Source organism: Frigoribacterium sp. MEB024 (assembly GCF_000878135.1).
Taxonomy (GTDB): Bacteria; Actinomycetota; Actinomycetes; order Actinomycetales; family Microbacteriaceae; genus Frigoribacterium.
Genome location: NZ_JXQZ01000059.1, coordinates 1 through 57,079 on the forward strand (window position 1 = coordinate 1; position 57,079 = coordinate 57,079).

Consider the following 57,079-nt stretch of genomic DNA (forward strand, 5'->3'; position numbering starts at 1 on the left):
CAGGCGAGCAACACGGTCGGCAGCGTCAGCACCTGCGTCCTGCCCGCCGGGTCGACCGAGACGAGCTGCCCGTCCGACGCACCCGAGGCTCCCGCCTACGCCGCGGGCATGCTGAACGGCGACCGCATCGTGTCGATCGACGGCACGACCGTCTCCGACGGCGACCAGATCACGGGCATCCTGCAGCGTTCTCCCGGCGAGACCCTGGCCGTCGTGGTCGACCGCGACGGCACCGAGCGCACGCTCCAGGTGACGCCGGCCCTGTCCGAGCGGTACGTGACCACGTCGAGCGGGGCCGTCGCGACGAACCCCGACGGCAGCTCGCAGACGCAAGAGGTCGGCTTCGTCGGCATCGGCTTCGCCTACGAGAAGGTGCGTGAACCCGTGACGGCCGTGCTGCCGGCCGTGGGCGACAACATCGCACACGTGGTCGGCGTCATCGTCACGCTGCCCCAGCGTCTCGTCGGGGTGGCGCAGGCCGCCTTCGGCGGGGCCGAGCGCGACCCGAACGGCCCGGTCAGCGTCGTCGGGGTCGGGCGCATGGCGGGCGAGATCGCGAGCCTCGACACCATCCCGGTGGTCGACCGCATCAGCACCCTCGTCGGTCTGCTCGCGAGCCTCAACGTCGCGCTGTTCGTGTTCAACCTGGTGCCGCTGATGCCGCTCGACGGCGGACACGTGGCCGGCGCCTTGATCGAGGCGATCCGCCGCGGCTTCGCCAAGCTCTTCCGCCGACCCGACCCGGGCCCCGTCGACACGGCCAAGGCCATCCCCGTCACCTTCGCGATCGTCATCCTCCTCGGCGGCATGACGGTTCTGTTGACCTATGCCGACATCGTGAACCCGATCGATCTCTTCGGCTGACGTCAGGTCACGGACGTCGCGTGACCGGACGGTCACCCGCCCGTCACGCGGCGTCCAGCGCCGAGGTTTACGATGACACCGTGCCAGCAGTCAATCTCGGAATGCCGAAGGTCCCCGAAGTCCTCGCCCCGCGTCGCAAGACGCGGCAGATCAAGGTCGGCAAGGTGCTCGTGGGTGGCGACGCCCCCGTCAGCGTGCAGTCGATGACCACGACTCCGACCCCCAACATCAACGCCACCCTGCAGCAGATCGCCGAGCTCACGGCCAGCGGCTGCGACATCGTGCGCGTGGCCGTGCCGAGCCGTGACGACGCCGAGGCCCTTCCGATCATCGCGAAGAAGAGCCAGATCCCGGTAATCGCCGACATCCACTTCCAGCCCAACTACGTCTACCAGGCTATCGACGCCGGCTGCGCGGCCGTCCGGGTCAACCCCGGCAACATCCGCAAGTTCGACGACCAGGTGGGCAAGATCGCCGCCGCGGCGAAGGCCGCGGGCGTCTCCATCCGCATCGGCGTCAACGCCGGCTCGCTCGAGCCCAGCATCCTGCAGAAGTACGGCAAGGCGACGCCCGAGGCGCTCGTCGAGTCCGCCGTGTGGGAGGCCTCGCTGTTCGAAGAGCACGACTTCCACGACTTCAAGATCTCGGTCAAGCACAACGACCCGATCGTCATGGTCAAGGCCTACCGTCAGCTCGCCGAGCGCGGTGACTGGCCGCTGCACCTCGGCGTCACCGAGGCCGGTCCCGAGTTCCAGGGCACGATCAAGTCGGCCACGGCGTTCGGCATCCTGCTGAGCGAGGGCATCGGCGACACCATCCGCGTCAGCCTCAGTGCCCCGCCCGCCCAAGAGGTCAAGGTCGGTCTGCAGATCCTGCAGTCGCTCAACCTGCGCGAGCGCAAGCTCGAGATCGTCAGCTGCCCCAGCTGCGGCCGCGCTCAGGTGGACGTGTACAAGCTCGCCAACGACGTCACCGACGGGCTCGAGGGCATGACCGTCCCTCTGCGCGTCGCCGTCATGGGCTGTGTCGTCAACGGCCCGGGCGAGGCCCGCGAGGCCGACCTCGGCGTCGCGTCCGGCAACGGCAAGGGGCAGATCTTCGTCAAGGGCGAGGTCATCAAGACCGTCCCCGAGTCCGAGATCGTCCAGACGCTCATCGACGAGGCCAACCGCCTCGCCGCCGAGATGCCCCCCGGCGAGCTCGGCTCGCCCGAGGTCGTCACCGTCTGATCCGGCATGCCCCGCGGGCGACGCGACCCCTTCAGGAGGCGCGGTGCGAGAATCCTCGCACCGCGCCTCCTGCCTGGGGTCGCGTCCCTGCCCGGGGCCGCCCTGACCGTGTGTCGTCGTGTGACGCCCCGATGTGACGCGCCCCGGGGCGTCGGCCAGCATGGAGGGCGCACCGCGACAGCCTCGGCCCACCCCCGAGCGGTGCTCCCGCAGCGCCCCGAGAGGAACCCATGACCAGCAGCGCCCCCCTGATCGACGCCCCCAAGAAGGGCCCCGGTCGACTGATCGCCATCATCGTCGCGGTCGTTGTCGTGCTCGCCGCCGTCGGCATCGCGATCGGAGTCAGCCGTGGCGGTGGCGACGACGAGACCGTCCGCATCGGTGTCGTCGGCGCGAGCGACCCGTACTGGGCCGACTTCGTCCAGGCCGCGGCCGACGAGGGCATCACGGTCGACCTCGTGGACTACTCGGACTACGAGCAGCCGAACCCGGCCCTCGCCGACGGCGAGATCGACCTGAACCAGTTCCAGCACATCGTCTACCTCGCGCAGTACGACGTGGCCTCGGGCAACGACATCGTGCCGATCGGTTCGACGGCGATCTACCCTCTGCCGCTGTACTCGTCGAAGTACACCGAGCTGAGCGACTTCCAGCAGGGCGACACCATCGCGATCCCCGACGACTCGAGCAACCTGGCCCGCGCCCTGCTCGTGCTGCAGTCGAACGGCCTGATCTCGCTGAAGGACGGCGGGACGATCTTCTCGGGCGTCAACGACGTCGACGAGTCGAAGTCGAAGGTCAAGGTCGCCACGGTGAGCGCCGACCTCGCCGCCACGTCGCTGCCCGACTACGCCGGTGCGATCATCAACAACGACTTCGCGACCAAGGCCGGCCTGTCGACCGACGACGTCATCGCCCAGGACGACCCCGAGGACCCCTCGTCGGTGCCCTACGCCAACGTCTTCGCCGCCCGCGCCGAGGACAAGGACAACGCCACCTACCAGAAGCTCGTCCAGATCTACCAGGACACCAAGGCCGTCACCGACGGCGTCGTCGACAACTCGGGCGGCACGGCGATCATCACGAAGATCCCCGTGGGCGACCTCGAGAAGTCGCTGACCGAGACCGAGAAGCTCGTCGAGCAGAACGGCTGACCCCACCAGGTCGCAACCCCCGGCCCGGACCGCGCGCAGGCACCCGCTCGCGGTCCGGGCCTCCGCCCGTGCCGAGGAGAACGCGTGCCCGCCATCACCCTGACCGACGTCGTCAAGACCTACCCGCCCCGCGAGAAGGGCGCCCCACCGCTGACCGCGGTCGACGGCGTCAGCCTCGAGATCGCCGAGGGCGAGATCTTCGGCATCATCGGCTACTCGGGCGCGGGGAAGAGCACCCTGGTACGCCTGGTCAACGCCCTCGAGCCCACGACGAGCGGGAGCATCCGCGTCGACGGTCGTGAGATCACGGGCCTGCGTGAGCGTGACCTGCGGGGGGTCCGGGCCGGCATCGGCATGATCTTCCAGCAGTTCAACCTCTTCTCGTCGAAGACGGTCTGGGGCAACGTCGAGTTCCCGCTCAAGGCGGCGGGCGTGCCGAAGTCCGAGCACCAACGGCGGATCAGCGACCTGCTGCACTTCGTCGGCCTCGGTGACAAGGCCCACGCGCGGCCGGACCAGCTCTCGGGTGGGCAGAAGCAGCGCGTCGGCATCGCCCGCGCGCTCGCGACGAACCCCCGCATCCTGCTCGCCGACGAGGCGACGAGTGCCCTCGACCCCGAGACGACGAGCGAGGTGCTCGCGCTACTCAAGCGCGTCAACGCCGAGCTCGGAATCACCATCGTCGTGATCACCCACGAGATGGACGTCATCAAGTCGATCGCCGACCGGGTGGCCGTGATGGACTCCGGACGCGTCGTCGAGACCGGCCCCACCTTCGAGGTGTTCTCCGACCCGCAGCAGGCGTCGACCAAACGGTTCGTCTCGACCGTCATCGCGGGCACGCCGCACGGCGACGAGCTCGAGGCGTTGCGGGCCCGGCACGACGGCACTCTCGTGTCGGTGCGCATCGCCGAGGGCGGCGTCGACCAGCGCGACGTCTTCGCGCTGCTCGCCCGTCACGGCCTCTCGTTCGAGATCGTCTTCGGGGGCGTGAACGACATCCAGGGGCGCACCTTCGGCACCCTGACCCTCGCCGTGACCGGTGACGACGCGGCCGTCCGGGCGGCCGTCGCCGAGTTGGGCGACAACGCGACCGAACTGCCCCCCTCGCCGACGGCCTCGGCCGCACCCACGGAAGGACGCTGACATGGACTCCCTGATCGAACTGCAGCCGATGCTGTGGCAAGCCGCCGTCGAGACCGTCTACATCGTCGCCCTGACGCTGCTCTTCGGCGGCATCGGCGGGCTCGTGCTCGGCCTGGCGCTCTACCTGACGCGGGGCGGGGCGTTGTTCGCGAACCGCGTCGTCTACGGTGTGCTGAACGTGGTCGTCAACGTCTTCCGACCGATCCCGTTCATCATCTTCTTGGCCGCGGCCCAGCCGTTGGCGAGGTTCGTCATCGGTTCGGGCAGCGGCAACCCGGCCATCATCTTCACCCTGTCGCTCGCCGCGTCGTTCGCGATCTCGCGCATCGTCGAGCAGAACCTGCTCACCGTGCAGCCGGGCGTCATCGAGGCCGCACGAGCCGCGGGGGCCGGCCCGGCCCGCATCATCGGAACGGTGCTGCTGCCCGAGGCGCTCGGACCGCTCGTCCTCGGGTACACGTTCATCTTCGTCGCACTGGTCGACATGTCGGCGGTGGCCGGGTACATCGGCGGCGGCGGGCTCGGCAACTTCGCCCTGCTCTACGGCTACCGGCAGTTCGACCCGGTCGTCACGTGGGCCGCGGTCCTGCTCATCATCGTGCTGGTGCAGCTCGTCCAGTTCCTCGGTAACTGGCTGGCGAGGCGCGCGCTGCGGCGGTGAGGCACGGCGGCCGTGGGCAACGGCGCTGTCGGGGTACTGGTTTACAGTGGGGCGCGTGACCGACACCGCCACCGCCAGCCAGACCCCGCCGCCGGCCTCGGCCCCCGTGACGCCCGCCGAGCTCGAGCGGGCCCGGCAGATCGTCGGGGCCGTGTCGCAGGCGTTCGGCCGCAAGGTCGTGGGTCAGACCGCCCTCCGTGACACCCTGCTCGTCGCCCTGATCACCGGCGGGCACGTCCTGCTCGAGAGCGTCCCGGGGCTTGCCAAGACGACCGCCGCCCAGACCATCGCGCAGTCGATCGACGCCAGTTTCCGGCGCATCCAGTGCACGCCCGACCTGCTGCCGAGCGACATCACGGGCACGCAGATCTACGACGCCCAGAAGTCCACGTTCGTCACCCAGCTCGGGCCCGTCCACTCGAACTTCGTCCTGCTCGACGAGATCAACCGGTCGAGCGCCAAGACCCAGAGCGCCATGCTCGAGGCGATGCAAGAGCGGCAGACCACCATCGGTGGCACGGTGTACCGGCTGCCCTCGCCCTTCCTCGTCCTGGCCACGCAGAACCCGATCGAGCAAGAGGGCACCTACCAGTTGCCCGAGGCGCAGCTCGACCGCTTCCTGTTGAAAGAGATCCTCGACTATCCGACCCCGGCCGAAGAGGCAGAGATCATCCGGCGGATCGAGAGCGGCGTCTACGACGAGGCCGCGTCACCCTCGACCGGCGTCGGCCTGGCCGACGTCGTCTACCTGCAAGACCTGGCCAAGCGCGTCTACGTCGACGCGTCGATCGTCAACTACATCGTGCAGCTCATCTACGTCACCCGGCACCCGCAGCAGTACATCCCGGCCACCCTCGCCGACTACGTCGAGTTCGGTGCCAGCCCGCGGGCGAGCATCGCCTTCATGCAGGCGGCCCGTGCCCTCGCCCTGCTGCACGGTCGCGACTACGTCATCCCCGAAGACGTCAAGCACCTGCGGCACTCCGTGCTGCGCCATCGCATGATCCTCAACTACGAGGCCACGGCCGACGAGGTCGCGCCCGAGACGATCATCGACGCCGTGTTCGGCGCCGTCCAGACCCCCTGACCCCGGTGGCCAGCCTGCTGCTGCGCGTGCGCACGAAGATGGGGCTCTTCGCCCACCGACGCACCATCGACCTGCTCGAGGGCGGATACGCCTCGGTGCACCACGGGCGCAGCCACGACTTCGACGACCTCAGGGCGTACGTCCCGGGCGACGAGGTGAAGGACATCGACTGGAAGGCCACGGCCCGTCACGGCGAGCCGTTGGTCAAGCGGTACATCGCGAGCCGGCGGCAGAACCTCGTCCTGGTGATGGACACCGGTCGCAACATGGCGGCGACGGCCACGAGCGGCGAGTCCAAGAAAGACATCGCGCTGATGGCGGCGGGCGCCCTCGCCTACATCGCCGCCAAGCACGGCGACGTCGTGTCCCTGGTGGCGGGTGACTCGTCGGGGACCCGCGCGCACCCGGCCGGCGCGACCGAGGCCCACCTCGAGACCCTCCTGCGTCAGGTCGACCGACGGGTCGACCTCGACGCCCCGACGAGCGACCTGGCCTCGGTGCTCGAGTGGGTCGCGCGAGGCATCCGGCGTCGCTCGATGCTGTTGGTGGTCACCGACGACGTCGCGATCGACGAGCGCATCACACGATTGCTCCGCCGTCTGCGCGCCCAGCACGAGGTGGTCTGGCTGACGATCGGAGACGCCGACCTGATGACGCGAACGGGGCATGGCGGCGAGGTCTTCGACGTCCGAGAGATGTCCGGGCTGCCGGCCTACCTCCGGGAGAACGCGCAGCTCCGACGCGAGTTCGACGACTCGTCCGTCCGACGCGTGGGCGACACCGAGCGCGAGCTCCTCGCCCTCGGCATCAGCAGCCAGCGACTCGGTAGCCAGGCCGAGGTCGTGCCGGGCCTCTTCGCCCTGATCGAGAAGCACCGTCGTGTCGGGCGCTGACGACTTCTTCGGGCCCTACCAGTACCCGCTCTGGGTGCTCTGGCTCGTGCTCGGCCTGGTCGGGCTGGCCCTCGTGGTCGCCTGGTACGTCTTCGTGTTCCGCTTCTCGGCACGGCGACTTCCCCCGGCCCGGCGAGCGGCCCAGGCGGCGTCCCGACCGGCCGCCCTCGCCGACACCAAGGCGAAGTACCTCGCCCTCATCGACGAGGTCGAGACGGCCGCGAGTTCGGGGCGGCTGAACGACCGCGGGGTGCACTCCCGGCTCAGCCTGCTGTTGCGGTTCTTCGCGCACGAGACGAACGGCGTCGACACGCACGTGATGACCCTCGCCGACCTGCGCGAGTCGAACCTGCCCCGGCTCGCGGGGGCGGTCGAGCAGTACTACCCGCCGGCCTTCCGGCTCGAAGAGCCCGGCGACCCCGCCCGTGCCGTCGCCACCGCGAGAGACGTGGTGGCGTCATGGGGCTGATCTTCTGGTGGTTGCCGCTGGTCGCCCTGGCGGTCGTGGCGGTGGCGGCGTGGCTCTACGTGCGCTGGAGGCGCCGAGACAGGGCGCGCCTCCGTCGTCTCGGCGTCCCGGTCGCGCACGGCGAGCGACTGACCGCCCTGCCCGCCTACCAGCGTGTCGTCCGGCGCTACCGTGCCGCCCTCGCGGTCGTGCTCGTCGCCATGGTGGCCCTGACCGGCATCAGCGTCCTGCTCGCCGCCCGGGTCTCGAGCACCGACGTCGTCGAACCCCAGTCGTACAAGCGCGACATCATGCTCTGCCTCGACGTGTCGGGCTCCATGACCGAGGTCGACTCCCAGATCGTCGACACGTTCTCGACCCTCTCGCAGGGGCTCGACGGCGAACGCATCGGGCTCTACCTCTTCGACAGTTCGGCCGTGCAGGCGTTCCCGCTCACCGACGACTACGACTTCGTCCGCACGCAACTCGAGCAGTACCGCGACTCGTTCGACACCATGGGCGAGAACGGGACCCGCTACTGGACGGGCACCGACCTCGGTGACGGCGCCTCGTTGATCGGGGACGGCCTGGCCTCGTGCGTCCTCGGCTTCGGCGACGACGACAGCACACGACCCAAGTCGGTCGTGCTCGCCACCGACAACTACGTCAACGGCAAGGCCCTGCTCACGCTCACCGAGGCTGCCGACCTGGCGGCCGAGCGCGACGTCCGGGTGTACGCCGTGAACCCCGCCGACCACGCCACGGACGCCGTGGCCGACCAGGTCGCCGCCGAACTGCGCACCGCGGCCGAGTCGACCGACGGTGGCTACTACGCCCTCGACGATTCGACGACCGTGCCGCAGATCGTCGACGAGATCGACGCCCGCGAGGCGGGGCTGTTCACGGGGGCTCGACGACTCGTGGTGACCGACCACCCGCAGGCTCTGGCGATCGCCGCCTTGCTCGTCGCGATGGGCGGGCTCGTGATGCTCTGGCGGGTGCGGCTGTGATCGCGGGCGCGCTGGTCTTCCAGCCCGTGCTGCCCTGGTGGCTCCTCGGCGTGGCCGCCGTCGCCCTGCTCGGGTTCACCGGCTGGCGCGTGGTGGCCGAGCGGGGCCGGCGGCGGGCCCTGCTCACCTGGGTGCGACGTCTCGTGATCGTCGCGCTGTTGCTCGTCGTCGCGGTACGACCGAGCCTGCCCGGTGGATCGGCCCAGGCGTCGGTCGCCCAGCTCAACGTCTTCTTCGTGGTCGACACGACCTCGAGCATCGCGGCCGAGGACTGGGGTGACGGCCAGCGTCGTCTCGACGGGGTGCGGTCCGACATCGCCGAGGTGACCTCGCAGCTGGCGGGCGCACGGTTCTCGTTGCTGTCCTTCGACAGCACGGCCGTCCTGCGGACGCCGCTGACCGACGACGCCTCCGCCGTGGTGGCCGCCGCGGACGCCATGAACCAAGAGGTCACCTACTACTCGAGCGGCAGTTCCGTGAGCGAGGCGAACGACCTGCTGGCCGAGCGGCTGACCGAGGCTCGGCAGAGCGCCCCGGAGCGGGCCAACGTCGTCTACTACCTCGGCGACGGCGAGCAGACCAGCGGCACCGAGCCCGAGAGCTTCGCGGCCTCGGCCGGCGACGTCGACGGCGGTGCCGTCTTCGGCTACGGCACCGAGCAGGGAGGCAAGATGCGCGTCTTCGACGGCTACGGCGACGAGTACTCGACCGAGGAGTACATCGAGGACCGCACGCAGGCCGGTGATCCCGACGCCGTCTCGAGGATCGACGAGGACGCCCTGCGGCGCATCGCCGATCAACTCGGCGTGCCGTACGTTCACCGCACGGCCGACACGTCCGTGGACGCTGCCGTCGCCGACGCCCGCGACGGGGCCGTCGCCTCCGACGAGGGACGAGCCGACAGCCTGATCGACCTCTACTGGCTCGCCGCGATCCCGGCGTTCCTCCTGCTGTTGATCGACGTCGCCCTCGTGGCCAGGGCCCTGGGCGAGGTCCGGCCGACACGAGCCCTCCGCGACGAGCGTGGGCCGGGCCGCGGGCGTGACCGTGCGGCTGCGTCGGCCGTCGACGCCGCCCGACCCGAGGGGGGAGCACGCCCGTGACCGACACCCTCGTCCCACCGCCCGTCGACGAGATCCGCCGCGCCCACGAGGCCGAGGCCGGGCCCACCGTCGAGCAGTACCGCAAGCGCCTCCGGCGTCGGCTGCTGCTCTGGTCGGCCCCGGTCGTCCTCGTGGTCCTGCTCGTCGCGCTCAAGCTGCTCAGCCTGCCCACGTTCGCCGCCCTGACGCAGTGGTCGTACGGCGATCAGGAGTTCGAACGCAGCGCCTCCCTGTCCGAGCCGCTCGGCGTCGCCAACGTGGTCGAGCCGTGGGTGCACCACTTCGACCGGGGCACCGCCTACGCACAGATCGGCGTGCTCGACGTGGCACGGCAAGAGTTCGTCACGGCGCTCGACCTCGCCCCCGACGACGCGACGATCTCGTGCGTCATCCGGGTCAACCTGGTGTTGACGATCGAGGCGCAGGGCGACGCGGCCCTGCTCGAACTGCGCTACGCCGACGCCGAGGCGCTGTACGAACTGGGTCAGAAGACCGTCGACGAGGCGCCCGAGGGCTGTTTCCAGCCGCCGGACGACCCCCGACAGCCCGACACGTCCCAGCCGCTCGACGACGCCCAGCAACGCCTCGACGAGAAGGGGCAGCAGGCCCAGGGGGGCCAGGGCGACGAGCAGCAGCCCGGCGGCGACGACGGCAGCGATCCCGGTGCCGGGGGAGACGAGCCCGGCGAAGGCAAGGGCCAGGCCGAGTCCGACGACCCCCTCGACCAGCTGCAGCAGCAGGGCGAGGAGAGCCAGCAGCAGCAACAACAAGACACCGACCGCGACCGCTACTACGAGCAGAACCCGGGCGACTACGACGGCAAGCCGTGGTGAGCTGGGCGCGCCCCTAAGCTGGACGGGTGTCCACACGTCTCTCCCAGCTCTTCGTCCGCACCCTCCGAGAAGACCCCTCCGACGCCGAGGTGACCAGCCACCGCCTCCTCGTCCGCGCCGGGTACATCCGACGTCAGGCGCCGGGCGTCTTCGCCTGGCTGCCGCTCGGCCTGCGCGTCAAGGCCAGGATCGAGGCGGTCATCCGCGACGAGATGCAGGCGGCCGGTGCCCAAGAGGTGCACTTCCCCGCCTTGCTGCCGCGTGAGCCCTACGAGGCCACCGGCCGCTGGACCGAGTACGGCGACGGCATGTTCCGGCTGAAGGACCGCAAGGACGCCGACTACCTGCTGGCCCCCACGCACGAGGAGGCCTTCACCCTGCTGGTGAAAGACCTCTACTCGTCGTACAAGGACCTTCCCCTGACGCTGTTCCAGATCCAGGACAAGTACCGCGACGAAGCGCGGCCCCGGGCCGGCCTGCTGCGTGGCCGCGAGTTCACCATGAAGGACGCCTACTCGTTCGACGCATCCGACGCCGGGCTCGACGAGAGCTACCAGAAGCAGCGCGACGCCTACGAGCGCATCTTCACCCGTCTCGGCCTCGAGTACGTCATCGTCAAGGCGGACGCCGGGGCCATGGGCGGTTCGCGGAGCGAGGAGTTCCTGCACCCGACCGTCATCGGCGAGGACACGTTCGTCCGCTCGGCCGGCGGCTACACCGCGAACGTCGAGGCCTTCACGACGATCGTCCCCGACACGGTCCCGCTCGCGGGTCTCGCCCCCGCCCGCCGCCTGGCACCGGCCGACACGCCGACCATCGACTCGCTGGTCGCGCAGCTCAACGAAGACGAGGCGCGCGACTCCGGGCCCTGGACGGCCGCCGACACCCTGAAGAACGTCGTCGTCGCGCTCAGTCATCTCGACGGAACCCGCGAACTCGTCGTCGTCGGCCTGCCCGGTGACCGCGAGGTCGACATGAAGCGGCTCGAGGTCGCCTTCGCGCCGGCCGAGGTCGAGGCCGCCGGCGACGCCGACTTCGTGAAGAACCCCGTCCTGGTCCGCGGATACCTCGGCCCCCAGGTGCTCGGTGGCGAGTCCGACTCCGGCATCCGCTACTTCGTCGACCCCCGCGTGGTCGAGGGATCGGCCTGGGTCACCGGGGCGAACGAGAAGGGCGTGCACGTCGCCGACCTGGTCATGGGTCGCGACTTCACCGCCGACGGCACCATCGAGGCCGCTCAGGTCCGCGAGGGCGACCCCGCTCCCGACGGCTCCGGCCCCATCGAGACCGCCCGCGGCATGGAGATCGGCCACGTCTTCCAGCTCGGTCGCAAGTACGCCGAGGCGCTCGGCCTCAAGGTGCTCGACGAGAACGGCAAGCAGGTCACGGTCACGATGGGGTCGTACGGCATCGGCGTCACGCGCATCCTCGCGGTGATCGCCGAGGCGAACAACGACGCCAAGGGCCTGATCTGGCCGGCGAACGTCGCTCCCTTCGACGTGCACGTCGTGGCGACGGGCAAGGACCCCGTGGTCTACGAGGTCGCCGAGAAGCTCACCGCCGACCTCGAGGCCCACCGTCTCGACGTCCTCTACGACGACCGTCCCAAGGTCTCGCCCGGCGTCAAGTTCGGCGACGCCGAACTGCTCGGCGTGCCGCAGATCGTCGTCGTCGGCCGCTCGGCCGGCGAGGGCGTCGTCGAACTCTGGGACCGCCGCACGGGTGAGCGCACCCCGGTCCCCGTGGCCGAGGCCGTCGCGAGCCTCACGGCCCCGCGGGCGTCCTGAGCGCCGGCACCGCGCCTCCTCGTCCCGGTCGGGACGACCCCGAGGAGGCGCGGTGCCGACCCCGGCGAACGGTCCGCCGGGCACCCCGCTCTCGGGTACCGTAGAGCCATGCTGTGCGCGCCATCGTGCGTGCAGCCTGCAGATCTGAATAGTGGAGGCCCTCAGTGGACATCGACCTGAGCGTGCTGCGTCTCATGGAGCGCGAGCGTGAAATCCCCTTCGACGAACTCGTGCGCATCATCGAGCAGGCCATCCTGACGGCCTACCTCAAGCACACGAACCAGCCCGAGAGCCGCATCCCGGCTGCTCGCGTCGAACTCGACCGCAAGACCGGACACGTCTCGGTCTTCGCCATCGAACGCGACGACGAGGGCGAGGTCGTCGGCGAGTCCGTCGACAGCCCCAGCGACTTCGGCCGGATCGCCGCCTTCGCGGCCAAGCAGGTCATCAACCAGCGCCTGCGCGACATCGGCGACGACAAGGTGCTCGGCCAGTTCAAGGGCCGTGAGGGCGACATCGTCGCCGGCGTGATCCAGCAGGGGCCGAACCCGCGCATGATCCACGTCGACCTCGGCACGGTCGAGGCGATCCTGCCGCCCGAAGAGCAGGTGCCGGGTGAGAAGTACGCCCACGGGTCGCGCATCCGCGTGTACGTCACGGGCGTCAGCAAGGGCACGAAGGGGCCGCAGATCACGGTCTCGCGCACCCACCCGTCGCTCGTGCGCAAGCTCTTCGCCCTCGAGGTGCCCGAGATCGCCAGCGGTGTCGTCGAGATCGTCTCGCTGGCTCGCGAGGCCGGTCACCGCACCAAGATGGCCGTCCGCGCGACCGAGCCCGGCGTCAACGCCAAGGGGGCCTGCATCGGCGAGATGGGGCAGCGCGTCCGGGCCGTCACCACCGAGCTCAATGACGAGAAGATCGACATCGTCGACTACTCGAGCGACCTGCCGACCTTCGTCGCCAGCGCGCTGTCGCCGGCCAAGGTCTCGTCGGCCTTCGTGATCGACGCGTCCACCAAGGCCGTGCGGGCTCTCGTGCCCGACTACCAGCTGTCGCTCGCGATCGGCAAAGAGGGTCAGAACGCCCGCCTCGCCGCGAAGCTGACGGGCGCGCGGATCGACATCCAGCCGGACAGCATCCTCGAAGACGACTGATCGCTTCGAGACACCGAGGACGACCGGCGCACCACGCCGTTCGCCGTCGGCGTCTCCCGTCCGACGACCCGAGGGGGTAGGGTGGAACCCGTCAGAACGTGCATCGGTACTCGAGCGCGCGCTCCACGATCCGCACTCGTGCGGGTCGTCGCCCGAAACGGACGTCTCGTGGTCGATCCGACCGCGACCCTTCCCGGGCGGGGTGCGTGGTTGACGCCGTCGATCGACGCGTTCGAGTCGGCAGTGAAGCGCAGGGCTTTCCGCCGTGCACTCCGCCTCGACTCCGAACCCGACGTCGACGAGCTCCGCGACCACCTCACGCGGATCACCACGTCACGACCCATCGCCACGACAGAACAGGCTGAACGGCACATGGACAACTAATGAGCAACCACCAATGAGCGGCTCGAAATGAGACCCGTCCAGAACTGAAGGCTCTTCCCGTCTCGGGAAGGGCCCGAGACAGGAGAACTGTGGCTAAACCACGCGTACACGAGATCGCCAGCGAGCTGGGGATCGACAGCAAGACCGCACTAGAGAAGCTCAAAGAGATGGGCGAGTTCGTCAAGGGACCGTCGTCCAGCGTCGAGCCTCCCGTCGCCCGCAAGCTGCGCCAGGCCTTCGCCGGTGCCGCGAAGCCTGCGACCCCCGTTGCCAAGGCTCCTTCGACCGGTGCCGCCGCGCAGCCCGCGAGCTCGGCACCCAAGCCCGGCGGCCCTCGTCCGGCTGCTCCCAAGCCCCCCGTCGCCGAGCCGACGCCCGCCCCCGTGGCGGCGGCCGAGCCCGACGTCGACGCGGCGCCCGCGCCTGTCGCCCCGCTGACGGTCGCCGAGCGACAGGCCCAGGCCGAGGCGCAGCGCGCCGCAGCGGCGTCAGCCGCCAAGGACGGCGCGGCGGCTCCGGCCGACGACGCCGCGAAGCCCGGCGCCGCCGGTCCCAAGCCCGGCGGCCCCCGCCCCGGTGCCCCGCGTCCCGGCAACAACCCCTTCGCCAGCAACCAGGGCATGGGACGCCCCAGCGCGCCTCGTCCCGGCGGCTCCGGTGCGGCCAGCAGCATGCCGCGCCCCGGTGGCGCCGCAGGCCCCCGCCCGATGGCCCCGCGTCCCGGTGCTCCCCGTCCGGGCGCCCCGCGTCCCGGCGTGGGTGCAGGCCCCCGTCCCAACGGCTTCGGTCAGCGTCCCGCCGGTGGCGGCGCAGGTCGTCCCGGCGGTGCCGGTGGTGGCTTCCAGCGTCCCGGTGCCGGTGCTCCCGGCGCGGCCGGCGGTTTCCGTCCCGGCTTCAGCGGACCCCGTCCCTCCGGTGGTGGTGGTCGCGGCCGTGGCCCCGGTGGCGGTACGGCCGGTGCGTTCGGTCGCGGTGGCGGCAAGAGCAAGGCTCGCAAGTCGAAGCGGACGAAGAGGGCCGAGTTCGAGATGCGTTCGGCTCCGTCGCTGGGTGGCGTCAGCGTCCCCCGTGGCGACGGCAGCACCATCGTCCGTCTCCGTCGCGGTGCGTCGATCAGCGACTTCGCCGACAAGATCGACGCGAGCCCCGGCAACCTGGTGACCGTCCTCTTCCACCTCGGTGAGATGGCGACGGCGACCGAGTCGCTCGACGAGGCGACCTTCCAGGTCCTCGGCGAGGAGCTCGGCTACAACATCCAGGTCGTCTCGCCCGAGGACGAGGACAAAGAGCTGCTCGAGGGCTTCGACATCGACCTCGAGCAGGAGCTCGAAGACGAAGACGAGTCCGTCCTGCAGATCCGTCCTCCCGTCGTCACCGTCATGGGTCACGTCGACCACGGCAAGACGCGTCTCCTCGACGCGATCCGCAACGCCAACGTGGTCGCCGGCGAAGCCGGTGGCATCACGCAGCACATCGGCGCCTACCAGGTGTGGGCTCCGCACGAGGGCGTCGAGCGCGCCATCACTTTCATCGACACCCCTGGTCACGAGGCGTTCACCGCCATGCGTGCTCGTGGTGCCCAGGTGACCGACATCGCGATCCTCGTGGTCGCGGCCGACGACGGCATCATGCCGCAGACGGTCGAGGCGCTGAACCACGCCCAGGCGGCCGGCGTGCCGATCGTGGTCGCGGTCAACAAGATCGACAAAGAGGGTGCGAACCCGGCGAAGGTGCGTCAGCAGCTCACCGAGTACGGCCTCGTCGCCGAGGAGTACGGCGGAGACGTCATGTTCGTCGACGTGTCGGCCCGTGACAACAAGAACATCGACGCCCTCCTCGAGGCCGTCCTGCTCACGGCCGACGCCGGTCTCGACCTGCGTGCCAACCCCGACAAGGACGCCCGCGGTGTCGCCATCGAGGCCCGCCTCGACAAGGGCCGCGGTGCCGTCGCGACGGTGCTGATCCAGTCCGGCACGCTGCGCGTCGGTGACGCCATCGTCGCCGGCACGGCGTACGGACGCGTCCGCGCCATGGTCGACGAGAACGGCGACTCGGTCGACGAGGCCTACCCGAGCCGGCCCGTGCTGGTCCAGGGTCTGTCGAGCGTCCCCCGAGCCGGTGACACCTTCCTCGTCACCGAGGAGGACCGCACGGCTCGTCAGATCGCCGAGAAGCGAGAGGCCGTCGAGCGCAACGCGTCGCTGGCCAAGGCCCGCAAGCGCATCTCGCTCGAGGACTTCACCCGTGCTCTCGAAGAGGGCAAGGTCGAGGCTCTCAACATCATCATCAAGGGTGACGTGTCCGGTGCCGTCGAGGCGCTCGAAGAGTCCTTGCTCAAGATCGAGGTGGACGACAGCGTGCAGCTGCGCATCATCCACCGCGGTGTGGGTGCGGTCACCGAGAGCGACGTCAACCTGGCGACGGTCGACAACGCGGTCATCATCGGGTTCAACGTGCGTCCCGACACGAAGGCTCGTGAGCGTGCTGCTCGCGAGGGTGTCGACGTGCGCTTCTACTCGGTCATCTACGCGGCGCTCGAGGACATCGAGAACTCGCTCAAGGGCATGCTCAAGCCCGAGTTCGAGGAGAAGCAGTCCGGTGTCGCCGAGATCCGCGAGATCTTCCGCTCGTCGAAGGTCGGCAACATCGCCGGTGTCATCGTGCGGTCGGGAACGATCACCCGCAACGCTCGCGCCCGCGTCATCCGCGAGGGCGTCGTCGTCGGCGACAACCTGGCGATCGACTCGCTGCGTCGCTTCAAGGACGACGTCACCGAGGTGCGGACGGACTTCGAGGCCGGCATCGGTCTCGGCAAGTTCAACGACATCCAGATCGGCGACGAGATCGAGACCATCGAGATGGTCGAGAAGCCCCGGGGCTGACCCGGCGTCATCGCAGTACACGAGGCCCCGCTCCGACTACGGTCGGGGCGGGGCCTCACCCCTCTCGCCACGGCGGCGAGCAGCACGAACAGGAGTGAACAATGGTTGACGCGCAACGCGCCCGCAAGATGGCCGACCGCATCCACGAGATCATCGCTCGGCGTCTCGAGCGCGGCATCAAGGACCCCCGCCTCGGGTTCGTCACGATCACCGACGTCAAGGTGACCGGCGACCTGCAGCACGCCTCGGTCTTCTACACGGTCTACGGCACCGACGAGGAGCGTCGTGACACGGGTGCGGCCCTCAAGTCGGCGACCGGCATGCTGCGCAGCGAGGTGGGCAAGAACATCACCGCACGCCTCACGCCGAGCCTCGAGTTCATCCTCGACGCCCTGCCCGAGAACGCGGCCTCGATCGACCGCCTGCTGCAAGAGGCCCGTCAGCGCGACCACGAGAGCCAGTCCCTGGCCTCGTCGGCCGAGTACGCCGGCGACGCCGACCCGTACGTCAAGCCGCGCGACCTCGACGCGGACGACGACCTCGACGACGCCGAGGACGACCTCGACGACGACCTGGCGATGGACGACGAGCTCGAGGCCCCGGCCGCAGGCGCCTCGACCGAGCCCGACGGCTCCACCCGCTGACCGCAGCGTCCCTCCGGACGCCCGCCCGCCTCAGTCGGGCAGGCGATAGCCCTCGTCGGGCGACCCCGTGGCCAGGCCGTCACGGAGCAACCCGGCGAGGGCTCTCGCGCGTTGCCCGTCGTCCGTCCAGACCGTCTCGATCTCGGCCGAGCTGACGGGCACGTCGCTGGCCCGCAACTCGGCCATGATCAGCCCCCGCACCTGGCGGTCCGACCCCTCGAAACGGGCCTGCGTCCGGAGGCGCGGCCCGGCATGCGCAGGACGACCCGCCAGCACCCACGCGCACTGCTCGACCAGCGGGCAGACGTCGCACTTCGGTGACCGCGCCGTGCAGACCAGCGCACCCAACTCCATGACGCCCGCGTTCGTGACCCGCGCCTCCTCGAGGTCGTCGGGCAGCTGCGACTCCATCAGGGGCAGGTCGCGCGAGGCCTTGGGTGCCCACGGTTCGGCGAGACCCTCGACGGCACGGGCCAGGACGCGGCGGACGTTCGTGTCGACGACCGGGTGACGGTGGCCGTAGGCGAAGACCGCGACGGCACGTGCGGTGTAGTCGCCGATGCCGGGCAGTGCCAGGAGAGACGGGACGTCCTCGGGCACGACGCCGCCGTGCCGCTCGGTGATCGCCACGGCGGCGGCGTGCAGGGCGAGGGCCCGACGCGGGTAGCCGAGGCGCTCCCAGGCCCGCACGGCCTCGGAGGCAGGCGACGCCGCCAGGTCGCCCGGCGTCGGCCAGCGTTCGAGCCATTGCTCGAGGCGCGGGACGACGCGGGCCACGGGAGTCTGCTGCAGCATGATCTCGCTGACGAGCGTGCCCCAGGCCGTGAATCCGGGACGCCGCCACGGGAGGTCGCGACCGTTCTCGCGGAACCAGGCGTTGACGGCGGGGGAGATGCTCACCGTAGGAGCCTACGGCTCGCCCTCGACCTCCCCGGCGAGGTGTCGGCGGTCGGGCGTACGGTGTCGACATGACCACCCGATGGGCCCCTGCCAAGAAAGACACGCTGCGCGAACTGGCGACCGAGATCGTCCACAACTACGGGCGCGGCCGCGTGCTCGTCGCGATCGACAGCGACGGAGGCGCGGGTGCGGCCGGTCTCGCCGACGACCTCCTCGAGGCCTTCCGCGAGCTGGGGCACGCGGCGTTCCGCGCCTCGCTCGACGGCTTCGAGAAACGTCCCGACGCGGCGCCGCGCGACTCCGCTCCCGTGCTGGACGAGAGCCTGTTCCGCCGGGTCCTGGTCGAGCCGTTCCGGCTCGGCGGCAGTGCGGGCTGGGTCGAGCGGGCCTGGGACGCCGACGCGGACCGTTCGGTCGAGTCCGCCTGGGTCACCGGTCCGGCCGACGCGGTCCTGCTCGTCGACGGCACCGACCTCGCGCGCCCCGGCCTCGCGGGGCTGTGGCACTACCGCGTCTGGGTCACCGCCGACGATTCGCGACTCGACGCCCGGGCCAAGGCCTCGGCCGTCGTGGACAACTCCGACCGCGAGCACCCTCGTCGACGCTTCGACGACGCGTGCTGAGCGCGTCCCCGGCCCCGTCGCGGTCCGGCTGCGCTAACGTCGTCGGGTGAACAGCGGCCTCCTCCTCGTCGACAAGCCGCAGGGCATCACCAGCCACGACGTCGTCTCGCGCGTGCGCAAGGCCGCGGGCACGCGCAAGGTCGGCCACGCCGGCACGCTCGACCCGCTGGCCACGGGACTGCTCGTGCTCGGCCTGAACTCGTCGACGCGCCTCCTGACGTTCCTGGTCGGCCTCGACAAGGGCTACGACGCCACCATCCGTCTCGGCGTCTCGACCACCAGCGACGACAGCGACGGCGAGGTCGTCTCGACGACCTCGGCCGGCGGCGTCACCGACGACGCGATCGACGCCGGCGTGACACGACTGACCGGGCCGATCAGCCAGGTGCCCACCACGGTGAGCGCGATCAAGGTCGACGGCCGTCGCGCCTACGACCTCGCCCGTGCCGGGGTCGAGGTCGAGCTGAAGGCCCGCGACGTGACGATCACCGAGTTCACCGTGCTCGACCGACGCGACGCCGTCGTCGACGGGGTGCCCGTGCGCGACCTCGACGTGCGGGTCTCGTGCTCGTCCGGCACCTACGTCCGGGCTCTGGCCCGCGACCTCGGAGCCGACCTCGGCGTCGGGGGACACCTGACCGCGCTGCGTCGGACGCGGGTGGGGCCGTTCGACGTGACCCGCGCCTCCGTCCTCGAGGGCATCGACGTCGCTCCGGCGCTGCTGCCTCCCGTCGACGTCGCCCGGACCCTCTTCCCGGAGTGGTCCATGACCGCGGCCGAGGCCGTCGACCTCGGGCACGGCAAGCGCGTGGCCGTCGATCTCGACGACACCCCCGGGCCGGTCGCCGCCGTCACGCCCACGGGCAGGCTCGCGGGCCTGGTCTCGGTGCGGGCCGGCGCCGCGAAGCCCATCGTGAACTTCCCGACCGACGAGGTGCAGGCATGATCGAGTGGTTCACCTGGGTACAGGTCGTGGTGGCCGTCGTGGCGGGAATCGTCTGCGTGGTCGCCTGTTTCGCGAAGCGTCAGCCCGACGACATCACCGTCGGCACCGGGGCCGTCGTGCTGCTGCTCCTCCTCGTGCAGCTCGTCGTCGCGATCGTGGCCCCGTTCGTCGGCAACGCGCCGACGGGCAACCTCGTCGAGTTCTACATCTACCTCGTCTCGGCCATCCTGCTGCCGCCGCTCGCGACCGTCTGGGCGCTCGTCGACCGCACCCGCTGGAGCAACCTCGTGCTGGCCACCTCGTCGTTCGCGATCGCCGTGATGGTCTACCGCATGTTCCAGATATGGACCGTCCAGGGCCTCTGACGCACCCGGTCGGCGGCGGGCCCGCCGGAGTCCTATCCTTGACGGGATGGTCACTCAGAAGTCAACGCGCGCGGTCGGCCTCGGCCGGGTCCTCATCGCCGTGTACGCCCTCCTCGCCCTCGCCGCCACCGGTCGGTCGGTCTTCCAGATCACGACCCAGTTCTCCGAGGCGCCGCTGGCCTACACCTTGAGCGCGTTGTCGGCCGTCGTCTACATCGTCGCCACCGTGGCCCTGATCGCGCCCGGCCAGGGCTGGTACGCCGTGGCCTGGGCGACCATCAGCTTCGAGCTCGTCGGCGTCCTGATCATCGGTCTCGTGACCGTGCTCGACCCCGAACTCTTCCCGCACGACACCGTGTGGTCGTTCTTCGGGCGCGGGTACGGCTTCGTGCCGCTCGTCCTGCCCGTGCTCGGCATCCTGTGGCTGCGTCGGCAGGGGCGCGCGACGCGGGCGGCGGGTGGCACCGGTGCCGAGGGCGCGGGGGCCGGCGGGTCTCCTCGCGACCCGGGCACGACGAGGTAGCGCGCGTGCAGTTCTACGACCTGGTCGGCGACGTGCCGCCCGACTTCGGGCCGAGCGCCGTCACCATCGGCAAGTTCGACGGAGTCCACGTCGGCCACCGCGCCGTGATCGACATGCTCGAGGGGGTGGCGCGCGACGAGGGTCTCGTGTCCACCGTGGTCACCTTCGACCGGCACCCGTTGGCGGTCCTGCGACCCGACGACGTGCCGACGGCCCTCGTCAGCAACCGGCAGAAGCGCGAGCTGCTCGACGAGGCCGGGGTCGCCGCCACCCTCATGCTCACCTTCGACGCCGAGCTGCGGGCGCTGACGCCCGACGAGTTCGTCGACCGCATCCTGGTCGGGGCCCTGCACGCCCGCGTCGTGTTCGTCGGTGACGACTTCCGCTTCGGCGTGCGCGGCAGCGGCACCGTCGACACCCTGCGCGAGCTCGGTGCCTCCCGCGGGTTCCGGGTCGTGTCGATCGACGACGTGCGACCGAGCGGTGGCCGTCGGGCGTCCTCGACCTGGATCCGTGAACTGATGGACGCCGGTGACGTCCGCCAGGCCGGCGTCCTGCTCGGGCGCGAGCCGTCGGTACGCGGCATCGTCGTGCACGGAGAACAGCGCGGCCGAGAGCTCGGCTTCCCGACGGCCAACCTGGCCCGCGACAGCGAGGGGTTCGTCCCGGCCGACGGCGTCTACGCCGCTCGCGTGGTGGTCGACGACACGCTCTATCCGGCGGCGGTCTCGGTCGGCAACAACCCGACCTTCGAGGGGGTGCCGGCCAAGCAGGTCGAGGCGCACCTGCTCGACGTCTCACTCGACCTCTACGGGCTCGAGGTCACCGTCCACTTCGTCGACTGGGTACGGGGCAACGTGCGCTTCGACGGGCTCGAGGCCCTGATCGCGCACATCCGGGCCGACGTGGTCCGCACGCGCGAGATCCTGGGGCTGCCGACCGCCTGAGGCCCCGTGGGCCCGACGGTCGTCACCATGTCGAGGAGGCGCGGGTCGGGTCGTCGACGCGACCCGTGCCTCCTCGGCTGGTCAGTACGACGTCGTGTCGTCACCCGCGCCCGAGGCGCGGCCCGTCTCGAGGCGGTGCGCCAGGTCGGCGAGGATCGTGCCGCTGGCGCTCGTGCCGAAGCGCGTGACGCCGAGGTCGAGCATCTCGAGCACCGTGTCGAGGCCGCGCACGCCGCCCGAGGCCTTGACCTGCACCGAGTCGGAGACGGCGTCGCGCATGAGGCGCAGGTGCGGGAGCGTCGCCCCGCCACCCGCGAAGCCGGTGGACGTCTTGACGAAGGCGGCCCCGGCGCGCTCGGCGGCCTTCGAACCCGCGACGATCTGGTCGTCGTCGAGGTGGGCCGTCTCGAGGATGACCTTGACGAGCGTGTCGCCGGCCGCCTCGACCACGCCGCGCACGTCGGCCTCGACCTCGTCGGTCATGCCGCTGCGCAGCCAGCCGATGTTGACGACCATGTCGAGCTCGGAGGCGCCGTCGGCGATCGCCTGCCGCGACTCGGCGGCCTTCGCGGCCGTCGAGGTCGTGCCGTGGGGGAAGCCGATGACGGTGCCGACGAGCACGCCGGTGCCCTCGAGGCGCTCGACGGCGTGCGCGATGTCGGAGGGGCGGACGCAGACGCTGAAGACGTGGTTCGCGGCGGCGTCGTCGAGGGCGGCGTCGACCTCGGCGCGGGTGAGTTCGGGCTTGAGGATCGCGTGGTCGATCATGCCGGCGACGGCGGAGACGGTGGGGAGCTGCTGGGTAGTCATGATGGGGTCCAGCGTAGCTTGGGCCCATGTCTGCGAACACTCCCGACGGCGTGCCGTCGAGCACCCCCGTCACCAGCGACACCGAACACGCCGTGGCCTCCCGCCGGGTGCTGGTGACCGGGGCGACCGGGTACATCGGCGGGCGGTTGACGCCGCGCCTCGTGGCCGCCGGGGCGGACGTGCGGGTGCTCGTGCGTTCGCCCGAGAAGCTGCGCGACGTGCCCTGGTCCGGCGACGTCGAGGTCGTCCAGGGCGACCTGACCGACCCCGAGACGGTGCGTCCCGCCATGGAGGGCGTCGACGTCGTCTACTACCTCGCCCACGCGATGGGTGGCAAGGGCGACTTCGAGCGCGCCGAGGCCGATGCGGCGCACACCGTCGCCGACGCCGCGCGCGACGCGGGCGTCCGGCGCATCGTCTACCTCGGCGGACTGCACCCCGAGGGCGACCTGTCCAAGCACCTGCAGTCGCGCAAGGACGTCGGCGACGTGTTGCTCGCGAGCGGCGTCCCGACCGTCGCCCTGCAGGCCGGCGTCGTCATCGGCTCGGGCAGCGCCTCGTTCGAGATGGTGCGCCACCTGACGGACGTCCTGCCCTACATGCCGGCACCGAAGTGGGTCCGCAACTTCATCCAGCCGATCGCCGTCCGTGACGTGCTCCACTACTTGCTCGGCGCGGCCGACGTGCCCGACGACGTCAACCGCACCTTCGACATCGGCGGCCCCGACGTGCTCCGCTACGGGCAGATGATGAACGGGTACGCCCTCGAGGCCGGCCTCAAGCAGCGGCCGATCGCGTCCCTTCCCGTCTTCACGCCGTGGCTCGCCTCGCAGTGGGTCAACCTCGTCACGCCCGTGCCCCGCGCCCTCGCCGTCCCGATCATCGCGTCGCTGCAGTACGACTGCGTCGTCCGCGAGCACGACATCGACACCGTCGTGCCCCCGCCCGCCGAGGGGTTGCTGCCCTACCGTCGCGCCGTCCGCCTCGCCCTGCAGCGTGAACAGGACGGCGACGTCGAGACCAGCTGGCAGGACTCGTCGGTCGCCGGCGCACCGAGCGACCTGCTGCCGAGCGATCCCGACTGGTCCGGGCACATCGTCTACACCGACGACCGGCAGACGGACACCTCTGCTCCGGCCGCCGAGCTCTGGAAGGTGCTCGAGAGCATCGGCGGCGAGAACGGGTGGTACTCGTTCCCGCTGGCGTGGTCGGCCCGCGGCTGGATGGACCGACTGGTCGGGGGAGTGGGCCTCCGGCGAGGCCGTCGCAGTGCGACCACCCTGCGGGTCGGCGACGCCCTCGACTGGTGGCGGGTCGAGAAGCTCGAGCGCGGCCACCTGCTGCGGCTCCGGGCCGAGATGAAGGTCCCCGGAGGCGCGTGGCTGGAACTCACGGTCGAGCCGCGTCCCGACGGTGGTTCCCACTACCGCCAGCGCGCGGTGTTCTTCCCGCAGGGGCTCGGCGGGCGCCTCTACTGGTTCGCGATCCTGCCGTTCCACGGCGTCATCTTCTCGGGCATGCTGCGGCGCATCACGGCGACGGCCGAGCGGGAGGCGGCCGCCCGGGCGACCGGTGGCCGGGTGGCCGGTGCCGCGGCCGGGGCCGCGACCGACGCGACGGCCGTGGCGTGACCGACCCGCGCCTCCTCGTCCTGGCGTCGTCGCCCGGGCCGCTGTACCCGGCGGGCGACGAGGCCATGTCGCCGGTGCCGTTGTGGCTCGGGGTCCTCTTCGGGGTGCTCGTCGTCGTGTCGTCGTTCGTCGTGCTGCTGCCGCACGTCCGCCACGCGCTCGACCGCGTGTGGTCGAAGAGGCCGCGACGCTTCCGACAGTGAGGACCGGGCTGCGGCGCGCGCCGGTTCGCGGCTCCCAGCGGGTGATGGCACGATGGGGGCACTTCAGCAGACCACCAGGAGGTCGTGATGACACACCGAGAGACCGTCGCCTTCGTCGGCGACAGCTTGACCGAGAACGGCGACTGGGCGGCGTGGTTGCCCGACGAGCAGGTCGTCAACCTGGGCGTCGGGGGCGACACGGTCGCCGGCCTGACGGAACGGCTCCACGACGTCGTGGCAGCGAACCCCGACTCCGTCGTGCTCATGATCGGCACCAACGACTTCACCGCGCGACGCTCGGTCGAACAAGTGGTCCGCGGCATCGAGAACCTCATGGTGGCGATGCGTCGTGAACTGCCCGGGACGCGACTGCTGCTGCAGTCGATCGCGCCGCGGGGGGCGGAGTTCGCACCCCGCCTGAAGGACGCCAACCGGCACCTCCGCCAGTTCTCGTCGACCGTCCGGGCGCAGTGGCTCGACCTCTGGCCCGCACTCGCCGACGAGTCGGGCGACGCCCTGCGACCCGAGTTCGCAGCCGACCACGTCCACCTCACCGACGCCGGCTACCAGGCCTGGCTGGGCGAGTTGCAGCCCGCCCTCGAGCGCCTGCGCGACGAGCCTCCGATGAGCCGTCCGATCAGCGTGCTCGACGTCGCCTACGACATCGAGTAGGCGGTGCCCACCCCCACTGCCCCCGCGTTCACGCGTCCGGCCCTGGCGCCCGGCTTGATCGCGGCCATCGCGCTCCTCGCGGGGACCGCGTTGCTCGACTCCGACGTCTTCACCGTGTTCCGGTACGTCGTGTCGATCTTCGCCCTGATCGTCCTCGTGTTCGCCTACCGGGGGCGGCTCTGGTGGGCGCTGCCCTTGCTCGCCGCCGTGGCCGTCCTCTGGAACCCGGTGTTCGTGGTGCCCGTCCAGCCCGAGCTCTGGCAGGGCCTGCAGTTCGTCGCCGCCGCGCTCATGATCGCGGTCGGGGTGCTCGTGAAGGTGCCGACCGAGGCCGCGACGACCACGAAGTCCGCCCCGGTCCGGGGGCGCCGCTGACCGTCAGGGGCAGCGGATCCTCCGGGGTGCCTCCGACCCCGTAAAATGCCGAGGGTGCGTCCGCCCGCCCGAGGCCCGCACGGAAGGTTGAGTCTGCATGGCCACGGAGATCCCCGGTACGTCAGAGATGGTCGGCACGTCCGAGAGTCCTCTGCTGACCCCTCGTCACCGAGCCGGTGGTCTCGACCGAGAGGACGTCGTGGTCCGCAAGGGGCAGTTCACGCTCCTGAACGGTCACCTCACGCCCCAGCAGTCGATGATCGAGGACCTCCTCTACATCCGTCGGGTGCTCGACGCCGCCCAGGTGCCCTTCCTGCTCGTACGCGGCAACGACGTCCGCCCCGTGATCGCCGTCGACACGGTGCACCGCGACCGCTTCACCGCCGCCATGATCGCGGCCTCGGCCACCGAGCCCTTCTACGCCAAGCCCCGCAAGGGTCAGGCGTCCCTGGTCGTCGAGGGTGGGCTCGAGCTCGAGACCGAGCGCGTCTTCCGCGTCTACCGGCCCCGGGTCGAACCCATCGGCCGCCTCCGCTACGGTGCGGGCACCGCCGTGCAGGTCGAGTTCTGGATCATCACCGACGACGAGATCCTCGCCCCGACCGAGAACGCGCTGATGCGCACCGAACTCCCTCGTGCCGAGGCCGTCGAAGAGACCGTCGAACGGTACGGCATCGAGTGGCCCACCCTCGAGCACATGTTCGACGACCACGCCACCGACATCACCTTCGACATCGACATCGTCTTCTCGTGGGTCGACGGCAACTCGATCGAGTACCAGCGTGCCCGCGCCGCGCAGGCCAAGCGCCACGTGGTCGGCGAGGGTGACGACTCGGCGGCCCGGTTCCGCCAGATCGACGAGCTCAAGTACGCCCTGCGGTCGGTCTACATGTTCGCGCCGTGGGTCCGCAACATCTACATCGCGACCGACTCGCCCGTGCCCGAGTGGTTGGGCGAGCACCCCCGTGTGCGCGTCGTGCGCAGCGAAGAGTTCTTCAGCGACCTCTCGATGCTGCCGACGCACAACTCGCAGGCCGTCGAGTCGCAGCTGCACCACATCGAGGGGCTCAGCGAGCACTTCCTCTACTCGAACGACGACATGTTCTTCGGGCGACCCGTCGCGCCGAGCATGTTCTTCTCACCGGGATCCGTCACGAAGTTCATCGAGGCCGACACGCGCATCGGGCTCGGGCACAACAACATCGACCGCAGCGGGTTCGAGAACGCCGCGCGGGTCAACCGGCGCCTCCTGCAGCAGCGCTTCGGGCGCGTCCTCACCCGCCATCTCGAGCACACCGCCGCACCGCTGCGCCGCAGCGTCCTGTTCGAGATGGAGCACGAGTTCGCCGACGAGTTCGCCGCCACGGCCGGCAGCCCCTTCCGAGCGAAGGAGAACATCTCGGTCACCAACTCGCTATACCACTACTACTCGCTGATGACGGGCCGCGCGATCGTGCAGGAGAACGCGAAGGTCAGCTACATCGACACCACGATGGTGTCGGGGCTGGCGTCGTTGTCCGAGGTGCTGAAGAAACGTGCGTTCGACTTCTTCTGCCTCAACGACGGCAGCTTCCCCGAGGTCACCGACGAAGAACGGACCGCCACGGTCACGGACTTCCTCGAGCGCTATTACCCGTTCCCCGCACCGTGGGAGAAGGACGAGATGCAGCGCATCGCCCTCGAGAACGCCGAGCAGGACCGACGGGCACTCGGTGCCGAGGCGGCTCAGTCGGGTGAGGCGACGGGATCGTCGTCGCACCGGGGGCTCGAAGGATCGGACTGACGCCGGTCTCGCCCACGGGCGAAGCCCGTGCGACCCGGGGGCGGGGTGCCCGCAGGGCGTCGTCGTCGTGGAGTCGGAACGGTTCGTGCGGTCCGTCAGGCCTCCGAGGTGCCGAAGCGGGCCGCTTGCTCCCCTGAGAGGGCTGCGTCGAGACGCGCGAGCATGTCGGCACCCATCGTGGGCAGGTCGTCCAGCCGGAACCACCGGGCCTCGGTGTTCTCGCCGTCCGCGGGGGAGGGGTCGCCCGAGACGTAGCGCATGACGAAGGTGTGGTCGAGGTACTGCGCGCGGTCACCGTTCGGGTAGACGACCTCGTCGGTCACCCCGATCGACGCCAGCCGCTCGGGGACGACGTGCAGGTCGGCTTCCTCGAGGGTCTCGCGGACGGCGGCGTCGGCAGGATGCTCGCCCGGGTCGACGATGCCCGTCACCGGCGTCCAGGCACCGGTGTCGGATCGGCGGACCAGCAGCGTCTCGTCGCCGCGGACGACCACCGCGGTCACGCCGGCCAGCCACAGCGGTGCCGTGCCGATCTTCTCGCGCAGGGACAGGACGAAGTCTGGGGTGGCCATGTCAGCACCCTACCGACGGCCCGCCGTAGGCTGACGACATGCGACTGCCCTGGACCCTTCACGGCTCGGACGTGCGGCGGATCTCCGACATGGCGGGCGAGTCGCTGCTGTTGGCGGGTGGGGGCAGGGCCATCCTGCTGCAACTGGCGAACCCCGGGGTGGGGCACGGTGTCGCCGAGCACAGCGACTTCGTCGAGCGTCCGTTGTCGCGGCTGCACGGCACCATGACGTATCTCTACGCCATCGTCTTCGGCACCCCGTCCGAGGTGGCCCACGTCCGCCGTGTCGTCGGGCGGGCGCACCGTCCGGTGCACGACGGAAAGTCGTCGTCGGTGCGGTACGACGCGTTCGACCCCGGGCTGCAGCTCTGGGTGGCGGCGACCCTCTACGACTCGGCCGTGCAGCTGTTCGAGCGGGTGCACGGGCCGATCGACCCGGCCCACGCCGAGACCGTCTACCAGGACTACGCCCTCGTGGGCACGTCGCTGCAGATGCCACGCGAGCTGTGGCCGGCCGACGTGGCATCGTTCCGGCGGTACTGGGACGACGCCGTCGATCATCTCGTCGTGGACGACGTCACGCGTCGGGTCGCGCACGAGCTGTTGCACCCGACGACGGGACCGTGGTGGCTGAGAGCGGCGATGCCGCTCGCCCGGCTCGTCACCGCGGGGTCGTTGCCGAGCAGCGTCCGCGACGACTTCGGGCTGCCGTGGTCGACCGGCGCCCAGCGTCGCTACGACCGGGTGATGCGCGTCACGGCTGCCGTCGTCCCGCATCTGCCCCCGCGCCTCCGGCACGTGCTCCGCGACGGGTACCTGCGGCGGCTGCGCTCGGCGATGGTGGCCGAGGCTCGGACGCGCACCCCCAGCTGACCCGACCCGTCGCCGGCGTCCGGGTCGGCACCGCCTGTCTCCCGTCCCGGGGCCACGTCCCTCGTCGGCAACTCCTGCTGCCTGCCGCACGACGGGCCCGGTCGGGCGGCGCAGACGGTCGCGCGGCGCAGCAGGCCGGAATTGCCGACGGTGGGCGGGATCAGCCACGGCGGGCGGGACCTGGCCGGCAGGCGAGACCCACTAGGCCCGCGCGGGCGGGGTGATGGCGGGCGGGCCCGCTCGGTCAGAGCGTGTCGATCGGCCCCGTCAGCGTCAGGTCGCGCGGCACGACGGGCACCGGGGCCGTGTCGGTCGCCCGGTGGCGGGGGGCTGCCGGGGCGATGCGCACGCCCGCGACGGCGAGCCGTTCGGCCACCACGTCGGCCGGGACGTACTCGCCGACGGTCTCGTAGGTGCCGATCGGCACGACCGAGTGCACGACCGTGCCCTCGTAGACGTGCACCAGGTTGAACGCCTGGGCACCGTCGCGGCCCCGGGTGCCGCCGCCGGCGACGTTGAGGTCTTGTGTGTAGCAAGTGGCCGACGCGACCGACACGGGCACGCCCGCGAAGGTGGCGTTGGTCGAGTAGTGCAGGTGTCCGGCGATGATGGACCGGACGTCGCTGCCCTCGATCACCTCGGCCAGGGCCGCCTGGTCGCGCAGCTCGACGAGCGCCGTGAGGTCTTGAACGCTCGGGACCGGCGGGTGGTGCATGGCGATGATGGTGCCGTCGGGGGCGTCGGTCGAGAGCTCTTCGGCCAGCCAGTCGAGCTGGTCACCGGACAGTCGGCCGAAGTGGTGGCCCGGCACGGTCGTGTCGAGGGTGATGACGCGCAGGCCGTTGACGTCGTACACGAGGTCGACGGGTCGCTGCGAGGGCAGTTGCCCGAAGAGCTCGGACCGGAACGCGCTGCGGTCGTCGTGGTTGCCCATGGCCCAGATGACCTGGGCGCCGAGTCGCTCGGCGACGGGCTCGATCAGGGCGCGGAGCTTGCGGTAGGCGTCGGGCTCGCCCTTGTCGGCGAGGTCGCCCGTGAAGACGATGGCCTCGGGCCGCCCGTCGGACGCCTCGATCTCGTCCATGATCTGACGGAGCCGGGCCTCGCTGTCGACTGCGCCGTAGAGGTCGCGGTCACCGCCGACGAGGTGCGTGTCGCTGAGGTGCAGGATGAAGTGGTTCGGCCTGGGGTGTTCGGCCGTCCGGAGATCCATGGTTCTCTCAATCGATGTCGCCGACGCGGGCTCGGGACGAGACCCTCGTTGTTGATTCGTCACCAGTCCATCACCCGTTTGCCATGAGTGGGGTGAACGTGCGCGCGCGTTTCGGTGAACGGTCGTCGAACAGGCCGCATTCCCGAGCGACGACGCTAGCCCGGCACACGGGACGACGCGACCCCCAGGAGGCGGGGGTCGCGTCGTCGGCGCAGCGAACGGTCCGAGGCGTCAGGGCTTGAGGACGACCTTGATGCAGCCGTCCTCCTTGTTCTTGAAGACGTCGTACATGGCCGCGGCCTCGGAGAGCGGCACCGGGTGGGTGACGAGGTCCTCGGTGCCGAGCGGGTCGGTGGGGTCCTCGACGAGCGGCATCAGCGTGTCCATCCACTTCTGGACGTTGCACTGGCCCATCTTGATGGTGATCTGCTTGTCGAACAGCGTGAGGAAGGGCGTGGGGTCGGCGGTGCCGCCGTAGACCCCGCTGAGCGAGACGGTGCCGCCGCGGCGGACGATCTCGAAGGCGAGGTGCATGGCGCCGAGGCTGTCGATGCCGGCCTTCTGCATGACGGCCTGGCCGATCGTGTCGGGCAGGGCGGCCGCGAACTTCTGTACGAGGCCGATGCCGGCGTGCTCGTGGGCCTCCATGCCGACGGCGTCGACCACGGAGTCGGGGCCTCGGTCGTCGGTCATGCGCTTGACGACGTCGGCGACGTCCTTCGTCAGGTCGAGGACCTCGACGCCGTGGCGCTCGGCCATGGCACGACGCTCGGGCACCGGGTCGATGCCGATGACGCGGTAGCCGCGGTACTTGCCGATGCGCGACGCGAACTGGCCGACCGGGCCGAGGCCCAGGACGACCAGGGTGCCACCCTCGGGAACCTGGGCGTACTCGACGCCCTGCCACGCGGTCGGAAGGATGTCGCTGAGGAAGAGGTAGCGCTCGTCGGGCAGGTCGGCGCCGACCGTGACGAGGTTGGCGTCGGCACGGGCGATGCGCAGCTGCTCGGCCTGGCCACCGGGGACCTGGCCGTAGAGCTTGCTGAAACCGTAGAGCGTGGCGCCCGAGTCGTACTCGGTGACCTGCGTGGTCTCGCACTGCGAGAAGAGTCCGCGGTCGCACATGAAGCAGTGGCCGCAGGCGATGACGAAGGGGACGACGACGCGGTCGCCGACCTTGATGCGGCTGACCTCGGAACCGACCTGGGTGACGACGCCCATGGTCTCGTGGCCGAGCACGTCGCCCTTGTCGAGGAACGCGCCCAGGGCGTCGTAGAGGTGCAGGTCGCTTCCGCAGATCGCGGCCGACGTGACCTTGATGACCGCGTCGCTCGGATCGATGATCGTGGGATCGGGGACGTCCTCGACGGAGACGTTGGTGACGGACTGGTACGTGAGTGCCTTCATCGTTCCCGTCTACGCGCCCTCGCCCGGTGCCTCCTGGACGAGGGGTACAGCGGGTACCGAAAAGCCTCGGGGCGGCCGGGCCTGGGCCCGACCGCCCCGAGGCGGATGACGCGTGTGGTGTCGCCTAGGCGACGGCCGTCGCGGAGGCGACGATGTTGACGACCTTGCGGCCGCCCTTGTTGCCGAACTCGACCGAGCCGGGGGCGAGGGCGAAGAGGGTGTCGTCGCCGCCGCGGCCGACGTTGACGCCGGGGTGGAAGTGGGTGCCGCGCTGGCGGACGATGATCTCGCCGGCGAGGACGACCTGGCCGCCGAAGCGCTTCACGCCGAGGCGCTGTGCGTTCGAGTCACGACCGTTGCGGGTGGACGATGCGCCCTTTTTGTGTGCCATGTGTTCTCAGCCCCTGGTTCAGTTGATCGAGGTGATCTTGACGCGGGTCAGGTCGGCACGGAAGCCCATGCGACGCTTGTAACCGGTCTTGTTCTTGTAGTTCTGGATGACGATCTTCGGGCCGCGCAGGTCGTTCAGGACCTCGCCCTCGACCGTGACCTTGGCCAGGTCGTCGCCCGACAGGATGGTGTCGCCGTCGACGTGCAAGACGGGGACGAACGAGACGGTGTCGGCGGTCGCGGCCTTGAGGCGGTCGACGGTCAGGATCGTGCCGACCTCGACCTTCTCCTGACGGCCACCGGCGCGCACGATTGCGAAAGCCATGGAAACTCCAAAAAAGTGGGGGATGTGACGCCCGGACTGCCGGACGACGTCGTGGTGCCACGAAGGCAACTTGGATAGTCTTTCACAAATGTCACGACCGATCAAACTTCGCCGCCCGCCGCAGTTCACGGCCGAGATCGTCGACGACGCCCGCGAACGCCTGCTCGACCTGCTCGACGACCTGAAGACGCTCACCACCGACCACGCCGACGACATCGAGGTCTGGGGCTCGGCCGTCACGGCCGCCGGCTGGGAGATCGCGAGCCTCGGCCAGTGGCTCGGCCTCGAGGGCGAGGCGGTGTTGCTGCTCGGCGGCGCGTCGTACCCCGAGATCGCCGAGCACCAGGGCACCAGCGCGTCGGCCGTGTACGCCCGCGTCGGCCGGTCGCTCACCCTCGCGCCCTACGCGCACGCCTCCGGCGCCGACGGGGCGACCACCCGCGTCTCGGCCGAGGGCCTCGACCAGGCCCGAGCCGAGTACGACCAGGAGGCGCGGGCCGGCGACCCGACGGACGTCGCCCCGGCGGCCGCGCCCGTCGGCGACTCCTTGGCCGACCGCGTGCCCGAGGTGCTGCGGGACGGCGCCCGGCGCACCACCGAGATCGTCGCCGCCCTGCCCGACTACCGGCGCAGCAGCGTGCTGTCCACGCTGAGCGTCCTGGCCCGACAGGGAGTGGTCGAACGGGTGGGGCACGGCGTCTACGCCCTGCCCCACCCGCCGACCGACTGACCCCTCGGGCGGTCGCCCGATCAAGCCGGTGTGACGGCCCCGGCCCTGGCCACGGCCTCGTCGAGTCCGAACGCCCGCAGCTCCTCGTCGGTGAGCATCCGCGACCGGATCAGGAAGCGCTTCCCTTCGGGGCTCTCGACCGAGAACCCGGCCCCGCGACCCGGCACGACGTCGATCGTGAGGTGCGTGTACTTCCAGTACTCGAACTGGCTGCGCGACATGTAGACCTCGATCGGGTCGATCCCGTCGACGTGCAGGTCGCCGAGGTGGACGTCGACGGCCCCCACCCGGAAGAACCCGACGGGGTAGCACATGGGCGACGAGCCGTCGCAGCAACCACCCGACTGGTGGAACATCAGCGGGCCGTGCTGCGCCGTCAGGGACACGAGGAAGGTCGCTGCCTCGGGTGAGACGTCGACCCGGGAGGGGGTGGCGGCGACCGCCCCGGAGGCGGGGGCCGGCGTGACCACGCCGACCCGCGCCTCCTCGGCTGCTGCCGCTGCCGGCGCCGCCGCGGCCGTCTGCTCGCGCGTCATCAGAAGAAGCCCATCGGACCGTCCGCGTAGCTGACCAGCAGGTTCTTGGTCTGCTGGTAGTGGTCGAGCATCATCTTGTGGTTCTCGCGACCGATGCCCGACTGCTTGTAGCCGCCGAACGCCGCCCCGGCGGGGTACTGGTGGTACGTGTTCGACCAGACGCGACCGGCCTGGATGTCGCGGCCGGCCCGGTACAGCTGGGCGCCGTTACGGCTCCAGACTCCGGCGCCCAGGCCGTAGAGGGTGTCGTTGGCGATCTTGATGGCGTCGTCGTAGTCGCTGAAGCTCGTCAGAGACAGGACGGGGCCGAAGATCTCCTCCTGGAAGATCCGCATCGAGTTGCGGCCCTCGAAGATCGTCGGGTTGACGTAGTAGCCCTCGGTCAGGTCGCCGCCCAGGTCGGCACGGTCGCCGCCGAGCAGCAGCGTCGCGCCTTCCTGTTTGCCGATGTCCATGTAGCTGAGGATCTTCTCGAGCTGGTCGTTCGACGCCTGGGCGCCGATCATCGTGTCCATCGAGAGTGGGTCGCCCTGCTTCACCTTCTTCACCCGCTCGACGCCGTCGGCGGTGAACTGGTCGTAGATCGACTGCTGCACGAGCGCCCGGCTCGGGCAGGTGCACACCTCACCCGAGTTGAGGTTGAAGAACGCGAAGCCCTCGAGCGCCTTGTCGTAGAAGTCGTCGCGTTCGTCGGCGACGTCGGCGAAGAAGACGTTCGGGCTCTTGCCGCCGAGCTCGAGCGTGACCGGGATCAGGTTCTCGCTCGCCATCTGCATGATGAGGCGCCCGGTGGTGGTCTCGCCGGTGAACGCGATCTTGCGGATGTTCGGGTGGCTCGCCAGGGGCGCGCCGGCCTCGACGCCGAAGCCGTTGACGATGTTGAGGACGCCGGCGGGCAGGAGGTCCTTGATCAGGTCCATGAAGACGTGGATCGACGCGGGCGTCTGTTCGGCCGGCTTGAGGACGACGCAGTTGCCGGCCGCGAGGGCGGGAGCGAGCTTCCACACGGCCATCAGCAGCGGGAAGTTCCACGGGATGATCTGCCCGACCACGCCGAGCGGCTCGTGGAAGTGGTAGGCGACGGTGTCGGCGTCGATCTCGCCGGTGGAACCCTCTTGTGCCCGGATGGCTCCGGCGAAGTAGCGGAAGTGGTCGATCGCGAGCGGAACGTCGGCGGCGAGGGCCTCCCGGATGGGCTTGCCGTTGTCCCAGGTCTCGGCGACGGCGAGCATCTCGAGGTTCGCCTCCATGACGTCGGCGATCCTGTTGAGGATCAGCGCGCGCTGGGCGATCGTCGTCTTCTTCCACGAGTCGAACGCGCGCCAGGCGGCCTCGACCGCCTTGTCGACGTCGGCGGCGTTGCCCCGGGCGACCTCGGTGAAGACCTTGCCGTTCACCGGGCTCGGGTTCTCGAAGTACTGCCCGCTCGCCGGGGCGACGTACTCGCCGCCGATGAAGTGGTCGTAGCGGGGCTTGAAGGCCACCTTCGCGTCGGGCCGTCCCGGCGCGGCGTAGGTGTTCGGGGGAGTGGTGACGGTCATGACGGTCCCTTTCGACGACGGTGTCGGGTCGGCGGCGGGGGTCGCCCGCCGGTGGCGGCAGGCTACGTCGGGGGAGGTTGCATCGGGTTGCGCGTCACGGCCCGCGAGCGGGCGGGTGCGGTCGCCGGGTTCCGGGGTCGCGGGACTCCGGAGGCGCGGCGTCGCGGGGGTCCGGAGGCGCGGGGTCGCGTGGTCCCGGAGGCGCGGGGCGCGAGGGCGCGTCAGTCCCCGTTCTCGAGCGCCTCGAGGTGCGTGACGAGGTGCGTCCGTCGGGGCGATCCCGGAGGCAAACGACGCAACAGCTCGAGCAGGACGCGGACGTCGTCGCGGCCCGCGGTCGACTCGGAGTACGACAGCAGGGTGTCGATCGAGCCCCCCGTCAGGAGCGCGTCCCGGACGGTCGCGGCGACCTCGGCCCGCAGCGCGGCGACGCCGGGTGCCGTGGACGAGGGAAGGGCCGGCCCGGTGTCGGCCCGCACGGCCGCGCGGTGGGCCCCACGATCGACGAGACCGACGAGCGTGTCGAGGTCGAGCGTCACCGGGCGAGGCAACCGGTACGGGCGCGACAGCGGGACCAACGTCGGGTCGAGGGCCTCGACGACGTGGCGGAGGCGGACCATCTCGGGCCGAAGGGTGGAGACCGCGTCGACGTCGCCGTAGACCGCGTCGGCCAACTCGTGGGCCGTGTAGCCGGCAGGACGGTGGGCGAGCAGGGCCATGATCTCGGAGTGCCGGGCACCCAGCGCGATCCGGCCCTCCCCGACCGTGAGCACCGCCTCGTCCCGACCGAGGGTCGTCAGGCCGGCGGGGGCGTCGGGCCCAGGGTGGACCGGGTGGACCGGGTGGGCCGGGTGGGCCGGGTGCCGCGGGGTGCGGGTCGGGGCGCGACCGGCCGCGGCGAACCCCAGGAGCGCGAGATGCGCCTCCACGGCCGCGACCGTCGCCGTGACCAGGGGCAGCGTCAGCGAGCCGGCCGCCCGCTCGTCACCCGTGATGTCGACGACGCCGATCAGGTGCCCGTCGACGGGGTCGTGGACCGGCACGGCCGTGCAGCTCCAGGCCCGCACGCGGTGGTTCCAGTGTTCGTCGCCGCGGATCTGCACGCCCCGGTCGAGCACGAGGGCCGTGCCCGGGGCCGAGGTGCCGACCCGCGCCTCCGACCATCCGGCGCCGGCGACGAACAGCATGTCCTCGGCCCGGCGGCGGGCCGCGGGGTCGCCCTCGACCCAGAGCAGGCGGCTGTGCTCGTCGCCGACGGCCACGAGCAGGCCCGAGCCCGCGACGTCGTCGACCAGGAGGCGGCGGACGACGGGGAGCGCGAGTGCGAGCGGGTGGTCGCGGCGCCAGTCGTCGAGGTCGTCCTCGGGCAACTCGAGCCGGGGCAGGCCGTCGGGATCGAGCCGGTGCCGTGAGGCGCGGTCCCACGAGTCGCGCACCACCCGGCGCTGCGGCCCGACGTCGCGGGGCGGACGGCTCGCGGTCAGCGTCATGGAGCACCAATCGTCGTCGATCGGGGCGAGTCGGCCGTCGTGCGGCGTCGTCGCCGGGGTGCTGTCAGCGTACGGCGGCGTGCGGCCGCGGGGAAGGTCGCCGCGTGGGGGTCTGCTGTGACCTCAGGGTCGACGCACCGCGTCGCGGGTGGCCGTGATCGTCGCGTCCAACGCCTCGGGCCACGGGGTCGGTCCGATGCCGAGCAGGCGTTCGCTCTCGGACGAGTCCACGACGAAGGGCGAATCGAACTGGTACTGCATCGCCCGCACCTCGCGGAGGAACGGCACCGTGCGGGTCAGGCCGGCCCACAGCAGCGGATTCCACGGTCGGACGCGACCGGTCAGGCCGTACCGGCGCCGCGCCTCCTCGGCGATCTCGACCCGGGAGGCGTGGGTGGCGTGCGGTGTGAGCCAGGCCCGACCCCACTCGTCGCGGTCGATCGCCGCCACGAGGGTCGAGACGACGTCGGGCAGGTACGCCCAGGCGTGCGGCTGGGTCACGTCGCCGACCGCGTGGGCGGTGCGACCCGCGACGAGCGGCCCGAAGAAGTCGCTGCCGAGGTGGGCGTTCCGCCCGGCGCCCGGCCCGAAGTAGTCGCTCGCGCGCACCTCGACGGCCCGGACGCCCCGGTCGGCCGCGGCGAGGAGGCGCGTCCAGCTGTCGGCGCGCACCCTGCCCTTCCCCTCGGCGGAGGCGAGGGGCGTGTGCTCGGTCATCGGCTCGGTCACCGGCCCGTGGCCGTAGAGGTTGCCCATCAGCACGATGCCCGCCCCTGTGGTGGCGGCCGTCTCGATCAGGGCCGTGGTGATGGCCGGCCACTCGACGCCCCAGGCGGGGTAGGGCGGGTTCGAGCAGACGACGATCGTGTCGGCACCGTGGGCCGCGCTCGTCAGGGCGGCGGCGTCCTTGGCGTCGAGCGTGAACGGGGCGGCCCCGGAGATCACCGTGCCGCGGCGGGTGGCGACGCGTACGGTGTCGCCCCGCTCGGCGAGGCGGCGGACGAGGGGGGTGCCGATGGCTCCGGCTCCGACGACGAGATGGGTGGGCATGGGGTCCTCCTGGGGTGATGAGCGAGAGCGGTGCTCTCGGATCTGACCCTAGGGTCGGGCGGCTCGACATGCAAGAGCGGTGCTCTCGTTTGTGTCCCGTGCTCTCGGAGGACAGGATCGGGGCATGACCACGAACGCAGGGGACGACGACGGCGCCCGGACCACCGGAGGCGTCCGCGAGCGGGCACGGATCGAGATCGTCGAACGCGCCCTCGCCTCCGCCCACCGGCAGCTGGCCGAGGTGGGCGCGGCCGCCCTCTCGGTGCGAGCCGTGGCCCGCGACCTGGGCATGGCTTCGTCGGCGATCTACCGGTACTTCCCGAGCCGCGACGCCCTGCTGACCCGCCTCATCACCGACGCCTACGTCGACCTCGCCGGCGCTGCCCGGAAGGCCGAACAGGCGGTCGACCGCGCCGACCACCAGGAGCGGTTCCGTGCCACGGCCCGCGCGACCCGCCGCTGGGCGATCGCCGACCCGCACCGCTACGCCCTGCTCTACGGATCGCCCGTCCCCGGGTACGCGGCCCCGGTCGACACCGTGGAACCGGCGATCGCGGTGGGTCTGCTGTTGCTCGGGGCGGTCGACGACGCGGCGGCGAGCGGAGCCTCGCTGCGGGCGATGCCGGTACGGGCCGGCCTGTCCGACGAGTTCGCGCAGCTCGCCCAGGGCCTGGGAGCATCGGTCGCCCCCGGCGTGCTGGCCTCGGGCATCACTGCCTGGACCTCCCTCTACGGTCACCTCAGCTTCGAGCTCTTCGGTCACCTCACCAACGTCGTCGTCGATCGCGACGCCTGGTTCGAGACCTTCCTCGACGAGCAGATCGCGCGGATCTGGGGCTGACGTGACGCGTGCCGCAGGACGCGCCCCGACGGCAGGAGGCGCGGGTCCCGGCAGGAGGCGCCGGTCCCGGCAGGAGGCGCGGGTCAGCTCGCGCAGTCGATGCAGAGTCGGGCGGTGGGTCGCGCCTCGAGCCGGGCCTCGCCGATCCGGGCCGAGCAGCGCTCGCAGCGGCCGAAGGTGCCGTCGGCGAGCCGGGCCAGGGCGGCCTCGGCGTCGCCGGCACGGTCGAGGGCCGAGCGTCGGACGGCGTCGAGCTGTGACCGCTCGTACGCGATCGTGGACCCCTCGGGGTCGTGCTCGTCGTCGACGTTGGCTCCCTCGCGGGCCGCGGCCACCGCCTCCATGTCCCCGAGCAGTCGCGCGGCCAGCGCCTGCGCCTCGTCGCGCGTGACGCGCAACCGGTCGGAGGGGTCGATCACGAGGCGGCGCCTCAGGCCCCGACGAGCGACGGCACCTCTTCGCCCGGGCGAGGCGGTGCCGGGGGAGTCCCGTCGCCGAACGGACGGCCGCCGAGCTGCTCGCGACCGTGCTCGGTGAGCCACCCCGAGGCGTCCGGCCCGACCGGGACGATGCCCGTCGGATTGATGTCGGAGTGCACGACGTAGTAGTGCGCCTTGATCTGGTCGAAGTCGATCGTGTCGCCGAACCCGGGGGTCTGGAACAGGTCGCGGGCGTAGGCCCAGAGCACCGGCATCTCGGTCAGCTTGTTCCGGTTGCACTTGAAGTGGCCGTGGTAGACCGCGTCGAACCGGGCGAGGGTCGTGAACAGGCGGATGTCGGCCTCGGTGATGGTGTCGCCCACCAGGTAGCGCTGACCGGCGAGCCGCTCGGACAACCAGTCGAGGCGCTCGAACAGGGTGCGGTAGGCCCGCTCGTAGCTCTTCTGCGACCCGGCGAAACCGGCGCGGTAGACCCCGTTGTTGACGTCGCGGAAGACCACGGCGTTCACCTCGTCGATCTCACCGCGCAGGGCCTCGGGGTAGAGGTCGGGGGCGCCCTCGCGGTGGAAGGCGGCCCACTCGGTCGCGAAGTCGAGCGTGATCTGCGGGAAGTCGTTCGTGACGACCTTGCCGCTCGGCACGTCGACGATCGCCGGCACGGTGATGCCGCGCGGGTAGTCGGGAGTGCGGGCGAAGAACGCCTCCTGCATGCGCTCGATGCCCAGCACGGGGTCGCGACCGTCGGGGTCGAGGTCGAAGGTCCAGCTGCGGGCGTCGTGCGTGGGGCCGGGCAGACCGAGCGAGATCGCGTCCTCGAGCCCGAGCAGGCGTCGCGAGATGACGCTGCGGTTCGCCCACGGGCACGCCCGGGCGGCCACGAGGCGGTAGCGGCCGGCCTCGACCGGCCAGCCGTCGACGGCGTCGCGTGTGATGCGGTCCTCGATGTAGTTGGTGTCGCGGGTGTACTCCTGACCCGGCTCGACGTAGCTTCCCTTGGCCTGCTGATCGCTCATGGCGCCACCCTACGCACGGGGCGTCGGCAATTCCTGGCCGCTGCGACGCGCGTGGGTGATCGGCGGCCCCGGCGGGCGGGGTGGCGACAGGGGTCAGGAATTGCCGACGGCCAGGGACGAGGAGGCGCGGGTCGCGTTCCAGTCCCGCCACATCGCCTTGAGGTCCCACGCGTTCTCGGCCTCGAGCGAGATGCCGCGCTCGCCGGTGCGACGCGTGCGCCCCTGGATCACCATCAGCTGCGTGCCGAACAGCAGGGAGCCGGCGCGGGCCTGCGCCTCTTCGAAGAAGGTGGAGTCGGAGCAGCCGCTCCCGTCGTCGAGGCTGATGAAGACCACGCGCTTGCCGCTGCGCATCGGCGGGGTCTGGGTCGCGATGCGGATGCCCGCCACGAGCACGGTCGTGCCGTTCCAGTGGTCGCGCAGGTCGGCGGCGCGCACCACGCCCAGGTCGTCGAGCATGGGCCGGTAGCTCTCGATCACGTGTTCGCTGACCTCCATCGACAGGATGTCGAGCTCGTCGGCGACCCGCTGCCGGGCGTCGACGTCGGGCGTGCCGGTCGGCACCGTGTCGGAGTCGTCGATCGAGAAGTCGAGCTGGTTCTCGACGTCGGTCGCCTTGGGGCGCGACGACCGGCCGGTGAGCGCCCGCACCCGGGCCAGGACGTCGCCGCGGGTGCGGCCGGGACCGGCGACCGAGTCGAGTGCACCGACCTGCGCCAGGCGCTCGAACAGCGACCGGGACGGCGTCGCCCGTTGCCAGAAGTCGGTGATCGAGTCGTAGGGGCGGTTCACGACCACCCGGGCCAGCTCGGCGTCGCTGATGCCGTGCACGTCGGCCAGCGACAGCCGCAGCCCGAGGTCGCCCACCCGGGTCGGCGCGATCGGGGTCGCCGGCGGTCGGAGGCGCTCGACCCGGTAGACGTCGGTCGAGGCGTTGACGTCGAGCGGCAGCACGGGGACGCCCATGCGTCGCGCCTCGGTCAGCAGCAGCCGTTTCGGGTACATGCCGGGGTCGTGGGTGAGGACGCCGGCCAGGAACTCGGCCGGGTAGTGGGTCTTCAGCCAGGCGCTCTGGTAGGTCGGCAGGGCGAACGCGGCCCCGTGCGCCTTGCAGAAGCCGAACGACCCGAAGCCCTTGAGTGCGGCCCAGATCCGGTCGACCGCGGCGTCGTCGAAGCGTCGTCGCCCGGTCGCGGGGTCGAGGTTGCCCCGAGTGCGCTCGCGGAAGGTGGCCTCGAGCGCGTCGTCGTCGCCCTTGCCCATGTGCCTCCGGATCTCGTCGGCCTCGGCGAGCGACACCTGCATCGTCGCCTCGAGGATGCGCAGCACGTGCTCGTGGTAGATGACCACCCCGTAGCTGTCGTCGAGGAACGACGCGAAGCTCGGGTGCAGGTAGTCGGGCTGCTGGAACCCGTGCTTGGTGTCGAGGAACGGCGCGATCATGTTGCCCTTCATCGGGCCGGGACGGAACAGCGAGATGTCGGCGATCAGGTCTTCGTAGCGGTCGGGCTGCATCTTGCCGATCAGCTCGCGCTGCCCTGGGCTCTCGATCTGGAACATGCCGAGGGTGTGCGTGGTGCGGATCGCCTCGAAGGTGGGTTCGTCGTCGTGGGGGATCTCGTCGAGCTCGATGCGGCCCTGACGGTTCACGTAGGGCACGTCGACCGGCAGGGCGCCGGCCAGGGCGGCACGCGGGCCGTTGACGCGCTCGATCTCGTCGAGGGCGTAGGCGAGCGAGCTCTGCATGCGGACGCCGAGGACGTCGAGCTTGAGCAGGCCGGCGTCGTTCATGTCGTATTTGTCGAACTGGCTCATCGGCAGGCCGATGCCGCTCGGCTGGACGGGGGTCGTGCTGAGCAGGTCGGAGTCGCCGAGGATCACCCCGCACGGGTGCATCGAGATGTGCCGGGGCAGACGGTCGAGCCGTTCGCTGAGGTCGACGAGCAGGTCGATCTGGTCGTTGCTGCGGGCCAGTTCGGCGATCTCGCGCAGTTCGGGTTTCTCAGCCATCGCGGTGCGCAGGTCGCGGGCGTTCGACCGCCAGACGTTCTTGGCCACGAGGTCGATCTGCTCGTCGTCGAGCCCCAGTGCGAGACCGGCGTCGCGCACAGCACCGCGCCCTCGGTAGGTGGACTGCATCGACATGAGCGTGACCCGGTTGCTGCCGTACCGGTCGAAGATCGCCCGGTAGACCTCGTGCCGCCGGGCCGCCTCGACGTCGATGTCGATGTCGGGCAGGGTCTCGCGCTTGTTGCCGAGGAACCGTTCGAACAGCAGGTCGTGCTCGATCGGGTCGACGTTCGAGATGCGCAGCAGGTAGGTGACGAGGCTGCCGGCACCGGAACCCCGCGCCGCGTTGCGCACCCGCAGGTCGCGCATCAGCGCCGAGACGTCGGCCACGGTGAGGAAGTACCCGGCGAAGCCGAACCCGGTGATGATGCCGAGTTCGTAGCGCATGCGGTCCTCGACCTTGTCGCGCAGGGCCCGGTCGGCGTCGCCGAAACGTTCGGTGACACCGGCCTGGGCCTGCCGGAACAGCGCCTGGTCGGGGTCGCCGTCGACGCCGATCGCGCTGAGCTCGGGCACCTTCGGGCGGCCCCAGCCGAGGTCGGCGACGGGGTCGAGCCGGCACCGGTCGGCCAGGCGCTCGGTCGCGGCGAGCATCTCGTCGCCGGCGCTGCGGGGCAACGACGAGGCGTCGCTCACCAGACGGGCCAGCCGGCGCATGTCGGCCGGGCCCTTGAGGTACGCCTGGGCGTTCGGCTGCGGCCGGAACGAGCCGAGCGCGGCCAGGTGGCCGGCCGAGTCGAGCACGTCGGCCGTGACGGCCTCGTCGGGATCGAGGTACCGCACGGCGTTGGTGAGCACGGCCGGCACCCCGACGTGGTCCGCGAGCTCGAGCATGCGTGCCGCGTGCCGGATGCTGCGGCTCTCGCCCGGCTCGGTCAGATGGCAGACCACCTCGACCACCACGCCGCCCGGCAGCGTCGCCGCCCAGTCGGCGAGTGACGCAGCGGCCTCGCCGCGTCGCCCCGCCTGGACCAGCCGACCCACGTCGGAGTCGGGCCCCAGCAGCACGGTCGCCGCCGGCTCGGTCTCGCCCTGGACGAAGCCCCGCACCCGGGACCGGGCGATGGTCGCCACGCTGTTGGCGCTGCCGCTGGCGCGACGGGTGGCCCGGCCGTGCGACGCGCTGATCAGACGGCACAGCGCCGCCCACCCCGCCTTCGCCGGCCCGCCGCCCCGTGCCCCGTGCGCCAGCACCACGATGCGGTCCACCCCGCCGGCCCCGCCACCGCCTCCGTCGAGATCCCCGTCGCCCGTGAACCCCTCACGGTCGTCCCGGCAGCCCAGCTCGACCCCGACGATCGGGTCGACGCCCGCCGTCCGGCAGGCCCCGACGTGACGGATCGCCCCGTACAGCCCGTCCCGGTCGGTGATCGCCGCCGCGTCGGCACCCGCCGCGACGGCGGCGTCGACGAGCGCCTTCGGGTGCGCCGTGCCGTGGTGGGCACTGAACGCCGAAGCGACGCGCAGGTGGGTGAAGCTCATGGTCGGTACCTCGGGCTGCAGAACCCCCGGCCGGGTCGTTCGAACAGGTGTTCGACCAGTGTACGTCGCTCCGATCGAGCGTCGCACCCCCTGGCCCGTCCCTCGCGTCCCACGGCCTGTCATCATCGGGGCATGCCCGATCGACGCCCCACCCCGACCGATCGACGGGCCACCTCGCCCGATCGACGGGCCACCTCGCCCGATCGACGGGCCGCCCTGCGTCGCGACGCCCACACCGCGACCCACTGGACCCGCGTCCTGCTGGCCCAACCGCGCCTCCTCCTCGCCGTGAAGACCGCGCTCGCCGCGGCCCTCGCCTACTGGATCGCGCCGCAGGTGCCCGGCGTCGCCGCCGACTACCCGTACTACGCGCCGCTCGGGGCCGTGATCGCGATGTACCCGACCATCAAGAGCTCGCTGCGTCAGGGGTTCCAGGTGCTGGTCGGCGTGATCGTGGGCATCGCCCTCGCCACGGCGGTCTTCTCGCTGCAGGACGGTCAGCCCGGCGTGTTGGCGGTGGCGCTCGTCGTCGGGGTCGGCGTGCTCGTGGCGGGCATCCGCTGGCTCGGCGCCGGTCGCGACTGGGTGCTCACGGCCGGGTTGTTCGTGCTGCTGCTCGGCGGCGCGAACGCCGAGGCCTACTCGCTCGGCTACATCGTGCAGATCGGGGTCGGCGTCGTCGTCGGCGTCGTGGTCAACCTGGTGCTCGTGCCGCCGCTCTACGCCTCGCGCGCCGAGGAGCGCCTCCTCCGGGTGAAGGACTCGCTCGCCGACCGGGCCGACGAGGTGGCCGGCGTGTTCGAGACCCCCTGGCCCCTCGAGGACGACGAATGGGAGCGTCGCGTGGGCGTCCTGCCGAGCACCCTCCGCCGCGTCCGCGACACCGTCGCGTACGCGGACGAGTCCCGTCGCATGAACCCGCGGTGGTTGCTCCGCCGCCGCGACCTCGGCCAGGAGTACGCGGATCTCGCCACGTACGAGCGCGTCTCGTTCCACCTCCAGGACGTCGCCGAGGTCTCGGGCATCCTCGGTCGCCGGATCGGCCGCCAGATCGGCATGCCCGACGACCTCGCGCCCGACGTCGCCCACGCCGTGCACGGCGTCGCCACCGTCATCCGGCGCCACGGGGCCGAGGACGTCGACGCGTTCACCGACGCCCGGCGACGCGTCGCCGACCTCTGGGACGCCGTCGACCGCCACCGCGACCGCCCGACCACGGACACGAGCGGCGGCGTCTCGATCGCCGTCTCGCTCGGGCGCATCATCGCCGCGCTCGACCCCGACGACACCACCGCGCCCCGCCCCGAGGACGACGCCGCCGAGGAGGCGCGCACGGCCGACGACGACGGCACCGGCGGCCAGGTGGGCGGCACCGACAGCACGGGGCCGGTCGACGACGACAGCGCGCCCCGCGACACCGCCCCGCACGACACCGTGCAGGACGGCGACGCCGACCCTGCCCGCTGACCCCGATACGGCGCTCACCCCCGGGGAGCAGTACGGTTGACCGGGCACCGGCGCCGAGACGCGACCCGTGCCCTCCGCGGCCGGGGCGGTCGACGGGAATGCCCGTCCCCCCTGTGCGTTGACACCCGTGGCCCCGAGAACCCCCGCCGCCTGATCGACCAGCGACGACACGATCGTCGCCCTCCCATGAAAGCTGCACTGTGACAGACACCACCACCCTCATCATCCTCGGAGCCAGCGGAGACCTCACCGAGCGTCTGCTGCTCCCCGGCCTCGCGAGCCTGCTCAAGAGCGACCGCGGCGTCGACGTCCAGCTCATCGGCACCGGCCGCAGCGAGCGCAGCCCCGAAGAATGGGACGACGTCGTCAAGACCGCCTTCAACGGCGACGCCGGCAGCGACCTCGCCAAGAAGACGCTGGCGTCCAGCCGCTACATCCAGGGCGACCCGACCACGGTCGAGCACCTGAAGGCCCTGTTCGAGGCCAGCGAGGGCACCCCGGTGATGTACTTCGCCCTGCCGCCCGCGATCAGCACCAAGGTGATCCAGGCGCTCGCCGAGATCGACCTGCCCGACGGCCTGCGCCTCGCCCTCGAGAAGCCGTTCGGCTCCGACGAAGAGAGCGCTCGCGAGCTCAACGCCGAACTGCTCAAGATCGTCCCCGAAGAGCGCATCCACCGCACCGACCACTTCCTCGGTCGCGCGACGGTCCTCAACATGATCGGCCTGCGCTTCGCCAACCGCCTCTTCGAGCCGGTCTGGAACAGCGAGAACATCGAGAAGGTCGAGATCTTCTACGACGAGGTCCTCGGCCTCGAGGGTCGCGCCCAGTACTACGACAAGGCCGGCGCGCTGATCGACATGATCCAGAGCCACCTGCTGCAGGTGCTCGCCGTCATCGCGATGGACGCTCCGTCGAGCATCGACTCGGTCGAGCTGCGCAGCGAGATCGCCCGCGTCCTGCGCGCGACCTGGGTCAAGGACGCCGACCCGGTCGCCTCGAGCCGTCGCGCCCAGTACGCGGCCGGCACGATCGACGGCAAGGACGTCCCCGCCTACGCCGACGAGGACGGCGTCGACGACGAGCGCCAGACCGAGACCCTCGCCGAGGTCGAGTTCGAGGTCAAGACCCGTCGCTGGGCCGGCGTGCCGTTCATCCTGCGTTCGGGCAAGGGCATGACCAAGATCCGCAAAGAGGTGCTCATCACCTTCAAGCCGGTCCCGGCGCTGCCGGAGGGTCTCAACGGCTCGTCGACGCCCGACACGCTGCGCATCGAGATCAGCCCCGAGACGATGGAGCTCGGCGTCACGACGAACGGCTCGGGCAATCCCTTCGACCTCGAGAAGTCGACGATGTCGGTCACCCTGGGCAAGCCCGAGCTCACGCCCTACGGCGAGGTGCTGAGCGGCATCTTCCACGACGACCCGACCCTGTCGATCCGTGGCGACGTGGCCGAGCGTTGCTGGGCGATCGTGGCCCCCGTGATCGAGGCCTGGAAGGCCGACCAGGTGCCGCTCGACACCTACGCCGCCGGGTCGACCGGTCCGTCGGACTGGCCCGCCTGATCCTGGTCGCCCACTCCTGACCGGCAGACCTCGACGGCCGCCCCGCTCTCGCGAGCAGGGCGGCCGTCGTCGCGTCCGGCAGCCGAGGAGGCGCGGGTCGGGTCACCCGCGGTCGTGCGCCTTCCCGATCGCGTCCGCCGCGCGCACCAGCGCCAGGTGCGACAGCGCCTGCGGGGTGTTGCCGACGTGGCGTCCCGTCGCGACCTCGATCTCCTCGGAGAGCATCCCGACGTCGTTGCAGTAGCCGACCAGCCGGTCCATCAGGGTGACGGCGTCGTCGACGCGCCCCGAGGCGGCGTACTGCTCGGCCAGCCAGAACGAACAGGTCAAGAACGGGTTCTCCGCCCCGTCCAGGCCGTCGATGCCGCTCTCGGTGCGGTAACGCCTGAGCAGACCGTCCTGCAGCAGGTCGTGCTCGATGGCGGCGACGGTGCCGAGCATCCGGGGGTCGTCGGCGGCGACGAAGCCGACCTGCGGCAGCTGCAGCAGGGACGCGTCGACCTCGGTCGTGCCGTAGTGCTGGGTGAAGGAGGCGCGGTCGGCGTTCCAGCCTCGTGTCTCGATCTCGGTGCGGACCTCGTCACGCAGTCGGCGCCACCGGTCCACGGGGCCGTCGAGGCCGAACTGCTCGATGCCCTTGATGGCCCGGTCGAGAGCGGCCCAGATCATCACCCTCGAGTGGGTGAAGTGCTGCAACTCGCCGCGGATCTCCCAGATGCCGTTGTCGGGCCGGGCCCAGTTGTCCTCGACGTACTGCATGAGGGCACGCTGCAGGGGCCACGAGTACTCGCTCTCCTCGACGCCGAGCAGGCGGGCTTCGTGCAGGGCCACCATCACCTCGCCGAAGATGTCGCCCTGGTACTGCTCGTACGCGGCGTTCCCGATGCGCACCGGTGAGGCCCCGTCGTAACCGGGCAGATGCCCGAGCTCGCTCTCGTGCAGGTACCGTTCGCCGGCCAGGCCGTACATGATCTGCACGTCCGCGGGGTCGCCGGCGATGGCGCGCAGCAGCCAGCCGCGCCACCGGTCGGCCTCCTCGGCGTAGCCGTGCAGGATGAGCGCCTGCAGCGTCATCGACGCGTCGCGCAGCCACACGTAGCGGTAGTCCCAGTTGCGCGAGCCGCCGAACTGTTCGGGCAGGCTCGTGGTCGCCGCGGCGACGATGCCGCCGGTGTCCTCGTTGGTGAGGGCTCGGAGGATCAGGAGCGACCGGTGCACCTCGGGGGCGTAGGCCTCGGGGGCCGAGCAGCGTGATGCCCACTCCTGCCACCAGGCGACGGTCTCGTCGATGCCGGCCGGCACGTCGAGGGGCGCCGGCGGTTCGCGATGGGACGGGTACCAGGTGAGGCTGAGGTCGACCGTCTCGCCGGGGGATACGTCGAACGTCGCCTCGTGCGTGTGGTCGGTGGCCGTCAGTCGGGGGCCGCGGACAACGACGGCGTCGGGCCCGGCCGTGGCGACGAGTGCCGTCTCGTCGCCCTCGGGGATCTGCCGCACCCAGGGGAGGGCGGTCCCGTAGCCGAAGCGGATCGCGAGGTCGACGTGCATCGAGACGGTGCCCGAGACGCCGGTCACCCGGCGGACGACGTCGGCCCGCCGATCGCCGTAGGGCATGAGGTCGGTGACCTCGACCACGCCGGTGGGCGTCGTCCAGCGGGTGACGAGCACGAAGGTGTCGTCGACGTAGCGGCGGGTCGAGGTGGCGTCGGCGTCGGAGGGGGCCACGAGCCACCGGCCGGCGTCGTGGTCGCCGAGCAGGGCGCCGAACGTCGAGGCGGAGTCGAAGCGGGGGAGGCAGAGCCAGTCGATGCTGCCGTCGGAGCCCACGAGGCATCCGGTGTGCAGGTCGCCGATCAGCGCGTAGTTCTCGATGGGCAGGGGCATGCGCTCATCAAACCAGTGCGGCCTCGGCTGGGGGCGGCGTTGCCGGCGTCAGCGTTGCAGCGTCGGATCGGGCCAGAGCGTCTCGACCTTGGGCTTCTGTCGCCGGGTGCGAGCCCAGACGACGAACCCCGCGAGGGTGAACGCGCCGTAGAAGACGTACATGAACGCCGAGGCGTAGTAGCCGGCACTGAACAGCAGGGGAGTGCCGACGAGGTCGACCGCGACCCAGATCAGCCAGAACTCGACCCAGCCCTTGGCCATGCCGTAGGTGGCGAGGAGCGACCCCGTGAAGATCCAGGCGTCGGCCCAGACGGGCTCGTACGACCCCAGCAGACGGAAGACGGGAGTCAGCAGGGCGGTGCCGCCGACCAGGCCGACGACGATCAGCACCCGGTTCTTCCACCCCGCCCAGCGGGGCTCGACGGCCACTCCGCCGGTGTCGCCGGCGTGCTTCCAGCGGTACCAGCCGTAGATCGACACGACGATGAACATCACCTGGCGTGCGGCCTGCCCGAGCAGGTTCACCGGGTTCGGGGTGTCGAACACCGCGCCGAGGAAGACGGTGAACAGCAGCGCGTTGCCCACGATGCCGATCGGCCAGGCCCAGACCTTGCGTCGCATGCCGCCGAGGGCGCTGAGCAGACCGAAGACGTTGCCCACCACCTCGCGCCAGAGGATCGTCTGGTCGCCGATGTGCAACTGGGCGTCGAACAACCACAGCAACGGATTCATCGAGAGGCTCTCTTCGGTCGGGGAGGCGGGTGGTGCGGGACCACGGCGTCCCCGAGGCGCGGGGCGCCTGGTGCTGCAACGAGTGTGGCACGGGGGGAATTCCCGACGTCACACGGCTCACGGCCGTCGTCGTCCGACGGACGCCCGGGGGTCAGGCGAAGAGCTGTTGCTCGACCCGGTCGTCGAACACCCCGAGCAGCAACCACGAGTCGCCCCGGCCGTCGAGCGCCAGGTCGAAGGTGCCGTCCACCCGGTGGGCGCCGTCGGTGAGCGGCACCGCGTCGACCCGCCAGACCGTCATCTCGAGCAGGTGGGCGCTCGACCCGCGCGGCGCCCGGGTCGCCGACCGCCACCAGTCGGTGCGCGTGACCCAGAGCTCGGGCGAGCTGACGACGCCGTACACGACCCCCCGCCACTCGAAGCGCAGGGGCGCCCCGTCGGCGGTCGTCTCGACCGGGACCTTCTCGTCCACCCTCATCTGCCGACCTCTCGTTCGAATGTGTGTTCGAACGGAGTCTACGAACCCCCACCGACATCGGCCACCCCCTCTGTGGGCGGAAGCCGAGGTGCCGGGGTCGCACGCGGCCTCACCAGCCGGGCAGCGCCTCCTCGACGTGGGTGACGGCCTCACGGGGCAGTCCCGCCTCGTCCGCGAACGACCGCCACCTCCGCACCGCGTCACGCACCTCGTCGACGATGCCCGACGCGTCCCGCACCAGGAAGCGATCGGCCAGGCGCATCACGTCGGCCCGCGAGACGTCGCGGTAGACGCCGTCCACCCCCATGAGGTGCTGGTACGTCCACCGCCCGGTCGGGTTGTGCGCGAACGTCACGTCGTACGCGGGCGACAGTCCCCACGACGCCTCGGGCCCCGCCAACAGGAACGACGAGTTCTTCGTGTGGTCGTCGTTGTTGGCCGCCAGCACGTTGAAGACCATCCTGCGGAACGCCTGCGCCATCGCCTCGTCGCCCAGTCCCAGGCGACGCACCACGTCGAACAGCTGCCCGTAGTCGTGCGCCTGCCGCTGCCGGAAGTCGAGATGGGCCGCCCCGCACAGCGTCAGGACGTGCGCCTTGCCCTCGACCCGACGGTCGAACCGACGCGTCATGAAGTGCGAACGCCCGTTCTCGTCGAGCAGCCGGCACTCGGCCATGTCGATCCCCGCCGCCCCCGCCATCAGCGAGTACGCGTACTCGACCCGACCGGCGAGGCCGCCCGACCCCAACTCGGAGTCCGGGCCCAACCCGTCCAACTTGATCAACCAGTGCTCGAACCCGTCCGGCGCCGCGAGCTGACCCGACCGGATCTCACCCGTCCCACGGTTCCACGCGACCACCGCCTTCGCCCGCGCCCCACCCGCCGACGTCCCCACCTGGATCAAGGACCGGATGGCCGACTCGGTCCCGTGGTCGTCGCTGAAGCTGGCGTCCAGCACGCTGCGTGCCCCCTCGACCAGCGCGCTCAACTCGAGCGCACTCGTCGTCCGTTGACGCGGTCCCCTCGACGGCCGGAACTCCAACGCCCCCATGGCCCGGTCCGCCATGTACGCCAATCGGTCCAGGGGACTCACCTGCTGCCGCGACACCCCCTGCCGCACCAACCAGGCGTCGATCACCGCGTTGCCGAAGTCGTCCGGCATCGCGTCCGCCAGCACGGCAGGAAGCCGGTGGAACGTCGCCTCGGGCAGCTGCGGGAAGACGTGCCGCCGCGTGCGGACCGGCATCGTCAGCGGCGCCAGCTCGATGCCTCGAGCCACCCAGTCCGGGTAGTACTCGAAGACGTACGCCCCGAGCCCCGGGTCGAGCGCCACGGCCCCCACCCGCAGGCCCCATGCCGTCACCTCGACGGCCCGGACCGGGACCCAGCTCACGAGCCGTCGCCCGACGATCGTGCGCCTCGTGGGCGGTACACCCGACGTCGCGGCTCGTCGCCCGACGACCTCAACACGTCGAGCGGGCTGACGGCGCTCGCCGGGGCGATGCTCCCGAGGGCGTCGTCGGCACCCAGAGCCCGCAGGACGCGGACGAGCGAGCGCAAGGTGCTGCCCCTCCCGGCCTCGAGTGATTGCACCGTGCTGGGTGACAGGTCGGCCCGTCGAGCGAGCTCGAGCTGGTCGAGCCCCTGGTCGAGCCTCAGGCGACGGACCTGTTCGCCGACCTGGCGTTCACGCTCGTCGGTCGAGACGAGCGGGGGTGCGCTCGCGGAGGGTGTCTGATCGTCGTCGAACACGATGCTCCAATCATGGGATGAACCACGATAACAGCGATTTCCACCCAGAAGAAAGGACTATCCCACTATTCCGAGAACATCACGAACGGCCAGGGTCAGTCGATCACGCCGTTGTCGAGGAGTTGCTCCCACAGGCCGGCGCCGTCGGGTGCCGACACCCAGACCACGTCGCTGCCCTCGGCGTGCTCCGACCGTGACCGGCCTCCGGCCAGCACGGCCTCGCTGGGCGACAGCTGGCGGATGGCCACGGCGGCGACGTTCTCGGGGTGGTCGTGCAGGAACGTCCCGTACAGTTCTTCGTCGTGCTGCCCGTCGTCGCCGACGAGCAGCCACTTGAGCTCGGGGAACTCGTCGGCGAGACGGCGCAGGGACTCCTGTTTGTGCTGGCGTCCGCTGCGGAAGATCCGGTCGTGGGTGGGGCCCCAGTCGGTCAACAGCAGCGCGCCGCTCGGGTACAGGTTTCGGGACAGGAAGCGGGACAACGTCGGCGCCACGTTCCAGGCCCCCGTCGACAGGTAGATGACGGGGCACCCGGGGTTCGCCGCGTTCAGGCGTTCGTAGAGCACGGCCATGCCGGGCACGGGACGCCGGGCGTGCTCGTTCAGGACGAAGGTGTTCCAGGCGGCGAGCAGCGGCCGGGGCAACGAGGTGACCATCACGGTGTCGTCGATGTCCGAGACGATGCCGAACCGCGCCTCCGGATCGATGACGAAGATCGGCGCCTCGACCGGCACCGACCCCTCGGTGGTGAGGGTCGCGACGTGCCAGCCGGGTTCGAGGTCGACGGCGATGCGAGCGTCGAGCACGCCGCCGCGGTCGGCCTGGACGCGCTGGACGCGACCGCCGAGCGAGATCTCGACCAGGGCCTTCTCGACGGGCACGCTCGTGAAGCTGCGCCACCCCCGGACGTTGAGGTGATCGACGCCCGACAGCGTGCCCGTGCGGGTGAGCAGGACGCGCGACAGAACCCGGGCCCATCCCGGAGCGCCGTAGCCGGTGTACGGCACGACCGTGGGGAGGAGTCCCCGACGCCGAGCCCGCTTCTCGCGGAAGCGGTGGACCGAGTTCTCGATGCGGGCCGCTCGGTGCAGGAAGGGCTCGACGGCGGCGGGCGGTGCCTTGCGGGTGTCGGGCATCCGCTCAGTCTCGCACGACGGGTCGTCGAACGGGCGGGTCAGTCGACGGGAGCGAGCAGACCGGGGTGGTCGACCGACGACGAACCGACCTCGGGGCCGACCTCGTGGTGCAGCAGGCGCTCGGCGATCTCGTCGCTGAGGCCCGCGATGCCCTGCACCAGGTCGTCGTCGCCCTCGGTCTCGGGGTCGAGCCAGTCGTCCATGACGTCGGTGCCGACGAGCACCGGCATGCGGTCGTGCACCTCGGACACCGGACCCGAGGAGGCGCGGGTCAGCACGGTCGTCGACAGCAGCCATCGAGACGGGGCGCCGACCTCGGCCGACGGGTCGCGCCACCACTCGTAGAGCGCACCGAAGAGGACCACCTCGTCGTCGGGCAGCCGCACGAGGACGGGGCGCTTCGAGCCGTCGGGCAGGGTCTGCCACTCGTACCAGCCCGTGGCCGGGACCAGGCCACGGCGCGAGACCACGGCGTCGCGGAACGAGGGTTTCTCGGCGGCCGACTCGGATCGTGCGTTGAACAGCGGGGGACCGGAGTCGGGGCCCGCCGAGCCACCGGGCACGAGACCCCAGCGGGCCGACGCGAGGCGTCGGACCGGCGGGCCACCGGCGTCGTCACCTCGAGGTGCCGCGTCGACGAGGAGACTCACCGGCCGAGTCGGAGCGATATTCCAGGAAGGCTCTGGGAGAGTGTCTCCTGATACATCGACGTCGAACAGGGCCACCAGGTCGCTCGAGGCGCGTGCCATCACGAATCGTCCGCACATGCGATCCATTCTGGTGGCAGCCGCCGACATCCGGTGACCGACACCTCGGTCCCCTTCCGACGTCATCGCACCGTGCCCGACCCCGTCGAGGCATCGCCACGAAACGGAGAAACGTTGCTCGTCACCGACGTCAATGACGCATTGCCCGGGGGTTCACCGCTGCTCAGGAACGAGCCCGTCCAGGCTCGCAGTTCCGCGCGGCTCACCGGGCTGCTCGACGCGGCCGCGGCCATCATCGACGAGATCGGCTACGAGCGTCTGACCACGGCCATGGTCGCCGAGCGGGCAGGTGCCTCGATCGGCACGGTCTACCGCTACTTCCCCGACCGCATCGCGGTCGTCGACGCCCTCGCCCTGCGTTCCGTCCAGCGTCTGACCGTCCGGGTCGGCGAGGCCGTGTCCGACGACGCCGTCACCGACTGGCGTCGTGCCGTCGACCTCTTCGTCGACGCCAAGGCCGAGATGTACCGCAGCGAGCCCGGCTTCCGGTCCATCCGCTTCGCCGACGCCCCCGACGTGCGCACGCCCGAGACGCGCCAGTACACGAGTCCGTTGGCCGAGCAGTTGCTCGCCGTCTTCGTCGACCACTGTGCGGTCACGCGCACCGACGAACTCGAACTGGGCCTCCAGGTGGCCGTCGAGATCGCGAACGCCCTGCTGGCGCGTGCCTTCATCGACGACGCCGAAGGCGACGACCGCTTCGTCGGCCAGTGCCGCACCGTGCTGGCGGGCTACCTCGAGCCCCTCGTCGACGCGCGCTGACCCCGCGGGCCGCGTGACGGCGGGTGTCGCGGGCCCCGGCGGGGTCGCTGACACATCGTCGAGATCTGTGGTTGGGTGAACGCCCTGGCAAGTGTCGATTCGTGCTGCCCACGAGGAATGAGCCACCCATGATCGAGTTCCGCTCCGTGACGAAGCAGTACCCCGACGGCACCCTGGCGGTCGACGACTTCAGCCTCGTGATCCCGTCCCGCAAGACCACGGTCTTCGTCGGGTCGAGCGGTTGCGGCAAGACGACGATCCTGCGGATGATCAACCGGATGGTCGACCCGACGTCCGGCGTCATCGAGATCGACGGCAAGTCGATCGGCGACCTCGAGCCCGTCGGCCTCCGCCGCAGCATCGGCTACGTCATGCAGAACTCCGGACTGCTGCCGCACCGCAAGGTCGTCGACAACATCGCCACCGTCCCCGTCCTCAAGGGCACGTCCAAGAAGGTCGCCCGCGATCGCGCTCTCGAGCTGATGGACACGGTCGGGCTCGACCGCGACCTGGCCCAGCGCTACCCGAGCCAGCTGTCCGGCGGGCAGCAACAGCGCGTCGGTGTCGCCCGCGGCCTCGCCGTCGACCCGAACATCCTGCTCATGGACGAGCCCTTCGGTGCCGTCGACCCGCTCGTCCGGTCCGACCTGCAGCAAGAGCTCATCCGGTTGCAGCGCGAACTCGACAAGACCGTCGTCTTCGTCACGCACGACATCGACGAGGCCTTCTATCTGGGCGACCAGGTCGTCATCCTCGAGAAGGGTGGCCAGATCGCCCAGCAGGGCAGCCCCGCCGAGATCCTCTCGGCACCCGCGACCGACTTCGTCGCCGAGTTCATCGGGGCCAACCGGGGCAAGCGCGCCCTGCACGTCGAACAGACCCCGACCGGTCAGGTGGTGGTCGACGGCGACGGACGCACCGCCGGGGTGCTGACCGAACCGGTCCGAGGTGGGCGGACGTCGTGAACTGGATCTGGTCCAACAGCGACTACATCCTCGACAAGACGATCGTGCACCTGGGTCTGAGCGTGCCGCCGGTCATCCTGGCGTTCGTCATCTCGCTGCCGATCGGCTGGGCGGCCAATCGCTTCACCCGTCTTCGTGGAGTCGTCCTGGCGGTGGCCGGGTTGTTCTACGCCGTGCCGTCTTTCGCGCTACTCGTCGTGCTCCCCGGTCTGATCGGCTACAGCATCCGAAGCAACACGAACCTCATCATCGGACTCACGCTCTACGGCATCGCCCTCATGGTCCGGTCCGTCGCCGACGGTCTCCAGTCGGTCGAAGCTGACGTCAGACAGTCCGCGACGGCGGTCGGATACTCCGGGTGGCAGCGCTTCTGGCGCGTCGAGATCCCCCTGGCCGGTCCGGTGCTGCTCGCCGGTCTCCGGGTCGTCCTGGTCAGTACCATCAGCCTCGCGACCGTGGGCGGCATCCTCGGCATCAACGGACTCGGGCTGCTCTTCAACGACGGCCTGCAGCGCGACATCATGGCCGAGATCGTGGCCGGGATCGTTCTCACGATCGTCATGGCCCTGGTCCTCGATGGGCTGCTGGTGCTGCTCGGACGCGCTCTCATGCCCTGGACGAGGGGTCGGTCCGCGACACGGACGGGCACGCCCACCGTGGCCCGCCAGAAGGTCGTGGCACCGTGAACCTCTTTCTCGACGCATTCGCCTGGCTCGCCGATCCTGCCCACCTCTCCGGTGCCGACGGGGTCCCGACCAGGTTGGGCGAGCATCTCTGGTACACGATCGTCGCCGTGGTGATCGCTTCGGTCCTCGCAGTCCCGGCTGGTTACCTCATCGGGCACACGGGTCGTGGCCGAACCCTGGCCGTCGCCCTGACCGGTGGCGCCCGGGCGTTGCCGACCGTCGGGTTGGTCTTCCTCCTGGCGCTCCTCGTGGGGATCGGCATCACCGCGCCGATGATCGCGTTCGTCGTCCTGGCGATCCCCTCGGTCCTGGCCGGTGCCTATTCGGGCTTCGAAGCCGTGGATCGCAAGACCATCGACGCCGCCCGGGCGGTCGGCATGACCGAGTGGCAGATCGTCACCAAGGTCGAAGTGCCCCTCGGGCTGCCCCTCCTGATCGGTGGCATCCGTTCGGCCACGCTGCAGGTCGTGGCCACGGCGACCATCGCCACGGTGGTCGGGGCCGGGGGCCTCGGCACCTACATCTTCCGCGGCCTGCGATCGAACGACTACACCCAGATGCTGGCCGGCTCGATCGTCGTCATCGCCCTCGCGGTCGTCCTCGAGATCCTCTTCTCGATCGTCCAGCGTCTGGTGGTCCCTGCCGGGGTCACGGCCGGACGCCCCTCCGACACCCGCTCCAAGGCCGTCCGGCCCGGGGCGGTCACGGCAACACCCCTCACGAAAGGCACACAGTGATCACAGCGAACAAGAAGGGCCGGCTCACCGTTCTCGGCGCAGTCGCGATCGGGGCCATGGTGGCCCTGGCAGGGTGCGCGTCGAGCGACCCGCTGAGCTCCGGCGACTCGTCCGCGTCGGGCGACGGCGACACGCTCGTCATCGGATCGCAGCAGTACTACTCGAACGAGATCATCGCCGAGCTCTACGCCCAGGCGCTCGAGGCCAAGGGCTACAAGGTCGACCGTCAGTACCAGATCGGTCAGCGCGAGGTCTACCTGCCCGAGCTCGAGTCGGGCAAGATCGACGTCTTCCCCGAGTACACCGGCAACCTGCTGCAGTACTACGACAAAGAAGAGACCGCGAAGTCGCCCGAAGAGGTCGAGACGGCCCTCGCCGCCGCCCTGCCCGACGGTCTGACCGCGTTGAAGGCCGCTGCGGCGTCCGACCAGGACAGCTACAACGTGACGAAGGAGTTCTCCGAGGAGAACGACATCACGAGCCTGGCCGACCTGAAGAACTACTCGGGCACGCTCACGTTGGGTGCTCCGCCCGAGAACGCCGAACGCCCCTACGGCCCTCCCGGCCTGAAGAGCATCTACGGCGTCGACGTCACCTCGACCCCCATCGACGACGGCGGTGGCCCGCTGACGGTCAAGGCCCTCACCGACGGCAGCGTCCAACTGGCCGACATCTACACGGCCAGCCCGTTGATCACCGAGAACGACCTCGTCACCCTCGAGGACCCCGAGAACATGATCCTGCCGCAGAACGTGGTCCCGATCGTGTCCGACAAGGTCGACTCGGACGCACAGGACGTCATCGACAGCGTCGACGCGGTCCTGAGCGCATCCGACCTGCAGCAGCTCAACTCGAAGAGCCAGACCGACAAGGAGTCCTCGGCCACCATCGCCAAGGACTACCTGACCGAGAAGGGCCTGCTCGACAGCTAGGCATCCCCGTCGAGGGCCCCGTTCCGTGCGCGGAACGGGGCCCTTCGTCGTCCGGGGCCCCGCCCGCCGGGCGACCACGAGGAGGCGCGGGTCAGGGCGCGTCGTCGCCCGCGTCCCCGTCGGGCCGGGCCATGCGGCGTTCCTCGCGGCGGTGCAGGACCTTCTTCACGACGACGACGAGCAGGAC

General features: G+C 70.8%; 57 protein-coding genes and 1 pseudogene (1 of these 58 cut by a window edge). 36 read left to right on the plus strand and 22 right to left on the minus strand.

Annotated features, from left to right (window positions below; translation table 11 throughout):
- The 16 genes from SZ60_RS11570 to rbfA all read left to right on the plus strand — a co-directional run.
- A partial coding sequence (locus SZ60_RS11570) for a M50 family metallopeptidase (protein WP_043596102.1) occupies positions 1-864 on the plus strand: 864 nt, incomplete at its 5' end.
- A gap of 80 nt (positions 865-944) precedes the next feature.
- A complete protein-coding gene (gene ispG / locus SZ60_RS11575; RefSeq protein ID WP_171007237.1) occupies positions 945-2,093 on the plus strand; it encodes a flavodoxin-dependent (E)-4-hydroxy-3-methylbut-2-enyl-diphosphate synthase in 1,149 nt (382 codons plus the stop codon).
- 230 nt (positions 2,094-2,323) lie between these two features.
- Positions 2,324-3,247, plus strand: coding sequence for a MetQ/NlpA family ABC transporter substrate-binding protein (locus tag SZ60_RS11580; RefSeq protein WP_043596106.1), 924 nt, complete (start codon positions 2,324-2,326; stop codon positions 3,245-3,247).
- An 84-nt stretch (positions 3,248-3,331) separates the two neighbouring features.
- Complete coding sequence (locus SZ60_RS11585) at positions 3,332-4,393, plus strand: methionine ABC transporter ATP-binding protein (RefSeq protein WP_043596107.1); 1,062 nt, start codon at positions 3,332-3,334, stop codon at positions 4,391-4,393.
- A 1-nt stretch (position 4,394) separates the two neighbouring features.
- Positions 4,395-5,054, plus strand: coding sequence for a methionine ABC transporter permease (locus tag SZ60_RS11590; RefSeq protein WP_043596109.1), 660 nt, complete (start codon positions 4,395-4,397; stop codon positions 5,052-5,054).
- A 55-nt stretch (positions 5,055-5,109) separates the two neighbouring features.
- The gene (locus SZ60_RS11595) at positions 5,110-6,141 is read left to right on the plus strand and encodes a MoxR family ATPase (protein WP_082060094.1); all 1,032 of its coding nucleotides are present in this window, start codon (positions 5,110-5,112) and stop codon (positions 6,139-6,141) included.
- Between the two features lie 5 nt (positions 6,142-6,146).
- Positions 6,147-7,034, plus strand: coding sequence for a DUF58 domain-containing protein (locus SZ60_RS11600; RefSeq protein WP_043596111.1), 888 nt, complete (start codon positions 6,147-6,149; stop codon positions 7,032-7,034).
- The gene (locus SZ60_RS11605) at positions 7,021-7,503 is read left to right on the plus strand and encodes a hypothetical protein (protein WP_043596112.1); all 483 of its coding nucleotides are present in this window, start codon (positions 7,021-7,023) and stop codon (positions 7,501-7,503) included. Before SZ60_RS11600 ends, SZ60_RS11605 begins: the two co-directional genes overlap by 14 nt.
- Positions 7,494-8,492 (plus strand): VWA domain-containing protein, encoded by a 999-nt coding sequence (locus SZ60_RS11610; RefSeq protein WP_043596114.1) that lies wholly within the window; start codon positions 7,494-7,496, stop codon positions 8,490-8,492. The genes SZ60_RS11605 and SZ60_RS11610 overlap by 10 nt, the downstream gene beginning before the upstream one ends.
- Entirely contained in the window at positions 8,489-9,595 is a 1,107-nt protein-coding gene (locus SZ60_RS11615) for a VWA domain-containing protein (RefSeq protein WP_052505356.1), read from the plus strand. The genes SZ60_RS11610 and SZ60_RS11615 overlap by 4 nt, the downstream gene beginning before the upstream one ends.
- Positions 9,592-10,428 (plus strand): hypothetical protein, encoded by an 837-nt coding sequence (locus tag SZ60_RS16590; protein WP_052505357.1) that lies wholly within the window; start codon positions 9,592-9,594, stop codon positions 10,426-10,428. The genes SZ60_RS11615 and SZ60_RS16590 overlap by 4 nt, the downstream gene beginning before the upstream one ends.
- 26 nt (positions 10,429-10,454) lie before the next feature.
- Positions 10,455-12,215 (plus strand): proline--tRNA ligase, encoded by a 1,761-nt coding sequence (locus tag SZ60_RS11625; protein WP_043596115.1) that lies wholly within the window; start codon positions 10,455-10,457, stop codon positions 12,213-12,215.
- Between the two features lie 164 nt (positions 12,216-12,379).
- Positions 12,380-13,369 carry a transcription termination factor NusA gene (nusA, locus tag SZ60_RS11630; RefSeq protein ID WP_043596117.1) on the plus strand — a complete coding sequence of 330 codons (990 nt, stop codon included), beginning with the start codon at positions 12,380-12,382 and terminating at the stop codon, positions 13,367-13,369.
- Between the two features lie 81 nt (positions 13,370-13,450).
- Positions 13,451-13,753: a YlxR family protein gene (locus tag SZ60_RS11635; RefSeq protein ID WP_043596118.1), complete on the plus strand. Its 303-nt coding sequence runs from the start codon at positions 13,451-13,453 to the stop codon at positions 13,751-13,753.
- 89 nt (positions 13,754-13,842) lie between these two features.
- Positions 13,843-16,635, plus strand: coding sequence for a translation initiation factor IF-2 (gene infB, locus SZ60_RS11640; protein WP_043596120.1), 2,793 nt, complete (start codon positions 13,843-13,845; stop codon positions 16,633-16,635).
- A gap of 101 nt (positions 16,636-16,736) precedes the next feature.
- Positions 16,737-17,279, plus strand: coding sequence for a 30S ribosome-binding factor RbfA (rbfA, locus tag SZ60_RS11645; protein WP_043596121.1), 543 nt, complete (start codon positions 16,737-16,739; stop codon positions 17,277-17,279).
- Positions 17,280-17,309: 30 nt separating this feature from the next.
- Here the strand turns inward: rbfA and SZ60_RS11650 are convergent, their stop codons facing one another.
- The gene (locus tag SZ60_RS11650; RefSeq protein ID WP_043596122.1) at positions 17,310-18,179 is read right to left on the minus strand and encodes an A/G-specific adenine glycosylase; all 870 of its coding nucleotides are present in this window, start codon (positions 18,177-18,179) and stop codon (positions 17,310-17,312) included.
- Positions 18,180-18,247: 68 nt separating this feature from the next.
- Here SZ60_RS11650 and SZ60_RS11655 point away from each other — a divergent pair, with 68 nt between their 5' ends.
- The 5 genes from SZ60_RS11655 to SZ60_RS11675 are packed head-to-tail and all read left to right on the plus strand — an operon-like array spanning position 18,248 to position 21,583.
- Positions 18,248-18,802, plus strand: a complete 555-nt coding sequence (locus SZ60_RS11655) for a hypothetical protein (RefSeq protein WP_052505358.1) — start codon at positions 18,248-18,250, stop codon at positions 18,800-18,802.
- Positions 18,803-18,848: 46 nt separating this feature from the next.
- Complete coding sequence (truB, locus tag SZ60_RS11660; RefSeq protein ID WP_043596124.1) at positions 18,849-19,748, plus strand: tRNA pseudouridine(55) synthase TruB; 900 nt, start codon at positions 18,849-18,851, stop codon at positions 19,746-19,748.
- Positions 19,745-20,113, plus strand: coding sequence for a hypothetical protein (locus SZ60_RS11665; protein ID WP_043596125.1), 369 nt, complete (start codon positions 19,745-19,747; stop codon positions 20,111-20,113). The genes truB and SZ60_RS11665 overlap by 4 nt, the downstream gene beginning before the upstream one ends.
- 46 nt (positions 20,114-20,159) lie before the next feature.
- Positions 20,160-20,636, plus strand: coding sequence for a hypothetical protein (locus SZ60_RS11670; protein WP_071253863.1), 477 nt, complete (start codon positions 20,160-20,162; stop codon positions 20,634-20,636).
- Positions 20,637-20,641: 5 nt separating this feature from the next.
- A complete protein-coding gene (locus SZ60_RS11675; RefSeq protein ID WP_043596126.1) occupies positions 20,642-21,583 on the plus strand; it encodes a bifunctional riboflavin kinase/FAD synthetase in 942 nt (313 codons plus the stop codon).
- Positions 21,584-21,664: 81 nt separating this feature from the next.
- Here the strand turns inward: SZ60_RS11675 and deoC are convergent, their stop codons facing one another.
- Positions 21,665-22,393 carry a deoxyribose-phosphate aldolase gene (gene deoC, locus SZ60_RS11680; protein ID WP_043596128.1) on the minus strand — a complete coding sequence of 243 codons (729 nt, stop codon included), beginning with the start codon at positions 22,391-22,393 and terminating at the stop codon, positions 21,665-21,667.
- Positions 22,394-22,419: 26 nt separating this feature from the next.
- On the opposite strand from deoC, the gene SZ60_RS11685 reads away from it, so the two are divergent.
- The 5 genes from SZ60_RS11685 to SZ60_RS11705 all read left to right on the plus strand — a co-directional run bounded on the left by SZ60_RS11685 (position 22,420) and on the right by SZ60_RS11705 (position 27,057).
- Positions 22,420-24,024: an SDR family oxidoreductase gene (locus SZ60_RS11685; RefSeq protein WP_082060096.1), complete on the plus strand. Its 1,605-nt coding sequence runs from the start codon at positions 22,420-22,422 to the stop codon at positions 24,022-24,024.
- A complete protein-coding gene (locus SZ60_RS11690) occupies positions 24,021-24,227 on the plus strand; it encodes a hypothetical protein (RefSeq protein ID WP_043596131.1) in 207 nt (68 codons plus the stop codon). Before SZ60_RS11685 ends, SZ60_RS11690 begins: the two co-directional genes overlap by 4 nt.
- A gap of 87 nt (positions 24,228-24,314) precedes the next feature.
- Entirely contained in the window at positions 24,315-24,899 is a 585-nt protein-coding gene (locus SZ60_RS11695; RefSeq protein WP_043596132.1) for a GDSL-type esterase/lipase family protein, read from the plus strand.
- A gap of 3 nt (positions 24,900-24,902) precedes the next feature.
- Positions 24,903-25,274 carry a DUF6804 family protein gene (locus SZ60_RS11700; protein ID WP_043596134.1) on the plus strand — a complete coding sequence of 124 codons (372 nt, stop codon included), beginning with the start codon at positions 24,903-24,905 and terminating at the stop codon, positions 25,272-25,274.
- Between the two features lie 127 nt (positions 25,275-25,401).
- The gene (locus SZ60_RS11705) at positions 25,402-27,057 is read left to right on the plus strand and encodes a stealth family protein (protein WP_231567141.1); all 1,656 of its coding nucleotides are present in this window, start codon (positions 25,402-25,404) and stop codon (positions 27,055-27,057) included.
- Between the two features lie 95 nt (positions 27,058-27,152).
- On the opposite strand, the gene SZ60_RS11710 is transcribed toward SZ60_RS11705, so the two are convergent.
- A complete protein-coding gene (locus tag SZ60_RS11710; RefSeq protein WP_043596136.1) occupies positions 27,153-27,629 on the minus strand; it encodes an NUDIX domain-containing protein in 477 nt (158 codons plus the stop codon).
- A gap of 38 nt (positions 27,630-27,667) precedes the next feature.
- Here SZ60_RS11710 and SZ60_RS11715 point away from each other — a divergent pair, with 38 nt between their 5' ends.
- Entirely contained in the window at positions 27,668-28,501 is an 834-nt protein-coding gene (locus SZ60_RS11715; RefSeq protein WP_043596138.1) for an oxygenase MpaB family protein, read from the plus strand.
- A gap of 244 nt (positions 28,502-28,745) precedes the next feature.
- Here the strand turns inward: SZ60_RS11715 and SZ60_RS11720 are convergent, their stop codons facing one another.
- The 4 genes from SZ60_RS11720 to rplU all read right to left on the minus strand — a co-directional run bounded on the left by SZ60_RS11720 (position 28,746) and on the right by rplU (position 31,836).
- Complete coding sequence (locus SZ60_RS11720; protein ID WP_043596140.1) at positions 28,746-29,714, minus strand: phosphodiesterase; 969 nt, start codon at positions 29,712-29,714, stop codon at positions 28,746-28,748.
- 231 nt (positions 29,715-29,945) lie between these two features.
- Positions 29,946-31,121: a Zn-dependent alcohol dehydrogenase gene (locus SZ60_RS11725; protein ID WP_043596141.1), complete on the minus strand. Its 1,176-nt coding sequence runs from the start codon at positions 31,119-31,121 to the stop codon at positions 29,946-29,948.
- 124 nt (positions 31,122-31,245) lie between these two features.
- Positions 31,246-31,512 (minus strand): 50S ribosomal protein L27, encoded by a 267-nt coding sequence (gene rpmA / locus SZ60_RS11730; protein WP_043596143.1) that lies wholly within the window; start codon positions 31,510-31,512, stop codon positions 31,246-31,248.
- An 18-nt stretch (positions 31,513-31,530) separates the two neighbouring features.
- A complete protein-coding gene (gene rplU / locus SZ60_RS11735; protein WP_043596144.1) occupies positions 31,531-31,836 on the minus strand; it encodes a 50S ribosomal protein L21 in 306 nt (101 codons plus the stop codon).
- Positions 31,837-31,924: 88 nt separating this feature from the next.
- On the opposite strand from rplU, the gene SZ60_RS11740 reads away from it, so the two are divergent.
- Positions 31,925-32,566: a hypothetical protein gene (locus SZ60_RS11740; protein WP_043596146.1), complete on the plus strand. Its 642-nt coding sequence runs from the start codon at positions 31,925-31,927 to the stop codon at positions 32,564-32,566.
- A 20-nt stretch (positions 32,567-32,586) separates the two neighbouring features.
- On the opposite strand, the gene SZ60_RS11745 is transcribed toward SZ60_RS11740, so the two are convergent.
- The 4 genes from SZ60_RS11745 to SZ60_RS11760 all read right to left on the minus strand — a co-directional run bounded on the left by SZ60_RS11745 (position 32,587) and on the right by SZ60_RS11760 (position 37,183).
- Positions 32,587-33,036 carry a DUF779 domain-containing protein gene (locus SZ60_RS11745; protein ID WP_043596202.1) on the minus strand — a complete coding sequence of 150 codons (450 nt, stop codon included), beginning with the start codon at positions 33,034-33,036 and terminating at the stop codon, positions 32,587-32,589.
- A 65-nt stretch (positions 33,037-33,101) separates the two neighbouring features.
- Complete coding sequence (locus tag SZ60_RS11750) at positions 33,102-34,643, minus strand: aldehyde dehydrogenase family protein (protein ID WP_043596147.1); 1,542 nt, start codon at positions 34,641-34,643, stop codon at positions 33,102-33,104.
- Positions 34,644-34,864: 221 nt separating this feature from the next.
- Positions 34,865-36,133 carry a GAF domain-containing protein gene (locus SZ60_RS11755; protein WP_052505359.1) on the minus strand — a complete coding sequence of 423 codons (1,269 nt, stop codon included), beginning with the start codon at positions 36,131-36,133 and terminating at the stop codon, positions 34,865-34,867.
- A gap of 123 nt (positions 36,134-36,256) precedes the next feature.
- Positions 36,257-37,183 (minus strand): NAD-dependent epimerase/dehydratase family protein, encoded by a 927-nt coding sequence (locus tag SZ60_RS11760; RefSeq protein ID WP_043596150.1) that lies wholly within the window; start codon positions 37,181-37,183, stop codon positions 36,257-36,259.
- A 124-nt stretch (positions 37,184-37,307) separates the two neighbouring features.
- On the opposite strand from SZ60_RS11760, the gene SZ60_RS11765 reads away from it, so the two are divergent.
- Positions 37,308-38,024: a TetR/AcrR family transcriptional regulator gene (locus SZ60_RS11765; protein WP_043596151.1), complete on the plus strand. Its 717-nt coding sequence runs from the start codon at positions 37,308-37,310 to the stop codon at positions 38,022-38,024.
- 83 nt (positions 38,025-38,107) lie between these two features.
- On the opposite strand, the gene SZ60_RS11770 is transcribed toward SZ60_RS11765, so the two are convergent.
- The 3 genes from SZ60_RS11770 to SZ60_RS11780 all read right to left on the minus strand — a co-directional run bounded on the left by SZ60_RS11770 (position 38,108) and on the right by SZ60_RS11780 (position 43,029).
- On the minus strand, positions 38,108-38,443 hold the full coding sequence (locus SZ60_RS11770; RefSeq protein WP_052505360.1) for a TraR/DksA C4-type zinc finger protein: 336 nt from the start codon (positions 38,441-38,443) through the stop codon (positions 38,108-38,110).
- Positions 38,444-38,454: 11 nt separating this feature from the next.
- On the minus strand, positions 38,455-39,477 hold the full coding sequence (locus SZ60_RS11775; protein WP_043596153.1) for a glutathione S-transferase family protein: 1,023 nt from the start codon (positions 39,475-39,477) through the stop codon (positions 38,455-38,457).
- Positions 39,478-39,570: 93 nt separating this feature from the next.
- The gene (locus SZ60_RS11780; RefSeq protein WP_043596154.1) at positions 39,571-43,029 is read right to left on the minus strand and encodes a DNA polymerase III subunit alpha; all 3,459 of its coding nucleotides are present in this window, start codon (positions 43,027-43,029) and stop codon (positions 39,571-39,573) included.
- A 132-nt stretch (positions 43,030-43,161) separates the two neighbouring features.
- On the opposite strand from SZ60_RS11780, the gene SZ60_RS11785 reads away from it, so the two are divergent.
- Positions 43,162-44,496 (plus strand): aromatic acid exporter family protein, encoded by a 1,335-nt coding sequence (locus SZ60_RS11785; protein WP_052505361.1) that lies wholly within the window; start codon positions 43,162-43,164, stop codon positions 44,494-44,496.
- A 200-nt stretch (positions 44,497-44,696) separates the two neighbouring features.
- Positions 44,697-46,061 (plus strand): glucose-6-phosphate dehydrogenase, encoded by a 1,365-nt coding sequence (locus SZ60_RS11790; protein WP_043596156.1) that lies wholly within the window; start codon positions 44,697-44,699, stop codon positions 46,059-46,061.
- A gap of 102 nt (positions 46,062-46,163) precedes the next feature.
- On the opposite strand, the pseudogene SZ60_RS11795 reads toward SZ60_RS11790, so the two are convergent.
- The 7 genes and pseudogenes from SZ60_RS11795 to SZ60_RS11825 form a co-directional block, all read right to left on the minus strand.
- Positions 46,164-47,957, minus strand: a pseudogene (locus tag SZ60_RS11795) (glycoside hydrolase family 15 protein); the annotation flags it as partial.
- 36 nt (positions 47,958-47,993) lie between these two features.
- Positions 47,994-48,677 carry a nicotinamide riboside transporter PnuC gene (gene pnuC, locus SZ60_RS11800; RefSeq protein ID WP_043596159.1) on the minus strand — a complete coding sequence of 228 codons (684 nt, stop codon included), beginning with the start codon at positions 48,675-48,677 and terminating at the stop codon, positions 47,994-47,996.
- 151 nt (positions 48,678-48,828) lie between these two features.
- Entirely contained in the window at positions 48,829-49,155 is a 327-nt protein-coding gene (locus tag SZ60_RS11805; protein WP_043596160.1) for a DUF6504 family protein, read from the minus strand.
- A gap of 109 nt (positions 49,156-49,264) precedes the next feature.
- Entirely contained in the window at positions 49,265-50,548 is a 1,284-nt protein-coding gene (locus SZ60_RS11810; RefSeq protein ID WP_043596162.1) for a type II toxin-antitoxin system HipA family toxin, read from the minus strand.
- On the minus strand, positions 50,545-50,907 hold the full coding sequence (locus SZ60_RS11815) for a helix-turn-helix domain-containing protein (protein WP_043596164.1): 363 nt from the start codon (positions 50,905-50,907) through the stop codon (positions 50,545-50,547). Before SZ60_RS11815 ends, SZ60_RS11810 begins: the two co-directional genes overlap by 4 nt.
- Positions 50,908-51,002: 95 nt before the next feature.
- Entirely contained in the window at positions 51,003-52,043 is a 1,041-nt protein-coding gene (locus SZ60_RS11820; protein ID WP_043596166.1) for an App1 family protein, read from the minus strand.
- Between the two features lie 38 nt (positions 52,044-52,081).
- Positions 52,082-52,876, minus strand: a complete 795-nt coding sequence (locus SZ60_RS11825) for an SOS response-associated peptidase (RefSeq protein WP_082060105.1) — start codon at positions 52,874-52,876, stop codon at positions 52,082-52,084.
- A gap of 48 nt (positions 52,877-52,924) precedes the next feature.
- Here SZ60_RS11825 and SZ60_RS11830 point away from each other — a divergent pair, with 48 nt between their 5' ends.
- From SZ60_RS11830 to SZ60_RS11850, 5 genes are all read left to right on the plus strand, one after another.
- Entirely contained in the window at positions 52,925-53,572 is a 648-nt protein-coding gene (locus SZ60_RS11830) for a TetR/AcrR family transcriptional regulator (protein ID WP_043596207.1), read from the plus strand.
- Positions 53,573-53,700: 128 nt separating this feature from the next.
- Entirely contained in the window at positions 53,701-54,537 is an 837-nt protein-coding gene (locus SZ60_RS11835) for an ABC transporter ATP-binding protein (RefSeq protein WP_043596169.1), read from the plus strand.
- Positions 54,534-55,223, plus strand: coding sequence for an ABC transporter permease (locus SZ60_RS11840; protein WP_043596171.1), 690 nt, complete (start codon positions 54,534-54,536; stop codon positions 55,221-55,223). Before SZ60_RS11835 ends, SZ60_RS11840 begins: the two co-directional genes overlap by 4 nt.
- Positions 55,220-55,960 (plus strand): ABC transporter permease, encoded by a 741-nt coding sequence (locus SZ60_RS11845; protein ID WP_043596172.1) that lies wholly within the window; start codon positions 55,220-55,222, stop codon positions 55,958-55,960. Before SZ60_RS11840 ends, SZ60_RS11845 begins: the two co-directional genes overlap by 4 nt.
- The gene (locus tag SZ60_RS11850; RefSeq protein ID WP_231567138.1) at positions 55,957-56,892 is read left to right on the plus strand and encodes an ABC transporter substrate-binding protein; all 936 of its coding nucleotides are present in this window, start codon (positions 55,957-55,959) and stop codon (positions 56,890-56,892) included. The genes SZ60_RS11845 and SZ60_RS11850 overlap by 4 nt, the downstream gene beginning before the upstream one ends.
- A gap of 91 nt (positions 56,893-56,983) precedes the next feature.
- Here SZ60_RS11850 and SZ60_RS11855 read toward each other — a convergent pair whose 3' ends face one another.
- Positions 56,984-57,079, minus strand: the 3' end of a protein-coding gene (locus tag SZ60_RS11855) for a DedA family protein (protein ID WP_043596174.1). It continues 573 nt past the right edge of the window; the window shows 96 of its 669 coding nt (coding positions 574-669); its start codon lies beyond the right edge, outside the window — the gene reads right to left on this strand; it ends in the stop codon at positions 56,984-56,986.

Coding starts and splice junctions, on each gene's coding strand:
- SZ60_RS11820 (WP_043596166.1), bottom strand. CDS start 52,043: ATGCCCGACACCCGCAAGGCACCGCCCGCCGCCGTCGAGCCCTTCCTG.
- SZ60_RS11710 (WP_043596136.1), bottom strand. CDS start 27,629: ATGGCCACCCCAGACTTCGTCCTGTCCCTGCGCGAGAAGATCGGCACG.
- rbfA (WP_043596121.1), top strand. CDS start 16,737: ATGGTTGACGCGCAACGCGCCCGCAAGATGGCCGACCGCATCCACGAG.
- SZ60_RS11715 (WP_043596138.1), top strand. CDS start 27,668: ATGCGACTGCCCTGGACCCTTCACGGCTCGGACGTGCGGCGGATCTCC.
- SZ60_RS11760 (WP_043596150.1), bottom strand. CDS start 37,183: ATGCCCACCCATCTCGTCGTCGGAGCCGGAGCCATCGGCACCCCCCTC.
- SZ60_RS11805 (WP_043596160.1), bottom strand. CDS start 49,155: ATGAGGGTGGACGAGAAGGTCCCGGTCGAGACGACCGCCGACGGGGCG.
- SZ60_RS11785 (WP_052505361.1), top strand. CDS start 43,162: ATGCCCGATCGACGCCCCACCCCGACCGATCGACGGGCCACCTCGCCC.
- SZ60_RS11720 (WP_043596140.1), bottom strand. CDS start 29,714: ATGGATCTCCGGACGGCCGAACACCCCAGGCCGAACCACTTCATCCTG.
- SZ60_RS11580 (WP_043596106.1), top strand. CDS start 2,324: ATGACCAGCAGCGCCCCCCTGATCGACGCCCCCAAGAAGGGCCCCGGT.
- pnuC (WP_043596159.1), bottom strand. CDS start 48,677: ATGAATCCGTTGCTGTGGTTGTTCGACGCCCAGTTGCACATCGGCGAC.
- SZ60_RS11780 (WP_043596154.1), bottom strand. CDS start 43,029: ATGAGCTTCACCCACCTGCGCGTCGCTTCGGCGTTCAGTGCCCACCAC.
- SZ60_RS11825 (WP_082060105.1), bottom strand. CDS start 52,876: ATGACGTCGGAAGGGGACCGAGGTGTCGGTCACCGGATGTCGGCGGCT.
- SZ60_RS11590 (WP_043596109.1), top strand. CDS start 4,395: ATGGACTCCCTGATCGAACTGCAGCCGATGCTGTGGCAAGCCGCCGTC.
- rplU (WP_043596144.1), bottom strand. CDS start 31,836: ATGGCTTTCGCAATCGTGCGCGCCGGTGGCCGTCAGGAGAAGGTCGAG.
- rpmA (WP_043596143.1), bottom strand. CDS start 31,512: ATGGCACACAAAAAGGGCGCATCGTCCACCCGCAACGGTCGTGACTCG.
- SZ60_RS11705 (WP_231567141.1), top strand. CDS start 25,402: ATGGTCGGCACGTCCGAGAGTCCTCTGCTGACCCCTCGTCACCGAGCC.
- SZ60_RS11765 (WP_043596151.1), top strand. CDS start 37,308: ATGACCACGAACGCAGGGGACGACGACGGCGCCCGGACCACCGGAGGC.
- SZ60_RS11755 (WP_052505359.1), bottom strand. CDS start 36,133: ATGACGCTGACCGCGAGCCGTCCGCCCCGCGACGTCGGGCCGCAGCGC.
- SZ60_RS11670 (WP_071253863.1), top strand. CDS start 20,160: ATGGTCACTCAGAAGTCAACGCGCGCGGTCGGCCTCGGCCGGGTCCTC.
- SZ60_RS11725 (WP_043596141.1), bottom strand. CDS start 31,121: ATGAAGGCACTCACGTACCAGTCCGTCACCAACGTCTCCGTCGAGGAC.
- SZ60_RS11695 (WP_043596132.1), top strand. CDS start 24,315: ATGACACACCGAGAGACCGTCGCCTTCGTCGGCGACAGCTTGACCGAG.
- SZ60_RS11610 (WP_043596114.1), top strand. CDS start 7,494: ATGGGGCTGATCTTCTGGTGGTTGCCGCTGGTCGCCCTGGCGGTCGTG.
- SZ60_RS11740 (WP_043596146.1), top strand. CDS start 31,925: ATGTCACGACCGATCAAACTTCGCCGCCCGCCGCAGTTCACGGCCGAG.
- SZ60_RS11775 (WP_043596153.1), bottom strand. CDS start 39,477: ATGAGCGATCAGCAGGCCAAGGGAAGCTACGTCGAGCCGGGTCAGGAG.
- SZ60_RS11685 (WP_082060096.1), top strand. CDS start 22,420: ATGTCTGCGAACACTCCCGACGGCGTGCCGTCGAGCACCCCCGTCACC.
- SZ60_RS11665 (WP_043596125.1), top strand. CDS start 19,745: ATGATCGAGTGGTTCACCTGGGTACAGGTCGTGGTGGCCGTCGTGGCG.
- SZ60_RS11835 (WP_043596169.1), top strand. CDS start 53,701: ATGATCGAGTTCCGCTCCGTGACGAAGCAGTACCCCGACGGCACCCTG.
- deoC (WP_043596128.1), bottom strand. CDS start 22,393: ATGACTACCCAGCAGCTCCCCACCGTCTCCGCCGTCGCCGGCATGATC.
- SZ60_RS11655 (WP_052505358.1), top strand. CDS start 18,248: ATGACCACCCGATGGGCCCCTGCCAAGAAAGACACGCTGCGCGAACTG.
- SZ60_RS11750 (WP_043596147.1), bottom strand. CDS start 34,643: ATGACCGTCACCACTCCCCCGAACACCTACGCCGCGCCGGGACGGCCC.